General features: G+C 68.5%; 59 protein-coding genes (2 of these 59 running past the window's edge). 18 read left to right on the forward strand and 41 right to left on the reverse strand.

Annotation, left to right across the window (positions count from 1 at the left end):
* Positions 1 to 72 carry the 3' end of a hydrogenase gene (locus QXH22_RS07915; RefSeq protein WP_306275306.1) on the forward strand. It extends 336 nt beyond the left edge of the window, so only the last 72 of its 408 coding nucleotides appear in the window; its start codon lies off the left edge, out of view; it ends in the stop codon at positions 70 to 72.
* Here QXH22_RS07915 and QXH22_RS07920 read toward each other — a convergent pair.
* Positions 69 to 536 (reverse strand): 2,4'-dihydroxyacetophenone dioxygenase family protein, encoded by a 468-nt coding sequence (locus QXH22_RS07920; RefSeq protein ID WP_306275307.1) that lies wholly within the window; start codon positions 534 to 536, stop codon positions 69 to 71. The genes QXH22_RS07915 and QXH22_RS07920 overlap by 4 nt on opposite strands.
* Positions 537 to 654: 118 nt before the next feature.
* On the reverse strand, positions 655 to 1929 hold the full coding sequence (locus tag QXH22_RS07925; RefSeq protein ID WP_306275308.1) for a CdaR family transcriptional regulator: 1275 nt from the start codon (positions 1927 to 1929) through the stop codon (positions 655 to 657).
* A 206-nt stretch (positions 1930 to 2135) separates the two neighbouring features.
* Here QXH22_RS07925 and QXH22_RS07930 point away from each other — a divergent pair, with 206 nt between their 5' ends.
* Together QXH22_RS07930 and QXH22_RS07935 are read left to right on the forward strand one after the other, a co-directional pair.
* Positions 2136 to 3488 carry a wax ester/triacylglycerol synthase family O-acyltransferase gene (locus tag QXH22_RS07930; RefSeq protein ID WP_306275309.1) on the forward strand — a complete coding sequence of 451 codons (1353 nt, stop codon included), beginning with the start codon at positions 2136 to 2138 and terminating at the stop codon, positions 3486 to 3488.
* Between the two features lie 113 nt (positions 3489 to 3601).
* Entirely contained in the window at positions 3602 to 4036 is a 435-nt protein-coding gene (locus QXH22_RS07935) for a hypothetical protein (RefSeq protein ID WP_306275310.1), read from the forward strand.
* Positions 4037 to 4043: 7 nt separating this feature from the next.
* Here QXH22_RS07935 and QXH22_RS07940 read toward each other — a convergent pair whose 3' ends face one another.
* The 4 genes from QXH22_RS07940 to QXH22_RS07955 form a co-directional block, all read right to left on the reverse strand.
* The gene (locus tag QXH22_RS07940; RefSeq protein ID WP_306275311.1) at positions 4044 to 5255 is read right to left on the reverse strand and encodes a CdaR family transcriptional regulator; all 1212 of its coding nucleotides are present in this window, start codon (positions 5253 to 5255) and stop codon (positions 4044 to 4046) included.
* Positions 5256 to 5259: 4 nt separating this feature from the next.
* On the reverse strand, positions 5260 to 6474 hold the full coding sequence (locus tag QXH22_RS07945; protein ID WP_306275312.1) for an RNA polymerase sigma factor: 1215 nt from the start codon (positions 6472 to 6474) through the stop codon (positions 5260 to 5262).
* Positions 6471 to 6830 (reverse strand): YciI family protein, encoded by a 360-nt coding sequence (locus QXH22_RS07950; protein ID WP_306244417.1) that lies wholly within the window; start codon positions 6828 to 6830, stop codon positions 6471 to 6473. Before QXH22_RS07950 ends, QXH22_RS07945 begins: the two co-directional genes overlap by 4 nt.
* A gap of 149 nt (positions 6831 to 6979) precedes the next feature.
* Positions 6980 to 7837, reverse strand: coding sequence for an alpha/beta fold hydrolase (locus QXH22_RS07955; RefSeq protein ID WP_306275313.1), 858 nt, complete (start codon positions 7835 to 7837; stop codon positions 6980 to 6982).
* Positions 7838 to 7863: 26 nt separating this feature from the next.
* On the opposite strand from QXH22_RS07955, the gene QXH22_RS07960 reads away from it, so the two are divergent.
* Entirely contained in the window at positions 7864 to 8370 is a 507-nt protein-coding gene (locus QXH22_RS07960; RefSeq protein WP_306275314.1) for a hypothetical protein, read from the forward strand.
* Between the two features lie 159 nt (positions 8371 to 8529).
* Here QXH22_RS07960 and groL read toward each other — a convergent pair whose 3' ends face one another.
* The 15 genes from groL to glmS form a co-directional block, all read right to left on the reverse strand.
* Positions 8530 to 10152 carry a chaperonin GroEL gene (groL, locus tag QXH22_RS07965; RefSeq protein ID WP_306242160.1) on the reverse strand — a complete coding sequence of 541 codons (1623 nt, stop codon included), beginning with the start codon at positions 10150 to 10152 and terminating at the stop codon, positions 8530 to 8532.
* A 107-nt stretch (positions 10153 to 10259) separates the two neighbouring features.
* The gene (groES, locus tag QXH22_RS07970; protein WP_011739140.1) at positions 10260 to 10562 is read right to left on the reverse strand and encodes a co-chaperone GroES; all 303 of its coding nucleotides are present in this window, start codon (positions 10560 to 10562) and stop codon (positions 10260 to 10262) included.
* 238 nt (positions 10563 to 10800) lie between these two features.
* Positions 10801 to 11835, reverse strand: a complete 1035-nt coding sequence (gene tsaD / locus QXH22_RS07975; RefSeq protein WP_306275315.1) for a tRNA (adenosine(37)-N6)-threonylcarbamoyltransferase complex transferase subunit TsaD — start codon at positions 11833 to 11835, stop codon at positions 10801 to 10803.
* The gene (gene rimI / locus QXH22_RS07980) at positions 11836 to 12303 is read right to left on the reverse strand and encodes a ribosomal protein S18-alanine N-acetyltransferase (protein WP_306242162.1); all 468 of its coding nucleotides are present in this window, start codon (positions 12301 to 12303) and stop codon (positions 11836 to 11838) included. It lies immediately after the preceding gene.
* On the reverse strand, positions 12300 to 12920 hold the full coding sequence (gene tsaB / locus QXH22_RS07985) for a tRNA (adenosine(37)-N6)-threonylcarbamoyltransferase complex dimerization subunit type 1 TsaB (protein ID WP_306242163.1): 621 nt from the start codon (positions 12918 to 12920) through the stop codon (positions 12300 to 12302). The genes rimI and tsaB overlap by 4 nt, the downstream gene beginning before the upstream one ends.
* Positions 12917 to 13378 carry a tRNA (adenosine(37)-N6)-threonylcarbamoyltransferase complex ATPase subunit type 1 TsaE gene (tsaE, locus tag QXH22_RS07990; RefSeq protein WP_306275316.1) on the reverse strand — a complete coding sequence of 154 codons (462 nt, stop codon included), beginning with the start codon at positions 13376 to 13378 and terminating at the stop codon, positions 12917 to 12919. Before tsaE ends, tsaB begins: the two co-directional genes overlap by 4 nt.
* On the reverse strand, positions 13371 to 14435 hold the full coding sequence (locus QXH22_RS07995) for an alpha/beta fold hydrolase (protein ID WP_306275992.1): 1065 nt from the start codon (positions 14433 to 14435) through the stop codon (positions 13371 to 13373). The genes tsaE and QXH22_RS07995 overlap by 8 nt, the downstream gene beginning before the upstream one ends.
* Before the next feature lie 52 nt (positions 14436 to 14487).
* Entirely contained in the window at positions 14488 to 15654 is a 1167-nt protein-coding gene (gene alr, locus QXH22_RS08000; protein WP_306242165.1) for an alanine racemase, read from the reverse strand.
* A gap of 65 nt (positions 15655 to 15719) precedes the next feature.
* Positions 15720 to 20276 carry a PE family protein gene (locus QXH22_RS08005; RefSeq protein ID WP_306275317.1) on the reverse strand — a complete coding sequence of 1519 codons (4557 nt, stop codon included), beginning with the start codon at positions 20274 to 20276 and terminating at the stop codon, positions 15720 to 15722.
* A 231-nt stretch (positions 20277 to 20507) separates the two neighbouring features.
* On the reverse strand, positions 20508 to 21890 hold the full coding sequence (locus QXH22_RS08010) for a glutamate decarboxylase (RefSeq protein ID WP_306242167.1): 1383 nt from the start codon (positions 21888 to 21890) through the stop codon (positions 20508 to 20510).
* 40 nt (positions 21891 to 21930) lie between these two features.
* A complete protein-coding gene (locus tag QXH22_RS08015; protein WP_306275318.1) occupies positions 21931 to 23346 on the reverse strand; it encodes an NAD(P)H-hydrate dehydratase in 1416 nt (471 codons plus the stop codon).
* Positions 23347 to 23348: 2 nt separating this feature from the next.
* Positions 23349 to 24065 carry a rhomboid-like protein gene (locus QXH22_RS08020; protein ID WP_306242169.1) on the reverse strand — a complete coding sequence of 239 codons (717 nt, stop codon included), beginning with the start codon at positions 24063 to 24065 and terminating at the stop codon, positions 23349 to 23351.
* 66 nt (positions 24066 to 24131) lie between these two features.
* The gene (locus tag QXH22_RS08025) at positions 24132 to 24995 is read right to left on the reverse strand and encodes a DUF4436 domain-containing protein (protein WP_306242170.1); all 864 of its coding nucleotides are present in this window, start codon (positions 24993 to 24995) and stop codon (positions 24132 to 24134) included.
* Positions 24992 to 25933, reverse strand: coding sequence for a DUF4436 domain-containing protein (locus QXH22_RS08030; RefSeq protein WP_306242171.1), 942 nt, complete (start codon positions 25931 to 25933; stop codon positions 24992 to 24994). The genes QXH22_RS08025 and QXH22_RS08030 overlap by 4 nt, the downstream gene beginning before the upstream one ends.
* An 11-nt stretch (positions 25934 to 25944) precedes the next feature.
* Entirely contained in the window at positions 25945 to 27822 is a 1878-nt protein-coding gene (gene glmS, locus QXH22_RS08035) for a glutamine--fructose-6-phosphate transaminase (isomerizing) (RefSeq protein WP_306242172.1), read from the reverse strand.
* A 148-nt stretch (positions 27823 to 27970) separates the two neighbouring features.
* Between glmS and QXH22_RS08040 the strand changes: the two genes are divergently transcribed.
* Genes QXH22_RS08040 through QXH22_RS08055 form a run of 4 tightly spaced genes read left to right on the forward strand, consistent with a single transcriptional unit; the run spans position 27971 to position 30728 of the window.
* A complete protein-coding gene (locus tag QXH22_RS08040; protein WP_306244421.1) occupies positions 27971 to 28390 on the forward strand; it encodes a DUF2510 domain-containing protein in 420 nt (139 codons plus the stop codon).
* A gap of 9 nt (positions 28391 to 28399) precedes the next feature.
* The gene (locus QXH22_RS08045; RefSeq protein WP_306242173.1) at positions 28400 to 29251 is read left to right on the forward strand and encodes a dienelactone hydrolase family protein; all 852 of its coding nucleotides are present in this window, start codon (positions 28400 to 28402) and stop codon (positions 29249 to 29251) included.
* A 46-nt stretch (positions 29252 to 29297) separates the two neighbouring features.
* The gene (locus QXH22_RS08050; RefSeq protein WP_306242174.1) at positions 29298 to 29648 is read left to right on the forward strand and encodes an ester cyclase; all 351 of its coding nucleotides are present in this window, start codon (positions 29298 to 29300) and stop codon (positions 29646 to 29648) included.
* Positions 29649 to 29684: 36 nt separating this feature from the next.
* Positions 29685 to 30728, forward strand: coding sequence for an LLM class F420-dependent oxidoreductase (locus tag QXH22_RS08055; protein ID WP_306275319.1), 1044 nt, complete (start codon positions 29685 to 29687; stop codon positions 30726 to 30728).
* Between the two features lie 2 nt (positions 30729 to 30730).
* Here QXH22_RS08055 and QXH22_RS08060 read toward each other — a convergent pair whose 3' ends face one another.
* The 9 genes from QXH22_RS08060 to eccCb all read right to left on the reverse strand — a co-directional run bounded on the left by QXH22_RS08060 (position 30731) and on the right by eccCb (position 40308).
* Positions 30731 to 32065: a hypothetical protein gene (locus QXH22_RS08060; protein WP_306242176.1), complete on the reverse strand. Its 1335-nt coding sequence runs from the start codon at positions 32063 to 32065 to the stop codon at positions 30731 to 30733.
* Between the two features lie 2 nt (positions 32066 to 32067).
* On the reverse strand, positions 32068 to 32355 hold the full coding sequence (locus tag QXH22_RS08065; protein WP_306242177.1) for a type VII secretion target: 288 nt from the start codon (positions 32353 to 32355) through the stop codon (positions 32068 to 32070).
* A 43-nt stretch (positions 32356 to 32398) separates the two neighbouring features.
* On the reverse strand, positions 32399 to 33736 hold the full coding sequence (glmM, locus tag QXH22_RS08070; RefSeq protein ID WP_306242178.1) for a phosphoglucosamine mutase: 1338 nt from the start codon (positions 33734 to 33736) through the stop codon (positions 32399 to 32401).
* A 119-nt stretch (positions 33737 to 33855) separates the two neighbouring features.
* Positions 33856 to 34311, reverse strand: a complete 456-nt coding sequence (gene rpsI, locus QXH22_RS08075) for a 30S ribosomal protein S9 (protein WP_306242179.1) — start codon at positions 34309 to 34311, stop codon at positions 33856 to 33858.
* On the reverse strand, positions 34308 to 34751 hold the full coding sequence (gene rplM / locus QXH22_RS08080; RefSeq protein ID WP_055579855.1) for a 50S ribosomal protein L13: 444 nt from the start codon (positions 34749 to 34751) through the stop codon (positions 34308 to 34310). Before rplM ends, rpsI begins: the two co-directional genes overlap by 4 nt.
* A 175-nt stretch (positions 34752 to 34926) precedes the next feature.
* Positions 34927 to 35223, reverse strand: a complete 297-nt coding sequence (locus QXH22_RS08085) for a WXG100 family type VII secretion target (protein WP_306242180.1) — start codon at positions 35221 to 35223, stop codon at positions 34927 to 34929.
* 14 nt (positions 35224 to 35237) lie between these two features.
* Entirely contained in the window at positions 35238 to 35564 is a 327-nt protein-coding gene (locus tag QXH22_RS08090) for a WXG100 family type VII secretion target (protein WP_306242181.1), read from the reverse strand.
* Positions 35565 to 35629: 65 nt separating this feature from the next.
* Positions 35630 to 36796 (reverse strand): type VII secretion-associated protein, encoded by a 1167-nt coding sequence (locus QXH22_RS08095; protein ID WP_306275320.1) that lies wholly within the window; start codon positions 36794 to 36796, stop codon positions 35630 to 35632.
* Positions 36793 to 40308: a type VII secretion protein EccCb gene (eccCb, locus tag QXH22_RS08100; protein WP_306275321.1), complete on the reverse strand. Its 3516-nt coding sequence runs from the start codon at positions 40306 to 40308 to the stop codon at positions 36793 to 36795. Before eccCb ends, QXH22_RS08095 begins: the two co-directional genes overlap by 4 nt.
* A gap of 93 nt (positions 40309 to 40401) precedes the next feature.
* Between eccCb and eccD the strand changes: the two genes are divergently transcribed.
* Together eccD and mycP are read left to right on the forward strand one after the other, a co-directional pair.
* Positions 40402 to 41733, forward strand: a complete 1332-nt coding sequence (gene eccD / locus QXH22_RS08105) for a type VII secretion integral membrane protein EccD (RefSeq protein WP_306275322.1) — start codon at positions 40402 to 40404, stop codon at positions 41731 to 41733.
* Positions 41730 to 43040 (forward strand): type VII secretion-associated serine protease mycosin, encoded by a 1311-nt coding sequence (mycP, locus tag QXH22_RS08110; protein ID WP_306275323.1) that lies wholly within the window; start codon positions 41730 to 41732, stop codon positions 43038 to 43040. The genes eccD and mycP overlap by 4 nt, the downstream gene beginning before the upstream one ends.
* Here mycP and eccB read toward each other — a convergent pair.
* Positions 43005 to 44375, reverse strand: a complete 1371-nt coding sequence (gene eccB / locus QXH22_RS08115) for a type VII secretion protein EccB (protein WP_306275324.1) — start codon at positions 44373 to 44375, stop codon at positions 43005 to 43007. The two genes, mycP and eccB, sit on opposite strands and share 36 nt — an antisense overlap.
* 119 nt (positions 44376 to 44494) lie before the next feature.
* Here eccB and QXH22_RS08120 point away from each other — a divergent pair, with 119 nt between their 5' ends.
* Both QXH22_RS08120 and QXH22_RS08125 read left to right on the forward strand, forming a co-directional pair.
* Positions 44495 to 45313 (forward strand): cutinase family protein, encoded by an 819-nt coding sequence (locus tag QXH22_RS08120; RefSeq protein ID WP_371934168.1) that lies wholly within the window; start codon positions 44495 to 44497, stop codon positions 45311 to 45313.
* A gap of 30 nt (positions 45314 to 45343) precedes the next feature.
* Entirely contained in the window at positions 45344 to 45982 is a 639-nt protein-coding gene (locus QXH22_RS08125; RefSeq protein ID WP_306242187.1) for a cutinase family protein, read from the forward strand.
* On the opposite strand, the gene truA is transcribed toward QXH22_RS08125, so the two are convergent.
* From truA to infA, 8 genes are all read right to left on the reverse strand, one after another.
* Entirely contained in the window at positions 45979 to 46866 is an 888-nt protein-coding gene (gene truA / locus QXH22_RS08130; protein WP_306275995.1) for a tRNA pseudouridine(38-40) synthase TruA, read from the reverse strand. The genes QXH22_RS08125 and truA overlap by 4 nt on opposite strands.
* The gene (gene rplQ, locus QXH22_RS08135; protein ID WP_306275325.1) at positions 46820 to 47434 is read right to left on the reverse strand and encodes a 50S ribosomal protein L17; all 615 of its coding nucleotides are present in this window, start codon (positions 47432 to 47434) and stop codon (positions 46820 to 46822) included. The genes truA and rplQ overlap by 47 nt, the downstream gene beginning before the upstream one ends.
* 126 nt (positions 47435 to 47560) lie before the next feature.
* Positions 47561 to 48604, reverse strand: coding sequence for a DNA-directed RNA polymerase subunit alpha (locus QXH22_RS08140; protein ID WP_055579866.1), 1044 nt, complete (start codon positions 48602 to 48604; stop codon positions 47561 to 47563).
* A 77-nt stretch (positions 48605 to 48681) separates the two neighbouring features.
* Positions 48682 to 49287: a 30S ribosomal protein S4 gene (gene rpsD, locus QXH22_RS08145; protein ID WP_065132779.1), complete on the reverse strand. Its 606-nt coding sequence runs from the start codon at positions 49285 to 49287 to the stop codon at positions 48682 to 48684.
* Positions 49288 to 49310: 23 nt separating this feature from the next.
* Positions 49311 to 49724, reverse strand: coding sequence for a 30S ribosomal protein S11 (rpsK, locus tag QXH22_RS08150; protein WP_065043539.1), 414 nt, complete (start codon positions 49722 to 49724; stop codon positions 49311 to 49313).
* A 3-nt stretch (positions 49725 to 49727) separates the two neighbouring features.
* Positions 49728 to 50102, reverse strand: a complete 375-nt coding sequence (gene rpsM / locus QXH22_RS08155) for a 30S ribosomal protein S13 (protein ID WP_036352829.1) — start codon at positions 50100 to 50102, stop codon at positions 49728 to 49730.
* Between the two features lie 180 nt (positions 50103 to 50282).
* Complete coding sequence (gene rpmJ / locus QXH22_RS08160; RefSeq protein WP_003886927.1) at positions 50283 to 50396, reverse strand: 50S ribosomal protein L36; 114 nt, start codon at positions 50394 to 50396, stop codon at positions 50283 to 50285.
* Between the two features lie 55 nt (positions 50397 to 50451).
* Positions 50452 to 50673, reverse strand: a complete 222-nt coding sequence (gene infA / locus QXH22_RS08165) for a translation initiation factor IF-1 (protein WP_003418601.1) — start codon at positions 50671 to 50673, stop codon at positions 50452 to 50454.
* Between the two features lie 238 nt (positions 50674 to 50911).
* On the opposite strand from infA, the gene QXH22_RS08170 reads away from it, so the two are divergent.
* Genes QXH22_RS08170 through rfbC form a run of 4 tightly spaced genes read left to right on the forward strand, consistent with a single transcriptional unit; the run spans position 50912 to position 54263 of the window.
* Positions 50912 to 51754, forward strand: coding sequence for an LLM class F420-dependent oxidoreductase (locus tag QXH22_RS08170; RefSeq protein ID WP_306275326.1), 843 nt, complete (start codon positions 50912 to 50914; stop codon positions 51752 to 51754).
* A gap of 19 nt (positions 51755 to 51773) precedes the next feature.
* Positions 51774 to 52646 carry an LLM class F420-dependent oxidoreductase gene (locus QXH22_RS08175; RefSeq protein WP_306275327.1) on the forward strand — a complete coding sequence of 291 codons (873 nt, stop codon included), beginning with the start codon at positions 51774 to 51776 and terminating at the stop codon, positions 52644 to 52646.
* An 11-nt stretch (positions 52647 to 52657) separates the two neighbouring features.
* On the forward strand, positions 52658 to 53653 hold the full coding sequence (gene rfbB / locus QXH22_RS08180; RefSeq protein ID WP_306242192.1) for a dTDP-glucose 4,6-dehydratase: 996 nt from the start codon (positions 52658 to 52660) through the stop codon (positions 53651 to 53653).
* Between the two features lies 1 nt (position 53654).
* Positions 53655 to 54263, forward strand: coding sequence for a dTDP-4-dehydrorhamnose 3,5-epimerase (rfbC, locus tag QXH22_RS08185; protein WP_306242193.1), 609 nt, complete (start codon positions 53655 to 53657; stop codon positions 54261 to 54263).
* A gap of 66 nt (positions 54264 to 54329) precedes the next feature.
* Here the strand turns inward: rfbC and QXH22_RS08190 are convergent, their stop codons facing one another.
* The gene (locus QXH22_RS08190; protein ID WP_306244554.1) at positions 54330 to 54611 is read right to left on the reverse strand and encodes a hypothetical protein; all 282 of its coding nucleotides are present in this window, start codon (positions 54609 to 54611) and stop codon (positions 54330 to 54332) included.
* On the opposite strand from QXH22_RS08190, the gene QXH22_RS08195 reads away from it, so the two are divergent.
* Positions 54559 to 54849, forward strand: a complete 291-nt coding sequence (locus QXH22_RS08195) for a lipoprotein LpqH (protein WP_306244425.1) — start codon at positions 54559 to 54561, stop codon at positions 54847 to 54849. The genes QXH22_RS08190 and QXH22_RS08195 overlap by 53 nt on opposite strands.
* 386 nt (positions 54850 to 55235) lie before the next feature.
* Here the strand turns inward: QXH22_RS08195 and QXH22_RS08205 are convergent, their stop codons facing one another.
* Positions 55236 to 55880, reverse strand: a complete 645-nt coding sequence (locus QXH22_RS08205; protein ID WP_306275328.1) for a class I SAM-dependent methyltransferase — start codon at positions 55878 to 55880, stop codon at positions 55236 to 55238.
* Positions 55881 to 56006: 126 nt separating this feature from the next.
* On the opposite strand from QXH22_RS08205, the gene QXH22_RS08210 reads away from it, so the two are divergent.
* On the forward strand, positions 56007 to 56399 hold the start of the coding sequence (locus QXH22_RS08210; RefSeq protein WP_306275329.1) for a CoA-acylating methylmalonate-semialdehyde dehydrogenase. 1128 nt of this gene lie beyond the right edge of the window; 393 of the gene's 1521 nt are visible here — the first part of the coding sequence; it begins with the start codon at positions 56007 to 56009; its stop codon lies off the right edge, out of view.

The raw sequence follows: 56399 nt of genomic DNA on the forward strand, positions 1-56399 counted from the left end.
GCCATGTTGTTGTCCCTCGGGGCGGCGCTCATCGCCGGCGTGGGCCTCGTCATGGTGGGACTGTGCCGCTAGGCGTCCCAGGACGTCAGATCGCGTGCCGGAATGCCCTGGGCAGAACAGTAATTCGTGTAGCGCTCGATGGAGGTCTTGTGGTTCTCCTGCCACAGGATGGTGTTGTTCTCGTCGGTGAACAGCAGCTCGCCGACGATGAAGAAGAACACCTCGGTGTCCTCCACGCTCTCCGGGGTGTGCCGCGAGCCGGCGACTTCGTAGACGGTGTCACCCGCGCGGGAAACCCAGTTGTTTTCCTTGTAGCGCCAGGCTCCTTTGACGGTGTGCCCAACCACGATGCCGGTGTGGTAGTGCGGGGCCAGCTCCAGTCCGGCCGGAAACTTCATCGAGACGACGATCTCGGCACGGACCGGATCGACCTTCCAGTACTTCAGATAGACCTCGTCGCTGAGTGGGGTGAACGGAATCCAGGGGTTGTCGGCGCCGCTCATGTAGTTGACGTCGAGTTCTTGCATTGTCTGCATCGGGGTCTCCTTGCTCCGGGTTGGCGGCCGGTCGGCCAACTGACCCAAACCGTAGGGACGGGCGGCGCGGATTACTTGGCGCGCGACGCCAAGGTTGCCCGCTCCCTTTGTACTGACGTCACAGTTGCCGGTTCAGTCCCGGCAGCGTGGGCAGCAGCGCAAGTGCCACTGCGAGGTCGAGGCTGTCGGTGTCGATACTGCGGCCGAGGATCACCTGCGCTTGATCGACGCGGTAGCTGACGGTGTTGGGGTGCACAGTGAGCCGCCGGGCGGCCCGGACGCGGCTCCGATTCTCTTGCAGGTAAACCGATAACGTCGTGGCAACCCGGAAGGTTGCCTCGTCGTCGGCCGCCAGTGGACCCAGCACCCGGTGCACGAAGGCCTCCGCGAGTTCGGCGTCGCAACTGGCCAGCGCGGTGACCGCGATGTCTCGGTAGCGCGTCACCACATCGGCGCGGGCCCCCAGCAGCGAGGCGACCCGCCGTGCGTTGGCGGCTTCGGAATGACTGCACCGGAAGCCTTTCAGGCCGTGGCCCGGCTCGCCGAGACCGACCCGAACGCCCGCCGGAAGCTTGATCGGATGTGCAGCGAAATCGAATGTACCGAAAGCACTTTGATGGCTGAACCAACCGAACGCCGACAGCGGCCCGACCGGGTGGACGAAGATTGTCTCACCGCCCAGCTCACGCGCGATCACGCCGAGCGCCTCACTCAAGGCCGCCTGTACGTCGGCGTCCTCCTGCACCGCCTCGACCCACGCCACCGCCCCGACGTGGTGACGATTGACGTCATAGCGCAACCGCTTCGAGGCTCGCTGCTGGTCTCGTTCGCGTTGCGCCAGGATGTCCTCAATGGCGTCGGCACGCGCGGCGGCGGTGTTGCGCAGCCACGCTTCCCGTTCGGCTTCGTAGGCCTGCTCCGCAAGGTTCAGGGCGGCATCGACGTAGCCGAACATCCAGCTGGTGGCCAGTCGGAGCGCCGCGGCCTGGTGCGCCTGGTCCGCCCCGGTCGCCGTGATGCGGTCCCACATCCACTGCCACACCAGCTCATGAGTCACCCGGTAGAAGCGCATCAGGCTGGCCAGCGGGATCTGACGCTGCACGGCGCCGCGGGCCACTGCCCGAGTCGGCGCCGGCAATTCGGCGTCGTGGGGGTCGCCGCCGAGGTCGATGATGTCGGCCAGCTGGCGCAGGCTCGCCGCGGTGCTGACCACGTTCTCTTCGACCGCCTGCGGGGCCGGAACCAGTGCGGGCATCTCCGCCTGCACCCGGGCGACGGCAAGTGCGGCGAGTTCGGTTGCGCACGTGCGTAATTCGCTGGCGATAGGGCGTAGCAGCGTTTCCCAGACCCGCTCGGCGCCCGGCTCACGAAACGGTTCCCAGGTGGGCTTCATGCCGGCTCAACCTACCCCGTCGCGACCCTCAACCATCCGGATCGGCGATATTGTCCGGCCTCTTTTGTGATCCGCTCACAAAATCCGCGATGGCTCTTGGCGCCCGGCGACGAGCGCTTACCGCCCCCGGCCCCATAGCTTGTGCAGCAATCGACAGAGCTGCCGCTCGAGGACAACCGAGACAACTACGCACGCGAGGAACTGCCATGGACCTGATGTCACCCGTCGAATCGATGATGCTGCTCGCCGAGTCGCCCGGGCACCCGATGCATGTCGCCGGGCTGCAGGTGTTCCAGACGCCCCCGGGTGCCGGACCGGAATTCGTCCGCGAGTACTACCAGGCCCTGCGCAGCCGTGACGATGTCGCGCCTCTCTTCAGCAGGCGCCCGGCGGCGCTGCGGCCGGCCGGGTTGAATCTCGGCTGGTCCACCGCGACCGACGTCGACGTCGACTACCACGTACGGCACTCGGCACTGCCCCGACCCGGCCGGGTGCGCGAGCTGCTGGAGCTGACGTCGCGGCTGCACTCGGGCATGCTCGACCGGCACCGCCCGCTGTGGGAAACCCACGTGATCGAAGGGCTGGCCGACGACCGCTTCGCGGTCTACACCAAGATTCACCACGCGCTCGTCGACGGAGTATCCGCGATCAACCTGCTGCAGGGGTCGCTCAGTACCGACCCCCTCGACGAGGAGATCCGCGCGCCGTGGTCCACGGCACCTCACCCGGACGATCGCTCCGACGCGCCGTCGCGCGCGCAGACGCTGACCCGGGCGATCAAATCCATTCCCGGCCTTGGCGTCTCCACGCTGGGACTGGCCCGTTCGGCGCTGCTGGAACAGCAGCTGACGTTGCCGTTCCGGGCGCCGCGCACCATGCTCAACGTGCCGATCGGCGGTGCCCGGCGCTGCGCTGCACAGTCATGGCCGATGCAGCGCATCAAGGACGTCAAGAACGCCGCCGGCGTCACCGTGAACGACGTCGTCCTGGCAATGTGCGCGGGCGCGCTGCGCGGCTACCTCGCGGATCAGAATGCATTGCCCGACAAGCCTTTGGTGGCAATGGTTCCGGTCAGCCTGCGCACCGCCGGCGAGAGCGCCGGGGGAAACGCGGTCACGGCCGTGCTGGCCAACCTGGCCACACACCTCGACGACCCCGCCGCGCGGCTGGCCACGATCAGCTCGTCCATGCGGACCAACAAGGCCGTCCTGGCCGGACTGCCCCGGGCGCAGGCCATCGCGTTGGGAATGATGTTGCTCTCGCCCGTGGTGCTGGGTGGCGTCACCGGCAGCGCCGCCACGCCGCCACCGTTCAACCTGTGCATCTCCAATGTCCCCGGTTCCCGGAACCCCTTGTACGCCAACGGCGCCCGGCTGCAGGGCAGCTACCCGATGTCCATCGCGGCCAACGGCCAGGCGCTCAACATCACCCTGGTGGGCAGCGGCGACCGCCTGGACTTCGGCCTGGTGGGCTGCCGCCGCGCGGTGCCGCACCTGCAGCGCCTGCTGGCACACTTGGAGGCTTCGCTCAAAGACTTGGAGCGAGCCGTCGGACTGTAAACGTGCACACTTTTGCACCACTTTGTCCATGTTTTAGGGCAAATCCACCCTTGGGTGGCGCGGTCACAGCCTCGAGTATGGAGCTATCCCACTCCACAGAAAGAGGTCTGACGATGAGGAACTACCTCCGCCACGGCGCCGCGGTCGCGGCGATCGCCGTTGGGCTCGAGTTGATGCCGGCGATCGGACTCGGGTTGCCGGCGATCAGCCACGCCGACGAACCGTGCCCCATCGGCACCACCTGGAACGCCGTCTTGCAGCAATGCGTGGAGAGCACAACCCCACCTGCGACACCGACACATATCGGGCCTCCTGAGCCCGGCACACCGGGCGGCCTTTACGGCCCCGGCGGATTCGGTGGGCCCGGCGGACCGGGCGGACCTCCGGCACCCGGGGAACCCTACGGACCCTATGGACCCCAGAGCGGTGCGCCGGGAACACCGGGTGGCATCGGCTCACCCGGACAGATCGGTGGGATCGGCGGACCGGGCGGATTCGGCGGACCCTCACTGGGCGGCGGCCACATGGGCGGGCTGGGAGCGCACTGACCGCGGGCTAGGCTGTCGGGTTTCCGCGCCACTGCAGCGCCTCGAGCGCAACGGCGACATGGACGCTGCTGTGCTCGAGGGGTCGCGGCAGCAGTTGCTCGGCGCGGTCGAGTCGGCGCAGCAGCGTGTTGCGGTGCGCGTAAAGACGTTTGGTGGTGCGCCCGATGCTGCACTGTTCGTTGATGAAGGTCAGCACCGTCTGCTGCAGTTCGGGGCTGGCCGACTCGAAATCACCCAGCGTGTTCTTGATGAAATCGTCTGCCGCTTGCAGGTTTTGAGTGATCAGCGCGATCAGCTGGACATCGGCGAAGAACGCGACCCGTTGTTCGGAACGCAGCCCCGCCACCACGCGCTGGGCGGTCAGCGCCTCGAGGTGGGTGCGCCGGAAACCCTCGATTCCGTCGGCAGGGGCGCCGATGGCGATGCGCGTCCCGGGGATGTCCTCGACTGCCCGATGCACGTGCTCGACGTCCGGGATTCCGTCGGACACCCACACCCACCGGCCGGCCGCACTGGCGGTCACGGTCAGCGGACGCGAGAAGCCGGCCGCGCGGCCGAATGCGTCGGCGAGGCGGTCGAGCCGGCTCAGGTCGCCGTCGGGTTCGTCCGTCCAGATCACCGCACCCGTATGACTGCGATTGAGCGCGTAGCCCAGCCGGCTCTCGGCTCGTGACCGGCTGATCGGGGCGCCGTCGAGGATGAGTGCGGTGACTTCACGGCGTTCGGCCTGGCTGCCGCGCAGCAGTTCCTCCCGCTCCTGCCGAATCTGGGCGGCGATGCCGTCGGACGTGGCGTCGAGGAAGTCACTGATGGACCGGAACGACACGTCGAACAGTTCGCGCAACTCCTCGGCATCCGACGTGAGCCGAAAGACGGTGTCCATCCAGATCTGCCAGCCAATGGTCTGCGCGGGCCGGAAGGTGAACGGTTCCAGTCCGCGGCGCACCATGTCACGGGCGATGCTCAACGGCTCCGGACCGAGATTGGCCGGCACCGGGGCGCCTGGATCGCTCACATTTGCTGCAGCCCAATGCATCAGGCTGGACCGGACGCTGCGACGGGCGGCTTCGGCGAGCACGGGGTCATCGGCCACCGACGGGTTCGCCGCCATCGTTGCCCGGTCGAACTCGTCGAGCAACTCCGGGGGCGCATCGAGAACCATCCGTGCTCCCTGCCGCATCAACTCACGCACCCGCGGCGACGGACGTTGCCAAACCACGGTCTTACGGTAGCCCCGCCGCCCGCCTGGTGAGGTAGGCCTGCTCGGCCGGGTTGTCGACGAGTGCGAGAGCGGCGTCGTACGCCGCCCGGGCCTCGCGCGACCGCCCAAGTCGACGCAACAATTCAGCGCGGGTGACATGAAACGGGTGGTAACGCTGCATGGTCGGTGGCAGCCGGTCGACCCGCGCCAGCGCCACCGCGGGGCCGTCAAGCTCGGCGACGGCGATCGCGTAGTTGAGTTCGGCCACCGGGCCTGGATCAAGAGTCAACAGCTGTCGGTACAGGGCGGCGATCTGCGACCAGTCGGTGTCGGCGGCAGTCGGGGCATCGGTGTGTACGGCGTTGATCGCTGCCAGCAGCTGGTATCGGCCGGGCCGGTTGATCTCCAGGCACTCCCGCACCAGGGCATGTCCCTCTGCGATCAAGTCCGCGTCCCATCCGCTCCGGTCCTGTTCGTGCAGGGGAACCAGTTCCCCGTCGGCGATCCGGCTCGCGCGGCGGGCCTGGGTGAGCACCATCAGCGCCAGCAGACCCGTCACTTCCGGTATGCCGGGCAGCAACCCGCGCAGGATCCGGGCGAGCCGGATCGCCTCGGCGGTCAGATCGTCGCGCACCGCCGATCCGGAGGTCGCCAGGTAACCCTCGTTGAAGACGAGGTAGATGACGGCCAGCACCGCGGCGACCCGGTCGCCGAGGTCCGCGGCCGCGGGGACGCGGTACGGGATGTGTGCATCGGCGATCTTCTTCTTCGCCCGGCTGATTCGTTGGGCCATTGTCATCTCGGTCACCAGGAACGCCCCGGCGATCTCACCGACGGTGAGCCCGCCGAGGAGTCGCAGTGTCAGTGCCACCCGCGCCTCGGGGGCCAGCGCCGGATGGCAGCAGGTGAAGATCAACCGCAACCGGTCGTCGTCGACCGACCCGGTTGATTCATGGGGCGTGTCATCGTGAATCATGGCTGCCGCCAGGTGTTTTGAGGCGCGGTGCGACTCGCGGCGGATCCGGTCGATCGCCTTGTTGGCCGCGGTACGGGTGAGCCAGCCGGCCGGATTCGGTGGAAGTCCGTCCCGGGGCCAGCGCTCCAGGGCGACCACCAGCGCCTCGGCGGCCGCCTCTTCGGCGACCTCGATGTCACCGAAGCGGCGCACCAGCGAGGCGACCACCCGCCCGTACTCTTCGCGGTACACCCGCTCGATCGCGTCCACGCGCTCGTTCAACCCTCCTGGAACGCCCGCACCTCGACCCGGCCCTGGCAGGCCTTGGACCCCTGTTTCGCCCAGTCCAGGGCGGCGTCGAGGTCGGCGGCCTCGATGATCCAGAATCCGCCCAGGTACTCCTTCGACTCGGCGTAGGGACCGTCGGTGACGATGGGCTTGTCACCGGTGTTGTCGACCGTCGTGGCGGACTCCGGTGCCGTCAAGCCGCCGGCGAAAACCCAGGCGCCCTCGGCCTGCAGCTTGTTGTTGAACGCGTCGACGGCCTCGAAGATCGGCTGCATCTGCTCGATGCTCATCTCCGCCATCGCGGCGGTGTCGGCGGCATCGTGGTTGACGGCCAGGAAATACTGCGGCATCACATGCTCCTTGAACTCCGCGGGCGGCCCGGTCTGGCTGCCCGTCATGATGTCTACGAAGACGGCACGCTGGATATGACATACCCCGGCAGGAAAATTCATCGGCATTATGCCGGGACGATCACAGTCTTGACGCAGAAGCGGCCTCGTCAGGACCGGTTGCGCGCCGCTGCCAGGTGCCGCAGGATCGCCGGGTGGACGATCTCGGGATGGTCCAAATGCGGAGCATGCCTCGCACCCTCGACAGCGAGTAACTCCGAGCGGGGGTACAACCGCTGGACCTGCGCCCTGTTCGCATACGGGGTGACGGCGTCATCGGTGCCCCAGACCACCAGCACTGGGCGCGGATGTTCTCCCACACCGGCCCACTGGTCCCCGGCCCGAGCAGGGTAGTTGGCGACCGTCGAGGCGAAGGACTCGGCCATACCGGGGAAGCGAAGCTGTTCCCTGGCGCGTTCGCTGTAGTCGGGGAACCGCTCCGGACGGCTCATGTGCTGCTGCGGCAAGCGGTCGATGACGTCGCCGATGCGCGAGGCGACGAGCTTGCGGACGCCTGGCAGGCGCAGCAACTGTTGGGCCGCAACCTTGACTGATCCACTCGCATAGAGGCCGGGGGCGATGAGCGCGATGCTCTCGGCGCGCTCGGGGCGCTCCGCGGCAAGGCGCGTCACCATCAGGGCGCCCATCGACCACCCGATCAGATGCGTGCGCTCGATGCCGAGGGTGTCGGCGAGTTCGCGCAGTTGACCCACATACAGGTCGAGGTCGTAGGCGACGCGCGGCCGGTCGGACAGCCCACGACCGTACTGGTCGTAGCGCAAGACCCGAAACCCCTGCGCGGCAATGGCTTCCGATAGCGGCTCCCACGCGTAGCTGGGGGTGACCAGGCCGTGCACCAGCACCACCCACGGACCGTCGTCACCGGCGACGTGGTATGCGGTGACCCCGTGGGACAGTGCCGCCGATTGCGCGTTCGCGGCCTCCCGCGCTTGCCGCAATGACTGCATGTCCGCAGCCTATATACAGTGCAGGGATGTCGACCCGCAGTCGTGCAGCAGCCACTCTCGGCGCCGCCCTCTCAGTCCTGTCGTTTCCGGCCGTGCTGAACACTGCCGTAGCCCACGGCACCCCGCTACCCGCTTTCTGTGCGCCGCCCGCCGTCGTCGACAACGTCTGCACCGTGCGGCTGGCATCGGTGACCGCCAACGTGAGCGACGGGACGATCACCGGTAAACCCGTCGGCGGCGGGACAGCAATCACCTTGAGCGGGCTGGCCGACGCGTACCTGAAATCCACCGGGTTCGGGGCGACGCCGCCCGCCGCGATTCAGCGCTGGGACACCGAGCTCGACGGTGTCGGACCCGTCGACCCGTCCAATCCCAACTGGTACGGGGAGGCCAAGGCCAGAGCGTTCCTGCCCCGGACTCTCAACGACATCGCCGCCCAGTTCCCGCCGGGCGTGCTGGTTGTCCGGTTCACGCCCGACGACGCGAACCCCGGCTGGTTCCGGCTGGTGTCGATTCAGCCGACGTCCCAGTGACGTAACGCCTGCGGTCTCGGCAGCCTGGCGCGACACTTACTTCACGCACACGACACGCCGAGATGTGGGTGCGTGCTTTCAATCTCGCGGAACGCGCACGTCGCCACAACGAAAACACCCCCGGCCCAACAGGATCCGGGGGTGTTGCCGTCGAACTGATCAGTGATGGTGATGACCGTGGCCGTGGCCGTGGTCGTCGTCCTCATCGGCCGGCTTGTCGACGACGGCCGTCTCGGTGCTGAGCACCATCCGCGCCACCGACGAGGCGTTGAGCACCGCCGAGCGCGTCACCTTGACGGGGTCGACGATGCCGGCAGCGGCAAGGTCGCCGTAGGACCGGGTGGCGGCATTCAAACCCTCCCCGGTTGGCAGTTCGCTGACCTTGTTGACCGCGACAGCACCGTCGAGGCCGACGTTGGTCGCGATCCAATACAGCGGAGCTGCCAGCGCCTCGGAGAACACGTCCACGCCGAGCTTCTCGTCGTCGCTGACCTCGTTGCGCAGCGACTCGAGCACGTGGCGTGCCTGGATCAGTGCCGAGCCGCCGCCGGGGACGATGCCCTCCTCGACCGCGGCCTTGGCCGCCGCGACGGCGTCCTCGACACTCTCCTTGCGCTCCTTGAGCGCGGTCTCGGTGGCGGCGCCGACCTTGATGACGGCCACGCCGCCGGCCAGCTTGGCAACCCGCTCCTGCAGCTTCTCGCGGTCCCAATCGGAGTCGCTGGCTTCGATCTCGCCGCGCAACTGCTTGACCCGGTTGGCGACCGCGTCCTGGGAGCCGGCGCCGTCGACGATGATCGTGTCGTCCTTGCTGACCACCACCCGTCGGGCCGACCCCAGCACCTCCAGCCCTACCTCGCGCAGCAGCAGGCCGGTGTCGGGGTTGACCACCTCGCCGCCCGTCACGATGGCCAGGTCCTGCAGGAAGGCCTTGCGGCGGTCGCCGAAGAACGGCGCCTTGACCGCAACCGCCCTGAGCGTCTTGCGGATGGAGTTGACGACCAGCGTCGCCAGCGCCTCACCCTCGACGTCCTCGGCGATGATCAGCAGCGGCTTGCCCGCTTCGGCGACCTTCTCCAGCAGGGGCAGCAGGTCGGGCAGCGAGCTGATCTTGTCCTGGTGCAGCAGGATCAGCGGGTCCTCCAGCACGGCCTGCTGGGCGTCGAAGTCGGTGACGAAGTAGGCCGACAGGAAACCCTTGTCGAAACCCACGCCCTCGGTGAACTCGAGCTCGGTGTCGAGTGTCGAGGACTCCTCCACGCTGACCACGCCGTCGTGACCGACCTTGCTCATGGCCTCGCCGACCAGGTCGCCGAGGCGCTCGTCGCGCGAGGACACCGTCGCCACCTGGGCGATGGCCTCCTTGCCCGACACCGGGGTCGCGGCGGCCAGCAGGGCTTCGGATACCGCGTCGGCGGCCTTGCTGATGCCCGAGCCCAGGGCGATCGGGTTGACACCGGCGGCGACCAGCCGCAGCCCGCCCTTCACCAGGGCCTGGGCCAGCACGGTCGCGGTGGTGGTGCCGTCACCTGCGACGTCGTTGGTCTTGGTGGCGACCGACTTCACCAGCTGCGCACCGAGATTCTCGAAGGGGTCTTCCAGGTCGATCTCGCGTGCGACGGTGACGCCGTCGTTGGTCACCTGAGGTCCGCCGAAAGCCTTGGCCAGCACCACGTGACGGCCACCGGGCCCAAGCGTCACCTTGACCGCGTCCGCGAGCTTGTTCACGCCCGCTTCCATCGCACGACGCGCTGTCGCGTCGTACTCAATTATCTTGCTCATGAAGCTCCTTAGCCGGGCTCGTAACGCATCCCGCCCCGGATATCACCCGCGCTTGCGCGGGGATCGCCGGGGCGGAACACGTTGCCGTACTTGAAAAACGACCAGTGTTACTTGGAAACGACAGCCAGCACGTCGCGTGCCGACAGGATCAGGTATTCCTCGCCGCCGTACTTGATCTCGGTGCCGCCGTACTTGCTGTAGATGACGGTGTCACCCTCAGCGACGTCGAGCGGGATCCGCTTTTCGCCGTCCTCGTCCCAACGGCCGGGGCCGACTGCGACGACGGTGCCCTCCTGGGGCTTCTCCTTGGCGGTGTCGGGAATGACCAGACCGGATGCGGTCGTGGTCTCGGCCTCGTTGGCCTGTACGAGAATCTTGTCCTCGAGTGGCTTGATGTTGACCTTCGCCACGATTGGAGCCCTCCACTAGTTGAATCGGGTCCGGAGCGTATGCCCTGACCGGAGTTGGCGGTCGGCCCGGGACTGCCCCGCACCGTCCGAATTACCAGGTGATGTGGCATTCGTCCGAGTCCCTCGCGCCGTCGTCGCGGGTGCCGACACGGGGGTCGTCCGACTGCCACCTAGCACTCTATACATGAGAGTGCTAGCACTCAAGGGTGCCCCGGTGCTTCTACGCGCTCAGCGAACATCAACCGACTTGTCCCTGCACCACAGGCAGCCCCGGGTCGCTGCGCGCGTCCAGCGGTGACGGAGCGGCGCCCGCGGCCACCAGGTGGGCGGCGAATGATGCGATCATCGCGCCGTTGTCGGTGCACAGACGCGGCCTGGGGATCCGCAGCGTCAGGCCGGCGTCGCGGCAGCGCTCGGTAGCCAGCTCACGCAGCCGCGAGTTCGCCGCCACCCCACCGGCTATCAGCAGGGTCGACACTCCCAGTTCGGTCGCCGCACGGACCGCCTTGCGGGTCAGCACGTCAGCCACCGCTTCCTGGAAGCCCGCGGCCACATCGGCGGGCACGAAGTCGGGATTGCTCTCGACATAGCGGGCCACCGCGGTCTTGAGGCCCGAGAAGCTGAACGCGTACGGATCGTCGCGCGGCCCGGTCATGCCACGCGGAAAGACGACCGCCTCAGGGTTACCGGTGCGGGCCAGCTCGTCGAGCACTCGGCCACCCGGATAGCCCAGGCCCAGCAGGCGCGCCACCTTGTCGTAGGCCTCACCGGCCGCGTCATCGACGGTGCTGCCCAGTTCGACGATCGGTTCTCCGAGAGAGCGGACGTGCAGCAGGTGGGTGTGCCCACCGGACACCAGCAGGGCGACCGACTCGGGCAGTGGGCCGTGCTCGTAGACGTCGGCGGCCAGGTGTCCACCCAAGTGGTTGACCGCGTAGAACGGCACCCCCCAGGCTGCCGAATACGCTTTGGCCGCAGCGATTCCCACCAACAGGGCGCCGGCCAGCCCGGGCCCGATGGTGGCCGCGACGACATCTGGTCTGGCCGGGCCTTCCAATCCCGCCGTCGCCAGCGCGCGGCGCATCGCGGGCCCGAGGGCTTCCAGGTGCGCCCGGGACGCGATCTCGGGCACGACTCCGCCGAACCGGACATGCTCGTCGACACTGGATGCCACCTCGTCGGCCAACAAGGCGACGGACCCGTCGGCGTCCAGCCGTGCGATCCCGACACCCGTTTCGTCGCAAGAGGTTTCGATGGCAAGGATGATCGTCATCTACTGAGCGTCCCTCCGCATGGTGTAGGCGTCGGCGCCACTGACCCGGTAGTACCGCTTGCGCAGCCCGATCTGCTCGAACCCCACACTGCGGTAGAGACCGATCGCGGCCTCGTTGTCGGTGCGGACCTCCAGGAACACCACTCCCCCTTCCGCGAAGTCGAGCAGTTCGGTGAGCAACCGGCGGCCGATGCCCCGGCCCTGGTGGACGGGGTCCACCCCGATGGTGTGCACTTCGTACTCGAACGGCGCCACCCGGCCCAGGCGGGAGATGCCGGCATAGCCGACGAGCGTGCCGGCGCTGCGCGCGCCAACGTAATGATTTGTCTTGCTGTGCAATTCGCGTTCGAATGCGACGGCAGGCCATGGGTCGTCGCCGTCGAACAGTTGCGCCTCCAGTTCGGCACACCGGCGGGCATCCGCGTAGTTCAGCGGACCGATGGTGACGGGCTCGAGATGGGCTGTCACTGGCGGGCCGCCAACGGCTTGGCGTCGGGGCGACGCAGATACAGCGCGACCAGCGGTGCGGGCATGGCGGACCAGTCGGGCACCGCGCGCACCAGACCGGCGGGGGTCGGATACACCGGTTCACAATGCGGCAGATCGACCAGTGCCGCATGCTCGGGCGAGCCCGCCGCCGCCGCTGCCGTACCCGGGTCGACGTCGGCCGGTGCATTGACGGCCGGGCCATCGATGCGAAGCCCGTCGCGGTATCGCGCCCAGTACACCTCCCGGCGGCGGGCATCGGTGACCACCAGCGTCTCGCCGCTGGTGAGTACGCCGATGGCGTCCAGGCTGCACACGCCGTGTACCGGGATACCCAGTGCGTGCCCGTAGGCCGCGGCGGTCGCCATGCCGGCCCGCAGGCCGGTGAACGGACCGGGTCCGCAGCCCACCACCACGGCGTCGAGGTCGGTCATCGCCAGGCCTGCATCGGCAAGCGCCGCAACAACATTGGGCGTGAGTCGTTCGGCGTGCGCACGCGCGTCCACGGTGACCCGCCGGGCCAGCGTCGCGACGTCGTCGACTCTGACGATGCCCGCGGTGACGGCCGGGGTGGAGGTGTCCAGTGCGAGCGCGATCATGGGCTCACCCACTCCCAGCTGGCCATCCGCACGTCGGAATGGGGGACGCGCTCGAGCCGGACATCGAGGTGGCGCTCGGCAAGGCGTTCGACCAGTCCTTCTCCCCACTCCACCACCACGACGGCGTCCTCGAGATCGGTGTCGAGATCCAGCGAGTCGAGCTCGCCGAGCAGGTCGGCGCCATGCTGGTCGAGCAGCCGGTAGACGTCGACGTGAATCATGTGCGGACGGCCCGCCTGCCGTGCCCGATGCACCCGCGCCAGCACGAAGGTCGGCGACGTGACCGGTCCGTCGACATCCATTGCCGCGGCAATTCCCTTGGCCAGCACTGTTTTACCGGCCCCGAGCGGGCCGGAGAGCACCACCACGTCCCCGGCACGTAGCTGTTCGCCCAGCTTCGATCCGAGCGCGACCGTGTCCTCGACGTGCTCCAGCGTGGCCTTCCCACCGTCACCCACGGCGCCGCAACCGCCGCCGCAGCCGTTCACCGAATCGCCGGTAGCGCAGAGTCAGCTTGTCCGGTTGCGCTCGTTCGACCAGCCGGATCAACCCGTCGTTGATGGTGTCCGGCTTGTCCAGCAGTGCAAGGTGGCTGGCTCCGGGGACGATCACCAACTCCGACTGCGGCAGCGAGGCCGCCATCAACCGGGAGTATTCGTCGGGGGTGAGCAGATCGTGGTCACCGCAGGCGATCAGGGTCGGAATCTTCAGCAGCGTCCACAAGCCCGCGGTCTCGTCGTGAGTCTCCAGGGCGCGCAGGAAGCCCACCAGGGTGGCGATCGGGGTGCCGTTCATCATGCGCTGCGAGAACGCGTCCAGACTGCGGCTGACCTGAAGGTCGCTGTACGACGCGGCCCGCAGGATCGGCCCGATCAGGGAGCGGGACACGTTGCGTCCCCGGTGCATCAGCTTCGGTGCCGATTTGGCCGTGAACCGGACCGCGTCCAGCGCCGGGTTTTTCAGGAACGCCCCCAGCGGTGAGCGGGTGACACCTTCGGCCGCCGAGGAGATCAGCGCCGCTCCCACGATCCGGCGGCCGTACTGCTCGGGGAACTGACCGGCGTGCGAGAGCACCGTCATGCCGCCCATCGAGTGGCCCACCAGGATGATCGGGCCGCGCGGGACCATGACCTGCAGCACCGTTTCCAGGTCCCGGCCCAGCTGGGTGAGTGTGTAGGAGTCCGGATCGCCCTCGCCGGACTGACCGTGTCCCCGCTGGTCGTAGAACACCATGCGCACCTGGGCGCCCAGCGCCTCCCCCAGAGCCATCCGCTGAAAGTGGAAGGCGCCCATCCGAAGACAGAATCCGTGCGCGAAGACGACGGTCAGTGGCGCGTCGGATGGCCCGGCCTCACGCACGGCCAGCGGCACGCCGTCGGAGGTCGTCACCACCTGCGCGCGATCGCTGTCGAGTCGCTCGAAATCCTCGTCCGCCCAGGGATCGTCGTCCAGCGAAGCGCGTTCGATGATCGTCTTGCGCGCCGACGCGCCGACCAGGGTGGCCACCGCGGTCAGCCCGGCGCTTCCCGCAAGCCACGCCTTGCCCTTGGGGACGCGGTGGGTGTCGTCAGCGCTCAACGGGGTCGACCTCGCGATACGTTCTGGTGATCCGGCCCCGGATGCCACTGACCACCTCGTAGTGGATGGTCCCGATCAGATCGGCCCAGTCCTGCGCGGTCGGTTCACCCCGGGTACCGGGTCCGAACAGGATGGCCTCGTCGCCTTCGGCCACGTCGGGCCGGCCAGGTCCGAGGTCGACGACGAACTGGTCCATGCAGACCCGCCCCACCCCGGGGCGCCGCCGACCGTTGATCAGCACATCCAGGCGTCCGCCCAATGACCGGAACACCCCGTCGGCGTAGCCGACCGGTATCAGTGCCAGGTTCGTGTCGCGGGGCGCAATCCAGGTGTGCGCGTAGGACACGCCCTCCCCCGCTTTGATCGACTTGACCAGTGCGACAGGGGATTTGACGGTCATCGCCGGAATCAGACCCATGTCGCCCAGTCTAGGCACCGGGCTCAGCCCGTACACCGCGATGCCGGGACGCACCAGGTCGAACGTCAGGTCGGGACGGACCATGGTGGCCGAGGAGTTCGACAGGTGTGCCACCTCGAACCGCACCCCCTGCTCGGCGGCGAAGGCCAGCATGTCGCGGAACCGCTGGGCCTGGATGTCGTTGATGGCCTGCTCCGGGGAGTCGGCGAAGACCATATGCGACATCAGTCCCCGCAGGGTGATGGCCTCGTCGGCGACGGCCTGCTTGAGCGCGGACACCATGGCGGGGAAATCCGCTGCGGCCACGCCGTTGCGGTTGAGACCCGTGTCGACCTTGACGGTGACCGTCGCCGTGACACCAGTTCGGCGCGCCGCGTCCAGCAGCTCCTCGAGTTGGTGCACCGACGAGACCGCGATCTGCACATCGGCCTGCAGTGCGGCGGCGAAGTCGAAGCCGGGCGGGTGCAGCCAGGCCAGGATCGGGTCGAGGATGCCGTCGGCTCGCAGCGCGAGGGCTTCCTCGACGGTGGCCACACCGAGTTCGGCGGCGCCGGCGGCCAGGGCGGTGTAGGCGACCCGGGTGGCGCCGTGGCCGTAACCATCGGCCTTGACCACGGCCATGACCTGGGCGTTTCCGGCATGTTCCCGGAGCACGCGCACATTGTGCGCGATCGCGCCCAGGTCGACGACGGCCTCGGCGAGGACACCGGGGGTCAGGGAGATCGGCGTGACGGACACGCCGACCATTGTCCCAGAACTGTCGTCGCCAGCCACCGGCTGCCGCTATGCGACGAAACCGGCACCTAGAGCGGGTAGGTGCCGCCGTCTATTCCTGTAGACCCGGTCGATCCACCGCCGGTGGCAGCCCCGCCGAGCCCACCGGTGCCGGCAATGGCGTTGACCGGATAGACGTGTGCGGACGCGTCACCACCACCGCCGCCATCGCCGCCGTCGATCGCCACTCCCGAGCTGTCACCACCCCGCCCGCCCGCGCCACCGATCGCGATAGCCGTGCTGACGTTCCGGTATGCCTGAGCGCTCCCACCTTTGCCGCCGTCACCACCGGTCGCGCCGGACCCGCCGTCACCACCGTCACCACCTGTTGCGGATGACAAGCCGGAATTCGTCGCCGCGCCACCAGAGCCGCCGGCACCGCCGTTGACCGCACCGGCACCTCCGGCGCCACCGTTACCACCGACAGCAGCATTCTGGTTGGCGGCGAGGCCGATGACCGCCGTGCCGCCACCTCCCCCGGACCCGCCATCACCGGCGCTACCCGCGCCTCCGTCCCCACCGTGACCGGCCGTTATATCGCCCAAGCCGCCTTGGACGACGTTGCCGCCGGTGCCGCCCGACCCACCGCTGGCACCGTTGCCGCCGCTACCCCCGTTTCCTGCGACAGCTTTACCGGCGACCGTGCCGTTGTAGACACCCGCAGAGCCCCCACCGCCCCCGGACCCGCCGGCGCCAGTGGTCCCTGCTCCGCCGTCACCGCCGTCGGAGGCCATGGCATTGCCATTCCCCGAGGTGGACGCCGAACCGCCGAAACCGCCGGACCCGCCGATGGATCCGTCGCCGCCATCGCCGGCGGCGCCGGCGACGGCATCGTACGGGTTGCCGAAGTTGGAAAGAGTCGCACTGCCCCCGTTTCCGCCGGCCCCACCAGGACCGTCGGTGCCTAAGCCGCCGTTCCCGCCCGCCCCGGCGAAGATGGCGCCGAGGCCTGACGACGATGCCGTTCCACCAGACCCGCCGTTGCCGCCGCTGGCGCCGGTGCCGCCCTTGCCTCCGTCGCCGGCGGTGAGCGTTTGCTGTGACGCGGCACCAAAGCCGTTCACTGACCCGCCGCTGCCGCCGGCTGCGCCGGCGCCCGTGGTCCCGGAGCCGCCGTCACCGCCGTCACCGCCGATCAGGTTGCCAAGCCCCTGGCTGTTCACCGAGCCCCCGGAACCGCCGTATCCGCCGGAAAGGCCATCCCCGCCATGGCCGCCCTTTCCGCCGACGAGGTTCCCGCTCGAGGCGTTGTTGTAGTTGCTGACAGAGCCGCCACCGCTGCCCGAGCCGCCGTTGGCCGTGGTCCCGGCGCCGCCGTCACCGCCGTCGCCGCCGATCAGGTTGCCCAGCCCCTGGGTGGAGACCGAGCCGCCCGAGCCGCCGGCCCCGCCACTGGTGGCCCCGGCGCCACCCTTGCCGCCATGCCCGCCGCGGGCAGTTCCGGTGGACGCGGGACCGGAGCCGTTCGCCGTCCCTCCCGAGCCGCCTGCCCCGCCGTCGGAGACGGTCCCGGTGCCGCCATCACCACCGCTGCCGGCCACGATGTCCCCGAGCCCGTCGCTGGACGTGTAGCCGCCCGAGCCACCTGACCCGCCGGACGCACCGCGGCCGCCCGATCCACCGCTGCCCGAGGTGGCCGTCCCCTTGGAGGCGTTGTTGTAGATGCTGCCGGCACCGCCGCTGCCACCGGACCCACCGGCGGCGGAGACTCCGGCGCCGGCATCACCACCAGCACCACCGGTGACATCGCCCGATCCATAGGTGGATACGGATCCACCCGAGCCGCCCCCTCCTCCACTGGTGGCCCCGCTGCCACCGGCGCCGCCGTCACCGCCGATCACCGCACCATTGCCCTTGGAAGTCGCATTGCCGGCGCTGCCGCCAGATCCGCCGGCCTGAGTGGTCCCGGCACCTCCGTCGCCGCCGCTGCCGGACGTCGCGGTACCCGTCGAGGCGGTATTGGTCACCGTCGCCTTCCCGCCGACGCCGCCAGCCCCGCCGGAGGTGGCACCTGCGCCTCCGTCTCCCCCGGCGCCGGCCGTGACGTTGCCAAGTCCGGATGTTTCCGCCGATCCGCCGCTGGCGCCATCGCCGCCGTCGGCCGTGGTGCCGACGCCTCCGTTGCCACCGGCACCGCCGTGCACGCTGCCACCCTGGCTGGACGCGTTGCCGCCGAGGCCCCCGTCTCCGCCACTGGCGCCGTCGCCGCCATTCCCGCCACTGCCGGCGGTGACCGTCCCTGTGGCACCACTGTTATTGGCGAACGCTTCGCCGCCGCTACCGCCTGACCCGCCACTGCCGGTGGTCCCGTTGCCGCCGTCGCCACCGCCACCGGCGACCGCATTGCCGCGACCCGAGGTCGAGAGGTAGCCGCCATCGCCGCCATCGCCGCCGGCGGCCCCATCGCCGCCGCGGCCGCCGCTGCCCGTGGTCACCGTAGCTGTTGAGGACGAATTCGACAGGGTTGCGTAACCCCCGCTGCCGCCGGTCGCGCCGGACGAAGCTCCGAAACCGCCATCCCCGCCCGAACCGGTAGTGATGGCTCCAAGCCCGACGCTATACACCGAAGCGCCGGATCCGCCGACACCGCCGGTGGTTGCGCCGCTGCCACCCTTGCCGCCGTTGCCGGCAACGGCAGGCGCGGTCGACGCGTAGTTGTTGACACTCACCGCTCCGCCGTAGCCACCATTTCCGCCGCCGAAGACGCTCCCGTCACCACCATCGCCGCCGGCACCACCGATCGCGTGCCCTGTGGCGGAGGTGTACACCGAACCGCCGGAACCACCCCACCCGCCGCTGGAACCGCTGCCGCCCTGTCCGCCCACGCCGCCGGTGGCGTCTCCTGTCGAGGCGTAGTTGATGATGGTGGCCGAACCACCGCTTCCTGCGGATCCGCCGGCACCAGTGGTCCCCGAACCCCCGTCTCCGCCGGCGCCGCCCGTCGCGCTTCCAGTCCCATAGGACGACGCGTAACCTCCGGAGCCGCCCGAACCTCCCGTCGAACCGTCGCCGCCACGCCCCCCGTTGCCCGCGATGGCGTCAACGGACCCATACGATGACACGGTGGCGCCGTTACCGCCGCTACCCCCGCTCCCCGCACCGGCGCCGTCGCCTCCGTGACCACCGTCGCCCCCCCGTCCTGCCAGCGCACCGCTCACTCCCCCGTCGCCACCGGCGCCGCCGTCCCCCGCACCCACGGCGTCACCGCCGACTCCGCCGGTACCACCGTTGCCGTAGGCGCCGCCGGCCCCGCCGGTACCTCCGGCGCCCCCGGAACCGCTGCCGGTGTAGCCCGCTCCGCCCTCACCGCCGTTACCGCCATTGCCGGTAACGATGACGCCCGTTGCGCCGGCCGCGCCGGCGACGGCGCCGGCACCACCGGCTGCCCCGCCGGCCCCACCCTTACCGAACCCGGTGGGGTCGCCGCCTTTGCCGCCGGTACCACCTGGCGTCAGGGCGTCGGGTCCAGCACCGCCGGTGCCACCGTCTCCGGGTGCCCCAGCATTGCCACCGGCTCCGCCTGCTCCCCCGTTGCCGTTCAGACCTGCGGCGCCGAACAGCGCCGATCCCTTGCCTCCTGCGCCACCCGCGCCACCGGTGCCACCGTCGCCTCCGGCACCGCTGTCACCGCCATCACCACCGGTGTCGCCTGGCGTCGTGGTGTTCCATCCCGCGCCTCCGGCGCCACCGACGCCACCGGCCCCGCCGACCCCGCCCTGTCCGCCGGCCCCTCCATCGCCGAACACCATTCCGCCGTTGCCGCCGGCACCGCCGTTGCCGGCCTTTCCGCCGGGCCCGCCGACACCTCCGATACCGCCGTCAGCTGTCGACGACGTGCCGGCGGCGCCCGCGGCGCCGACTGCACCAGCCGCACCCGCACCGCCGATGCCGCCGGCCCCGCCGTCACCGAAAAGTCGTGCGCTGCCGCCCATTCCACCTGATCCGCCGGCTACGGTGGCGCCGCCGACACCGCCGACACCGCCGGCACCACCAGCTCCGCCGTTGCCTCGCAACCAGCCGCCGGCGCCGCCCGTGCCACCCACGCCGCCGCCCGCGCCACCGACGCCCCCCGCCCCGCCGTTGCCGATCAAACCGGCCGCGCCGCCGGTCCCACCCCGCGAACCCGCCGCGCCCGACCCACCGGCGCCGCCGTTGCCCCACAGAATGCCTCCGGCTCCACCATTGGCCCCCGTGCCAGGCGCACCGTTTGTGCCATCGCCGATAAGCGGACGTCCCAGCAACGCGTTGGTCGGTGCGTTAATGACGCCTAACAGCCCCTCTGCGAGGGTTTGCAACGGCGAAACGCTGGCCGCATCGGCGACCAGATATGCAGTGCCCGCCCCCGCCAGCGCGCTGCCGAACTCGGCATTGAACGCTGCGATACGCGCGCCGATTGCCTGATACTCGCGGGCGTGGCCGGAGAACAGCGATGCGATTGTTGTTGATATCTCGTCTTCAGCGGCGGCCAGCACCGAGGAAGCGGGAGCCGCGAACGCCTCCGTCGCGTCGTTCAACGACGCACCCAGACGTGCTACATCTGCGGCGGCGGAGGCCAGCATGTCCGGCAACACAGCAACGTAAGACATCCTGCCTCCCAAACCCGGCCCGTACGAGGTTCAAAGTCGTGCAGAGGGCTAGAGCATGCCATACGAGCACCAGGGCTTCGGGGCATTTCCGCCAATCAATTTACGCAGTTGGCAATATTTTGTGGCGCGCCAGCCGGCTCAGCCCATTCCGGGTTATCAGCGGCCGCATATCGCGCGTCGAGCGGTTTCCGGCCATGTCGAAATGCCGGTCAGTTCCCCGATGGGTACTGCTCAGTGCGCAAAGTGCTCCGCCTCGTAGTGCCCGCCCGGCTTGAGCTTGTCCAGCGACGCCAGCGCCTTGATCGCGTCGTCGTGCAGCGCGCGGGCCAGGTCGGCGGAGAGCCCCTCGCGCACCACGATGCGCAGCACTGACACGTCGGTGGCGTTGTCCGGCATCGTGTAGGCCGGCACCTGCCAGCCGTAGCCGCGCAGCTCGTGGGACACGTCGAACTCGGTGTAACCGCGGTCTTTGGCCAGCCGGAAGCTGACCACCGGAATGGCCGAGCCGTCAGAGATGATCTCCATGTGCTCGCCGGTGCGCAGCTGCTCACCGAGCCAGCGCGCGGTCGAGGACAGCGACTGCATGACCTGCGTGTAGCCCTCGCGGCCCAGCCGCAGGAAGTTGTAGTACTGGCCGACCACCTGGTTGCCGGGGCGGGAGAAGTTCAAGGTGAAGGTCGGCATATCTCCACCCAGGTAGTTGACCCGGAAGACCAGGTCCTCGGGTAGGTATTCGGGGCTGCGCCACACCACGAACCCGATGCCCGGATAGGTCAACCCGTACTTGTGGCCGCTGACGTTGATCGAGACCACCCGCGGTAACCGGAAGTCCCACACCAGATCCGGGTGCAGGAACGGCACCACGAACCCGCCGCTGGCGGCGTCGACGTGCACCGGGACGTCCACACCACCATCGGCGGCCAGCTTGTCCAGGGCCGCGCAGATCTCTGCCACCGGCTCGAGTTCCCCGGTATAGGTGGTGCCCAGGATCGCCACCACGCCGATGGTGTCCTCGTCGACGGCGTCGAGCACCTGCTCAGGCGTGATGACGTAGCGGCCCTCTTCCATCGGCAGGTAGCGGGGCTCGACGTCGAAGTAGCGACAGAACTTCTCCCACACCACCTGCACGTTGGAACCCATCACCAGGTTGGGGGTGCGTCCCTTCCAGTCCTTGGTCTTGGCGCGCCAGCGCCATTTCATCGCCAGGCCGCCCAACATCACCGCCTCGCTGGAGCCGATGGTGGACACCCCGGTGGCGCTGCTGGGGTCGTCGTCCCTCAGACCCTCGGCGTGGAACAGGTCGGCAACCATGCACACGCAGCGCTGCTCGATGGCCGCGGTGGCGGGGTACTCGTCCTTGTCGATCATGTTCTTGTCGAACGTTTCGGCCATCAGCTTCCCGGCCTCGGGGTCCATCCAGGTGGTGACGAAGGTGGCCAGGTTCAGCCGCGAACTGCCGTCGAGCATCAACTCGTCGTGGATGAACCGGTAGGCGGCCTCCGGATCCATCGACTCCTCGGGCATCCGCAACGCCGGCACCGGCGCGGTGAACAGGCGACCGGTGTAGGCCGGCGTGATCGAGTGGGTGGCCATCGACGGGTGACTCTTGGACACGGCGATCGATCCTTTCGTTGCTGGTTGCTTAGAGGGCGGCTTAGAGATCAGCCACGGCCGCCCGGATGTGGTGCACAATCCGCGACGCCGAGGTCGGCGCCTCCCCCGGGCCTGGGTCGGCGGCCGACAACGCGGCCGCTCGGGCATGGACGAATGCGGCGGCCGCGGCAGCCTCGGCGGGGGGTAAACCCGATGCCAGCAGGGCGCCGATCATTCCGGACAACACGTCCCCCGACCCGGCGGTGGCCGCCCAGGACTGCCCGGCCGGGTTGAGGTAGACGGGTCCGCCGGGATCGGCGATGACGGTGACATTGCCCTTGAGCAGCACGGTGGCCCCCAGGGCGTCGGCCAGCCGGCGCGTCGCGCCCACCCGGTCGTCTCCCGGCGGCGATCCGGCCAGCCGCGCGAACTCTCCGGCATGCGGGGTCAGCACCGTGGGGGCGGTACGGCCGGCCACCAGCTCCGGATGGGCGGCGAGCATGGTCAGGCCGTCGGCATCGACCAGCACCGGCAGGTTGGTGTCCAGGGCGAACCATAGGGCCGCCGCCCCGGCCTCGTCGGTGCCCAGGCCGGGCCCGACCACCCAGGACTGCACCCGTCCGGCCGCCGCCGGGGTGGGCGAAGCGATGACTTCCGGCCACCGGGCCAGGACTTCGTTTTTGGCGCTGCCGGCGTAGCGGACCATGCCCGAATGGGTCGCGACCGCGGCGCCCGTACAGAGCACCGCGGCGCCGGGGTAGGTCGAGGAACCGGCCAGCACGCCGGTGACGCCCTGGGTGTACTTGTCGTCGCGGGCACCCGGCACCGGCCAGCGCGCCAGGACATCGGCGGCCTGGAAACTGCGCAGGTCGGTCTCGGGCAGGTCGAGTCCGATGTCGACGAGCTCGACACGGCCGCAGTCAGCCAGCGCATGTACGGGTTTGAGGCCGCCGAAAGTGACGGTGAGCGCGGCGCGCACGGCGGGTCCGGTGATGGCGCCGGTGGCTACGTCGATGCCACTGGGAATGTCGACGGCGACCACCGGGATGTCACCGGCCCGGTCGAAGACCTGGGCCGCGGCCGGCCGCAGCGGACCCGAACCGGAGATGCCCACTACCCCGTCGATGACGAGATCCGTTGACTTATCGATGTTTTCGACGACACGGCCGCCCGCCCTGCGGAACGCCGCCAGGCCTTTTCGGTGGGTCTTGTCGGGGTTGAGCAGCACCGCGTCGGCGGCGGCGCCGCGCCGTCGCAGGAAAGTCGCCGCCCACAGCGCGTCGCCGCCGTTGTCGCCGGACCCTACGACGGCACAGACTCGGCGGCCCGCGACTCCGCCCGTGCGGGCGGTCAGCTCACGAATGATCGCGGTGGCCAGGCCGTAGGCGGCCCGTTTCATCAGTACGCCGTCGGGCAGGCTGGCCAGCAGCGGCGCTTCCGCGTCGCGAATCGTGTCCGCAGAGTAGTAGTGCCGCATCGTCAGCCCGGCGCCTCCTGTGTTTTCCGCCGGCCGAAGACGGCTCTGAATCGCTCCGCCGGATTCCAGGACCCGGTCGTGCGCTCACGGGCCATCGGGAAGAACGCCAGGCCGATCAGCAGCGCCGCGAAATGACCGATGGCGGTGAAGCTGAGCTCGATGCGGTCCATCACCAGCACCGGAAAGCCGAAGATGAGCAGCAGCACCCCCAGGTAACCCCAGCGCCAGGGCCGGGCGATCCGGTAGGTGAGGATCCCCATGACACCGACCAGGAAGTAGCTGACCCCGATGTCGTGGGCGCGTACCGATCTCGCCGAGGCGTCGTGCATTTGGATCGCCATGTACAGCAGGCCTTCACTGACATAGGTGGCGACGATGTGCGACGTCAATCCCACAGTGAGCCAACGCAATTGGCCGAGCCATCGCTCGGCTGGCGCCAGGAAGATGGTGAACAGCAGCAGGTAGGGTTCCAGGCTCCGGCCGTCGATCCACCAGAGGCTGGAAAACAGGACGCCCAGCGGATCGGTCGCCAGCGCGTGCACGTTCGTGTAGCGGTGCAACAGGATCGAGTGCAGCTGATGGCCGGTGAGCAGGTTCTGCACGAGCGTCGTGATGGCCAGCGCGAGCAGCCAGCCGTAGGTCAGCGGCGCGCTGGTGACGTAGTGCCACACGATGCGCACCAACGCCCGAGCCCGTACCGATACCGATACCCTCGCCACCGTCCAACCCTTTCACGCCCGCGGTCGCAGCGTACAGCGTGGGCAACATTCCGCTCAGTTACTTGATTATGGCTCAGTCGGTTTCGTCGGCTGCTCGGCCCTGTGTGGTGCCAGGTGCCGCCACCAGCACGCGATGTAGAGCGTCAGCGATATCACCAGCACCACGATGACCCACAGCACCACCGTCACGTCGATCCACGCGCCGAACGGCGGAGCGTCGGGAAGCGCACCCCGCAAGGGCATCACCGCGAACAGCATCGCCGCGTACCAGGTCGTCATCGGTGGCTGAAACTTCCGGCGGTTGCGGAATGTCTGCACCGCGACGAACAGGGCCAGCACCGCGAGCGCGACGAGCACACCCAGGATGACCAGACCGAAGGCCGCGGTACTGGGTGACCGGTACAGATCGAGGCGGTAGGGCGCGCGCTCGTTGCCCGCGCCCAGCCGATTCACCTCGATTTTCCAGCCGAGTAGCCGATCGACCAGGGTGGCCGCGGCCGGCACCGGCGTCTGGTCGGCCCCGGAGAAGAGCTGCATGGCCAAAGGGCCCGACTGGTAGCTGTCGAACGGCCAGTCCGCGACGTCGCCGGTGAGCGTGACTGCGACCGGGATGATGTCGGGAAGAGTGCCCTTCGGCCACGTCCGCTTGCTGGCCGACGTCACCGAGGTCGCCACGACGCTGAGATCGTCTTTGAGGGTGTGCGTCTGCGGGTCCAGCAAGCCGGCGCCGGGTTCGACGGTGATGTTGGCCCGCAGCACGCTGTTGTCGGACTGAATGTCCTCGATGTCGAATGTGACCCGGGTCGCGTCGGACGGGGCCGAACCGTCAGCGATGCGGTGCGGATGACCCATACCGCTGTCGACATACAACACGATCGATGCGATGTAGGCGGCGACGAAAAGCAGCACGCCCGTGATCGCGAGCCTCATCGGCCGGGTACTGCGGGCTGGTCCGATTTCGCCGGTTTCTCTGGCTGCCCTGGTTCCGCCGGCTTCTCGGCTTGCGCCGGCGTCTCTGATTTCGCTGGCTCCACCGGTTTCTCCGGGGCGAGGTGCCGCCACCAGCACGACACGTAGAGACCCATCGATGCCACCAGCGCCACGATCACCCAGAGCACCACGGTGATGTCGACCCACGCTCCGAACGGGGGCGCGTCGGGCAGCGCATTGCGCAGCGGTATCACCGCGAACAGCATGGCCGCGAACCACGTCGTCATCGGCGGCTGGAACTTCCGCCGGTCGCGCACTGTCTGCACGGCGACGAACAGACCGAAGCCGGCAATGGAGACCAGGACCGCGAGGAGCACGACGGCAAGCGCGACGGTGCTGGGCGAGCGCTGTACCTGCGCACGGTAGGGGGTCTTGACTTCGCCTGTGGCGCCGCCCTGCACCTCGACCTTCCAGCCGGGAAGGCGATCGACGAATGTCACCGAAGCCCATTCCGGAGTTTGCGGGGTGCCGCGGAAGAGGTTGATCGACACCGGTTTGGAGACGTAGCTGTCGAACGGCCAATCGGACACGTCACCGTTGATGTTGAGCGATATCGGGACGACGCCGGGCTGCGTGCCTTTCGGCCAGGTACGGCTGGTCGGCGTGGTCGCGGATGTGGCGGCGACGGTGAGGTCTTCCTTGAGATTTCCGGTCAGCGGATCCAGCAGCGCGGGCCCGGGTGTCACCGTGAGGTCGCCGACGAGCGCATTGCGGTAGGGCTGGATGCCCGTGATATCCAGCGTCACAGTGGTGCCGTCGGCCGACGGCTGGCCGTCCGTCACGGGATGGGCCGGGCCCATGCCGGTCAGCGCATACAGCGCGACCAGACCGACGTACGCCACGACGAAAACCGCAAGACTGACGATCCCCCACCTCATGGCGCCCCCGTCTATTCGACTGTCACCGACTTCGCCAGATTACGTGGCTTGTCGACGTCGTAGCCACGCGCCTGCGCGACCGACGCGGCAAACACCTGCAGCGGAATGGTCGACAGCAGTGGCTGCAAAAGTGTTGACACCGAAGGGATTTCGATCAAATGGTCGGCGTAGGGGCGCACCGTTTCATCGCCTTCCTCAGCGATCACGATGGTCACGGCGCCCCGGGTCTGAATCTCGCGGATGTTCGACATCAGCTTGGCGTGTAGCATCGCCGAGCCCTTGGGCGAGGGCATCACGACGATCACCGGCAGGTCGTCCTCGATCAGCGCGATCGGGCCGTGTTTGAGCTCGCCGGCCGCGAACCCCTCGGCGTGCATGTAGGCCAGTTCCTTGAGCTTCAGCGCGCCTTCCAGCGCCACGGGATAGCCCACGTGGCGACCGAGGAACAACACCGTCGACGACTGAGCGAACCGGTACGCCAGGTCGGCCACCGGTTCGGTCGCCGCGATCACCCGAGCCACCAGGTCGGGCATCGCTTCCAGCTCGCGATATTCACGTTCGACTTCGTCGGGGTACTTGGTGCCGCGGGCCTGCGCCAGCGCCAGACCCACCAGGTAATTGGCGGTGATCTGCGCCAGGAACGTCTTGGTGGAGGCGACTCCGATCTCCGGGCCGGCGCGGGTGTAGAGCACCGCGTCGCATTCGCGCGGAATCTGCGAGCCGTTGGTATTGCAGATCGCCAGCACTTTGGCCTTCTGCTCCTTGGCGTGGCGGACGGCCTCCAGCGTGTCGGCCGTCTCGCCGGACTGGGAGATGGCCACGACCAGGGTGCTGCGATCCAGAACCGGGTCCCGGTAGCGGAACTCGCTGGCCAGTTCGACTTCCACCGGCAGTCTGGTCCAGTGCTCGATCGCGTACTTGGCGAGCAGACCGGAGTGGTAGGCGGTGCCGCAGGCGACGACGAACACCTTGTCGACCTCGCGCAGTTCCTGGTCGGACAGTCGCTGCTCGTCGAGCACGATCCGGTTGTCCACGAAATGGCCGAGCAGGGTCTCGGCAACCGCGGTGGGCTGCTCGGCGATCTCCTTGAGCATGAAGTACTCGTAGCCGCCCTTTTCGGCGGCGGCGAGGTCCCAGTCGATATGGAATTCCCGGTACTCGCGGCCCGCTTCCAGATCCTCGTTGCCGTGGAAGTCGCTGATCCGGTACCCGTCGGCGGTGATCACCACCGCCTGGTCCTGACCGAGCTCGACCGCATGGCGGGTGTGCTCGATGAAGGCGGCCACGTCGGAGCCGACGAACATCTCGCCCTCGCCGATTCCGATGACCAGAGGTGTTGAGCGGCGGGCGGCGACGATGGTGCCGGGCTCGTCGGCGTTGGCGAAGACGAGCGTGAAATGGCCTTCCAACCGGCGCAGGACCGACAGCACGGATGCGGCGAAATCGCCGGCCGTCTCGCCGTCGTGATAGGCCCGGGCGACCAGGTGCACCGCGACCTCGGTGTCGGTGTCGCTGGCGAACTCCACGCCGGCGGCCTCCAGCTCCTGTCGGAGCGAGGCGAAGTTCTCGATGATGCCGTTGTGGACGACGGCGATCTTGCCGGCCGCATCGCGGTGCGGGTGCGCGTTGCGGTCGGTCGGGCGGCCGTGGGTGGCCCAGCGGGTGTGGCCCAGTCCGGTGGTGCCGGACAGTTCGGCCTCGGTCATGTCGGCGAGCGCCGACTCCAGATTGGCGAGCTGACCTGCGCGGCGGCGCACCGTGAGCTTGCCCTTGCCGTCCGCCAGTGCGATGCCCGAGGAGTCGTAGCCGCGGTATTCCATCCGGCGCAAGGCGTTCATCACGACGTCGCAGGCAGGGCGCTGCCCGACGTAGCCGACGATTCCGCACATTCTGACCAGGGTAGTGCAGGTGCGGAATTATCACCGGGACCGGCGATATCGTATATGTCTCTACCTGCACGAAAGGTTTGCTGTGTCACAGCCGTACCAAGCGCCACCGCCGTACCAGCAGCCCTCGGCGGCCGGGTATCCGGGGCCGTTGTTTCACATCAGCCTGCTCAAGCACACCGGAGCGCTGATTTTCTGGCAGCAGCAGACCGTTCGGTACACCGGCACACTCGAGCAGTGCGAACGGGCCTATAAAGATGCGCAGACCCACTGCCTGTTGGCGGGCTGGTGGAGTCTGGCGTCGCTGGTGGTGTTCAACTGGATCGCGCTGTTCTCCAACATGCACGCCATTCGACAGGTGCGGAACCTGGCTCAGAATCCGCAGGCCATGACTGGCCAGCAGCAACCGATCGCCCAGCAACAACCGGCGTGGTCGCAGCAACCGGCGGGGGCGGTACCGGCCAGGACGACACCGGCGGGCTGGTATCCCGACCCATCCGGGCAACCCGGCCAGCGCTATTGGGACGGCGGTACGTGGACCGCCTTTACCCATCCGCCGGCGCACCGCTAACGTCGACGGGTGGCCCGCATCCGCAAGCTCGTCGCCGCCCTCACCCGTCGTGGTCCACACCGCGTTCTACGCGGTGACCTGGCCTTTGCCGGACTCCCCGGCGTGGTGTACACCCCCGAAGCCGGCATGAATCTGCCCGGTATCGCGTTCGGGCACGACTGGCTGACCGGGTCCGCTCAATATTCGGGCCTGCTGGAGCACCTGGCGTCCTGGGGCATCGTGGCCGGCGCGCCGGACACCCAGCGTGGTCTCGCCCCGTCGGTGATGAACCTGGCGTTCGATCTCGGTGTCGCCCTGGACATCATCTCCGGGGTGCGGCTTGGCCCCGGCGAGATCAGCGTTCACCCCGCCAAGCTCGGTCTGGCCGGTCATGGGTTCGGTGGGTCGGCTGCGGTGTTCGCTGCCGCCGGTATGTCCGGCTCGGCCGGTAGGCCGCTCGCCGCGGTAGCCGCGCTGTTCCCCACGGTGACCGCTCCCCCGGCGGAACTGCCGGCTGCGGGACTCGACGTGCCCGGCCTCATCCTGACCGCGCCCGGCGACCCCAAGACCCTGAACTCCAACGCTCTCACGCTGGACCGCGCCTGGGACAAGGCCACGCTGCGTATCGTCAGCAAGGCGGAAGGGGGTGGCCTGGTAGAAGGCCGGCGACTGTCGAAAGCCGTGGGGCTGGCCGGCTCTGACCGAAAGACCCAACGGGCGGTGCGCGCTCTGCTGACCGGTTATCTGCTTTACACCCTGGGCGGGGACAAGACCTACCGAGATTTCGCCGATCCGGACGTGACGCTGCCCCGCACCGAGCCGGTGGATCCCGAAGCGCCGCCGGTGACCGCCGAGGAGAAGATCGTCGCGCTATTGAAGTGACCGGCACGGGTGTGTCCCTGCACACGCGAGCGGGTAGTAGCCATGTATGGCTGACGCACAGAGTCTGTACCAGCGCTGGATAAGTGAGCTGTGGGCCGGGCGGCCCGTCGCGGCGGAGCTCGTCACCGACGACTTCGTGGGACATTGGCCCGATCGCGATGTGCACGGACCGGACGAACTGACGCAGATCATCGAGCAGACACGAAACATGTTGACGGACTTGACTTTTACCGTCGAGCTTGGCCCGCTGCACGATGGCGACCTGATCGCCGGCCGGTGGGTCGGCACCGGCGGCGGCCCGGACGGTCCGGTCCGGTTCACCGGCAACGACATCCTGCGGCTCGCTGGTGACGGGCAGCGCTTCGCCGAATACTGGACGGGCACGTCGACAGGCTGATTCCCGGGCTGCGCGGGACCGTGGTAAGTGTCGTTGATGCGGATCGGGATCGCGCTGGACTATTCGGGTGGCTTTCACGAGGCCGTCGACCGCGTCGTCGAACTCGAGAAGGTCGGCATCGACGTGGCCGTGGTCGCCGAAGCCTACGCCTTTGACGCCATCAGCCAGCTCGGGTTTCTGGCGGCCAGGACGAGCAGAGTTGAGCTGGCCTCCGGCGTGTTGCCGCTCTTCATCCGAACGCCTTCGCTGCTCGCCATGACGGCCGCCGGCCTGGACCATGTCTCCGGTGGCCGCTTCAACCTCGGGATCGGCACCTCCGGACCGCAGGTGATCGAAGGGTTCCACGGCATCGCGTTCGACGCCCCGCTGGGGCGCACACGCGAAGCCGTGGAAATCTGCCGACAGGTCTGGCGCAGGCAGGAGCCGCTCCGCTATGACGGCAAGCACTATCAGATCCCGCTGCCCGCCGATCGCGGCACGGGGTTGGGCAAGGCCCTGAAACTGATCAATCATCCAGTGCGCGAACGCATTCCAATATCGATTGCGGCACTGGGCCCGAAGAACGTCGAACTCACCGCGGAGATCGCCGAGGGTTGGCAACCGGCGTTCTACTATCCGGACAAGGCCCATCTGGTGTGGGGCGAGGCACTGGCGGCCGGGGCCGCCAGGCGTGATCCCGCGCTGGGCCCGCTGGACGTCATGGTGGGTACCGCGCTGGCGATCGGAGACGACGTCGAGGACCGGTTCGCCTGGATCAAGCCCCAGCTGGCGCTCTACATCGGCGGTATGGGCGCCCGGGGCCGCAATTTCTACCACGACCTGGCTACCCGGTACGGATTCGGCGAGGCCGCCGACCGGATCCAGGAGCTCTACCTCGCCGGCCGCAAGCGAGAGGCGATCGACGCGTTGCCCGACGAACTGGTGCGTGGGGTCTCCCTGATCGGCCCGCGCGGCTTCATCGCCGAACGGCTGGCCGTCTTCGCCGAGGCAGGGGTGACCACGCTGCTGGTCCGCCCTGCGACGGCACAGGCTGATGAAGCCGTTCGCTATGTCGAGGAACTGCTGCAACTGCTGCCCTGACGTCACTGGCCCGCCTGCGGAAGTTCGTTCGCCGCGATCTCGCACGGTGTCGATCCCGCGGCGACCGGGGCGGCAGCCGGTGGCTGGACGGGTGGCGCTCCGACGGGCGGCGCCGCGGCCGGAGGTGTCGCTGGGGCGGGTACCGCGGCCGCGGGTTGGGCTGCACTGAGCGGCGGCGTGGCCGGCGCAACGCCGTGCGCCCGTGATTGCGCGGATTCGGGTTTCTCCGGCTCTGCCGGTTCTTTTAGCGGGTCCGGTTCCTGCCGGTCGCCCTCGTCGTCGGTCAGGTCGTCCTCGGCGTCGCCGGCCGAGGACTTCAGCAGGTCGCCCAAGCCCGCGACGATCCGGCTGGCGAGGCCACCGAGCCCGCCCAGGCCGCCACCACTGTCGAATCCGCCTCCACTGCCGAATCCGCCACCACCGCCCGACAGGCCCGAGTCCCCCGGCCACCCGGCCCCCAGGTCAGGTTGTGTCGTCCCCGCCGCCGGCGCGGACATCGTCGCCGCCGGTACGGACATCGGCGGCGCCGGCGCGGGCGTCGGCGGCGTGATGCTCAGGGGGGCCGCGGCGAACCTGGCCGGCACCGGCTCGCCCGGCAAGGCGGCGAGGGCGGCCGGCGTCAGCGGTGACGTCGCAGCGGCGGGCCCGCGGTACTCGCCGAAGTCACCGGGCATTTCGAAATGAGCGCGCGGAGCAGCGGCGAACCGGTCGGTGACCATGTCGTAGGCCGCCGCGACGCCCGCCTGGGCAGACAGCATCGCGCTGCGCCAATCATGCCGAATATCGTTGTCCACGTAGGGCTTTACCTGTCGATCAATCACCTCGCGGGCGCCCGCGTCGGTCGTGAGCGCGGCAGCGGCGGCCAGCCAAACCGGCCGCTGGGCGGCCGTGCGGCCGTCGATCGCGGTGGTCGTCGAGACTTTCGCATCGACCAGGCGCCACAGATTGTCCCGCAGCGATTCGCAACGTTGGGCCGCCGCGCGGACCTCATTGACCACCGCAGAGGCGATGTCGCAGTGGCGCCGCAGAAACGCAATCGCGGAGTCGGCGCCCGATCCCGTCCAGGCCGTCGCCAGCACGGTGAGCTGATCGCGCTGCAATCGCAGCGCTTCGGCGATCACCGCCGCCGCGGCGCGCAACGCCGCACAGTCGCCGTCGAGGACATTCAGGTCGAGCCCCTCTTCACCGGCATACAGGTCGGATACCTGCGCGGGATCGCCGGTCAGCTCCGGATGCTGGTAACCGGCCTGCCCGCAAGCCCGTACATAGGTCTGGATGTGCTCTAGCGCGGGCAGACCTTCAGCCAGTCGCCCCGCGACGTCCAACCGCTCGGACACGATTACGCGATCCGGGCCGCGGCGTACGACTCGGCCTCGGCGTAGCTGTCCGCTCCGGCACGCAACGCGGCGGCGAGCTCGGCCGCCGCACTAGACCACTGCGATAGTTCGGCGGCCAGGCCATCCAGCTCGCCCCGCAATCTGTCGCCATACACGGCATAGGCCCGCCCGGCGCAGGCACCGTCAAAGGCCAACCGCGCCAAGTGGTTCGATACGGCCTCGCCGATCAGTTCGGCCGCATCGTCGATCCGGTCAGCGACACCGCGCACGTCCGCACTATCAAGTCTCATACCTCATTCGACGCCGCACGGGGCGTCGAGGTTCCACCGAGTTTCAGCCGGCGGCGCTGACAGCGTCGGCCACCGTGGTGGCCAGCCGCTGCGCGATCTCCTCGTCGCCAGCCTCCACCATCACCCGGATGAGTGGCTCAGTTCCCGAGGGACGCAACAGGATTCGACCGGTGTCACCGAGTTCGGCCTCGGCCTGCGCCACCGCATTCTGCACCGCCGGCGCCACGGCGGCGGTGGCCTTGTCGGCCACATCGACGTTGATCAACACCTGCGGCAGGGTCTGCATCGCCGCCGCCAGCGCGGACAGCGGCGAACCGGTCTGCACCATCCGGGTCATCAGGCGCAGCCCGGTGACGATGCCGTCACCGGTGGAACCCAGCGCCGGCATCACGATATGGCCGGACTGCTCGCCGCCAAGGCTGAAATCGCCGGCCCGCAACTCTTCGAGCACGTAGCGGTCACCGACACCGGTGGTACGCACGGTCACGCCGGCGGCGCGCATGGCCAGGTGCAGTCCGAGGTTGCTCATCACCGTCGCCACCAGGGTGTCGGAGGCCAGTTCACCGGACTCTTTCATGGCCAGAGCCAGGACCACCATGATGGTGTCGCCGTCGACCAGTTCGCCGTTGGCGTCAACGGCCAGGCACCGGTCGGCGTCACCATCGTGGGCGATCCCCAGGTCGGCGCGGTGAGCAAGGACTGCGTCGCGCAGTCCCTCCAGGTGGGTGGAACCGCAGCGCTCGTTGATGTTGAGGCCGTTGGGTTCGGCGTTGATGGCGATGACGCGGGCGCCGGCCGCGCGGTAGGCCCTCGGTGCGGCGACGGAGGCTGCGCCATGGGCACAGTCGACAACCACGGTCAGCCCGTCGAGGCGGACGGTGCTGGCCTTGCCGACGTGGCGCAGGTAGCGCTCGGCCGCGTCCTCGGCGTCGACGACCCGGCCGATTCCCGCGCCGACCGGTCGCAGGCCGGGACCGGCCGCAACCAGGTTCTCGATCTGGTCTTCGGTGTCGTCGTCGAGTTTGTGGCCCCCGGGGCCGAAGATTTTGATTCCGTTGTCGGGCATCGGGTTGTGGGAAGCCGAGATCATCACGCCGAAGTCGGCGTCGTAAGCGCCGGTCAGGTAGGCGACGGCGGGTGTCGGAAGCACCCCGACCCGCAGCGCGTCCACCCCTTCGCTGCTGAGGCCCGCGATCACCGCAGCCTCCAGCATTTCGCCGCTGGCCCGCGGATCGCGGCCGATCACGGCCATTCGGCGGCCCGGGCCGGTCGAACTCGCCAGGTGCCGCGCCGCGGCGGCGCCCAGTGCGAGCGCCAGCTCGGCGGTCAACTCGCGATTGGCGACTCCCCGGACGCCGTCGGTGCCGAATAGTCGACCCATGCGGACAAACCTCTCACACGTTAGCGATTGTGCTCATACCCACTTTTGGCTGCGAGCGTGCCGCGGAGGCGTTCGACACGCCGACTGACACACGCTCGCAGCCAAAAAGTGGTATCTGATCAGCGCTTGCTGTACTGAGGCGCCTTGCGGGCCTTCTTCAGGCCGTACTTCTTTCGTTCCGTGGCACGCGGGTCACGGGTGAGGAAGCCGACTTTCTTCAACGCCGGCCGGTCCTCGGGGTTGGCCACGATCAGGGCCCGGGCGATGCCCAGGCGCAGCGCGCCGGCCTGGCCGGACGGGCCGCCGCCATGCAGGAGAGCGTAGATGTCGTAGCTGTCCAGCCGCTCGACGGTGACCAGCGGCGCCTTGATGAGCTGCTGGTGCACCTTGTTCGGGAAGTAGTCCTCGAGGCTGCGTCCGTTGAGGTCGAACTTGCCGGTGCCGGGCACCAGGCGCACCCGCACCACGGCCTCCTTGCGGCGGCCGACGGTCTGGATGGGGCGCTCGAATACGAACGACTCGCTCTCGACCACGGCTTCGGCCACCTCGGTGGTTTCCAGACTGGTCTCGGTCACTGGGCCACCTGCTTGATCTCGAACGGAACCGGCTGCTGAGCGGTGTGGGGGTGCTCCGGGCCCGCGTAGACGCGAAGCTTCTTCTGGATCTGCCGGCTCAGCTTGTTCTTGGGCAACATGCCGACGATCGCCTTCTCCACCACGCGGTCGGGGTGCTTTTGCAGCAGCTCACCGATGCTCCGCTGACGCAGACCGCCGGGATACCCCGAGTGGTTGTAGGCCATCTTGCTCTGCAGTTTGTCGCCGCTGATGGCGACCTTTTCGGCGTTGATGACGATGACGAAGTCACCACCATCGACGTTGGGCGCGAACGTCGGCTTGTGCTTGCCACGCAGCAGCGTCGCCGCTGCTACGGCAAGGCGGCCAAGCACAACGTCCGTGGCGTCGATGACGTACCACGACCTCGTGGTGTCACCCGCCTTGGGCGCGTATGTAGGCACAGCGCTTACTCCATCTTTCTCGGGTGGATCCCGGTGCGAACCGGGGGCCGGTCAGGCGTTTTGCGGGAGGGGCTGGTCTCGGCGACCGACATTGACCCGAGGACCCTGTGTACCCGAAGGCACCCGCACGCCAACGGAGCAGCTTACCGACGCGCATCCCCGCAGGTCAAAACGACTACCGCGACCAACCGCCCGCTGCCCGGCGATCGGCGCCGGCCACCTCGTCAGCGCCGTCGCGGACCGCGTGTCCCAACTCGATCAGAATGTCGTTGAGCGCGGTGGCCGCCCGGTGCCATTTGAGCTGTTCGACCTGGTAGGCAGCCGCCGCCTGGCGGGTCCAGAGCTGCTGCAGCGGCGCGATCTGGGACCGTAGCTCGTCAAGCGCCGCGTTGAGGCGCGCGGCTGTGGCGTGAATCTCCTGGCGAACGGAGTGTTCAAGGACATCGAAGTTGTACGACAGCGCCTGATCCATGGCCCGCCTTCCGTTCAGAGGTTTCCGCCGACGGCGGCGATGTTGTCCGCGTGACTCTGGCCGGCATCGCGGAGTATGGCCTCGTTGCCGCGGATCGTTTCGGCGATGTCGTGCAGGACATGATGAAGCCGCGTCGACTCGCCGTTCCATCGATCCACGACGTCTTTGAAGCGCGCCGCCGCAACCCCTCCCCACACCGACGGGGGCACAGCGCTCATTCGGCCGATGAAGGCGTGCAGCATCGCCCGGATCTCCTGGTTGCGGGCGTCGATGGTGGCCGCGACCGATCTCATCAGGGCGAAATCGGCGCTCAGGGTGTTGGTGCCTGCGTGTGGATTCATCTGTCTCCTGTCCCTCATTACGTTCGACCTTCGGGGGCCGGCTTTGGTTCCATCGATTTCGCGGTTCAGCCCACCGCATGAGCGGTTTGCACCGCCCGCTCGCAGGCGTCCCGGACGGCGTCCTGGCCGGCGGGCCGGCTCTGGCATCCGATGCTGATGCGCAGCGATTTGTCGAGCAGCACCGTCCAGCGCACGTCATGGGCCGCACGAACTTCGCGGTAGGTCACTGCGGGCCGGCCGGCGCTGGCCCCGGTCGGGTTGAAGTCGACGAACACGCCGGCCGGTTCGGCGTCGATCGCCCGGCGCAGTTGTGCGGCGGCGTCGGCCAGCGTCTCGCCGGGCGTCGGCGTCTGGGTGAGGTGCAGGGCCGCCTCGGGATCAGCGGGCGAGGTGATCTGGACGCGGGCCGACCCCGGCCCGGCGACGATCCGCTCGGCGTTCCAGTCGGCCGGGATCGCCAACGCCACGCCGCCCTCGATCAGAAGAGTTGTCGGCGCCGCCCGGATCACGGGCTTCGAGTTCACCGCCGGCAGCGCCAGGCCCGCCGCGGTCACCGCGACACCTGCCGCCGCCAGCCGCGCAAGAATCCGGCCGCTGGACCGCACCTCTTTGACCGGTTCGCAGTCAGGGATCGGCGCCGCCGCGCGGGCCAGCTGTGTCACCGCGTCATCATCGACGATGGTGGCCTTGTGCCCGGCTGGGAGCGCATCGGCAATCAACCGAGCCAACCGCGGCGCTCCTGACACTTTCGGGGCGTCGATCATCACGCCGCGGTTCGTCATGGTGGCGACCACGCCGGCAACCTCGGTGGCGACGGCCTCATCGTCGGTGAGGCGGGGTACGGCGACGAGGTCGTCCCCCGAAATGGCCACCAGCCGCTCGGCGATTTCCACCAGGATGGTCGAATCCGGCTGCGGCAACAGCCAAGTCCGTGCCCGCACCGCAGCCTCAGCCCCGGCGACCGTCCGCGCCGCCGCGGTGAGGACGGCAACCCGGGGCGCCGACCACCACGCAGGATGCACCACCAGTACGCCGCGGTGCCCCTCCGCCAACGAGCGCAGCACCGCACACCACAGCGCATCAACGGCGACCGGGTGCTCGTCGACCAACGCCACCCGGTCGTCGATCGCATCCACCGCCGCAACCCCGGTCTCGTCGTCTCCCGTTGTCGCACAGCACAATCGGCTGACAGATGCCGGTCCCACCGCGACGACGGCGCGATGCGCGGTCATTCGGGCGGGCTCCACGCCACCTGTACCAGCTGCTCGACACCGGGGCGGGTGATCAGGGTGCCGCGCCCGGGCGGCAGTGGCACGGGTGGCTTCGATCCAAGTAGTGCGCCCTCCTCCGCCCGACCGCTCATCATCATTCCCATGCAGCCAAGCTCCCGCAGGCTCGCGAGCAACGGCTCGAACAGGGCTCGCGCGGCACCTCCACTTCGCCGCGCGACGATCATGTGCAACCCGAGATCGGCGGCGTACGGCAGATACTCGAGCAGCGCGAGCAACGGGTTCCCGGCCGACGCCGTCACCAGGTCGTAGTCGTCGACCATCAGGTAGATCTCCGGCCCGGTCCACCAGGACCGGTCGCGCAGCTGCGCCTGGCTGACATCCGCGCCGGGCATCCGCGCGTGCAGCAGGCCGACCAGGCCCGGCATCAGGACGCCCAACGCGCCGGGCGACCCGGCGTAGCCGCCGAGATGTTCGGACGGCACGACACCGAGCAGGGTTCGCCGGAAGTCGACCACGAACAGCCGCGCCTGCGCCGCCGACCGGGTGCGGACGATCTCGCGGCACAGGGTCCGCAGCGCCGCGGTCTTGCCGCACCCGTTGTCTCCCAGCATCAGCAGATGCGGCTGCTGCGTGAAATCAACTGTGGCCGTGCGCAGTTGCCGCTCTTCGAGCCCCAGCACGATCCCGGCCTCGCGCTCGCCGACGACCGCGTCGTACTCCACTCGACTCGGCAGTAGCGGTATGGGGGGCGCTGCGGGCCCGTCACTTCGCCGGCCGGGCCCCTCCCACGCGGGCAGCGCGATCGTCATGTGCAGTCCGTCGACGCACAAACCACGACCGGGACGGTCGGTCGGCACCTGCCGGGACTGCCGCCGGTCAAATTCGGAATCGGCAGGATCACCGAGCCGCAACTCGATGCGGGTGCCGAGTTGATCCTTGAACGCCGGCCGCAGCTCCGCCCAGCGCGTCGCGGCCACCATGACGTGCACTTTGTACGAAAGACCCTGGGCGGCAAGCACAGTGATCGAGTCCGCCACGCCGTCGAAATCCAGACGCAGGCCGGCCCAGCCGTCGACCACGAGGAACACATCCGGGAAGGAATCGATCGTCTCGCCTGCGCGCAGGCAGGCCTCGCGCATGTGGACAACTGACTCCATCTCGGCAACCGTGCGCCGGACCAGTTCGGGTTGAGCCCGGTCGGCGACAGCGCCGACGTGCGGCATGTCACGCAGGGCGAACAATGCTCCCCCGCCGAAGTCGAGGCAGTAGAACTGCACCTGCCCGGGTCCGTGGGTGGCGGTCAGGGCGGTGATGAGTGTGCAAAGTGCCGTGGACTTGCCTGACCGCGGCGCTCCGACCACCGCGACGTTTCCGGCTGCCCCGGACAGATCGACCGTCAGAGGCGGGCGGCACTGCTGGTAGGGCCGGTCGACGGCGCCGATCGGAACAACCAGAGGCGTCGGTGCTCGACTCGCCAGAAGCGCCTCAAGGGCGGGCGCCGCGTCCAGCGGCGGTAACCAGACTTGATGGGCGGGCGGTCCCTGGTGTTCCAGGCCGGCCAGGATCGTCTGCAGGATGGACGGACTCCGACGCGGATCCGGACGGCGCACGGCCCCAACAGGTTCTGCGGTGAACGGGCGTACCTCCGGCGCTGCCGAACTGCCGCCACCCGGTGCCGGCCCCGACACGGACGCGGCCTGAAACCGGATCAGATCCCCGGCAGGGGTCCGCAGCAGCCCAGCCCCCGGCGCGCTCGGCAGTTCGTACGCATCCGCAGTGCCCAGCACGGCACGAGACTCGACGGCGGACAGTGTCTTCAGGCAGACCCGGTAGGACAGGTGGGCTTCCAGCCCACGCAAGCGCCCCTCGTCAAGCCGCTGGCTGGCCAACAACAGATGCACGCCCAGGGACCTTCCCAGCCGCCCGATCGCAACGAAGGTGTCCGCGAAGTCGGGATGCTGACTGAGCAGTTCGGCAAACTCGTCAACGATGATGAACAGCGTCGGTAGAGGAAGTGATCCGGGTCCACGAGCACGCTGGTACTCCGCCGCGCTGACGTGGCCTGCCGTGCGCAGAAATTGTTGCCTGCGGTTCATCTCACCGGCCAGCGCCTCCCGCATCCGTGCGACCAGTGGCGCCTCGTCCGCGAGGTTGGTGACGACCGCGGCCACGTGCGGTGCCCCGGCGAGGTCGAGAAACGTTGCGCCACCTTTGAAGTCGATCAGCAGCAGGTTGAGCACCTCCGGCGAGTTCCGCGCCATCATGCCCACGGCGACGGTGCGCAGCAGCTCCGACTTGCCCGACCCGGTGGCCCCCACGCACAGCCCGTGCGGCCCGATACCGTGCAGCGCCGACTCTTTGATGTCCAGGCGCACGGGGCGGCCGTCGGGTGTGGCGCCGATCGGGACACAGAGCCGGTCCCGTGGGCACTGGCTTCGGGTGACCGCGTCGGCGCCGGGCCAGGCGTCCGCGTCCGGCGGCTCCGCTGCGGAACCGGCGTACGACGCGATCCGGCGCGCGCATACGACTGCGTCCTGCCGGTCGAGGTAGTCGGGTTCGTCGAGGACGTCCTGCCCGCCGGGCCGGCGGATCACCACGACCGCCCCGTTACCGCCGGCCCGGATCACGGTGGCATTGGCGATCGCCACGGCATCGCTCCCGGACGTGTCGGCGATGATCACTGCGTGCGGTGACGCGATAACGGCCAGCGCCTCGCGTGCCGCGGTCAGTGTCGGGTACACCAGTCGCGCCGGCCCGGTCAGATCCGTCGCGTCCGGATGCCGGTTGTGCGGGAGCCACTTCAGCCAGTCCCACTCGGCGAGGTCCGCCACCGCGCCGACGATCAGCAACTGTCCGGGCGGGTGCGCTATCGCCAACTGACAGACCATCGCGCGCAGCAGTCCGCGCACCTGGCTCACGTCACCGTCGACTGTCACCGGTTCGCCTTTGTGCAGTGACATCACGACCGGCGCATTCCGCAGCGTCGAATGTGTTCGCACGAAACGATTCAGGGCGGCAACCGTGAGCGGATCACACCGTCGCGGCATCGGAGCAACCTGCAGCGACGGGCACAGCGGGGCACTTCCCACACCTACCCTGACACACCAGGATTCCGGATCCGCGGATTGTCTGGTCCACATGCGCGGATCGCCGATCAGGGTCCACAGGCTGCCCGGCTCAGGATGCTCCGACGTCAGCGAAGCATGTTGCGCCCGAACGACTTCGGCAACTTCCGCCCGCAGTCCGCGCAGGTACTCGAGATACTCACGCCGGTCGCCGCTGATCGCCGCGCCCCGCCGCCGGCCCCGTCCGATCGTCAGCGCCAGCGACGCCACCATCATTGCCGGAGCAGTCAGCACAGCGGGGTGGTGCGCCACGGGAGAACCGATGAAGAAGACTGCCGCCGTGGCGCCCACAGCCACGACGGCCATCGCGACCGGCAGCAACGGCAGGCCCGAGATGTCTGATGACGGCACCTCGGGCGGGGCCTTGACGTCAATGACGGCGGTCATAGTTGGACGACGTTAAGCGGCAACCAGATTCGCCACAATTCAGCTGTGGACAACGGGACACGGCTCAGCCGGGAACCGCTTAACGTGCCGGGGGTGTCTGAATTCGATCCGGATCTGCGCCGCGTCGCAGTCCACGCCGACAGCGCCTCCGTCGACCTGACGTTGCCGGCAACCGTGCCCGTCGCGGAGTTGATCCCGTCGATCGTCGACGCGCTGGGTGGTGTGACCCCGGGGACGCGCTACCACCTGGCGCGGCTCGGCGCCGCGCCGCTGCCGAACTCGACGACGTTGCGGCAGATCGGAATTCGTGACGGGACTGCACTTGTATTGAGCCGGCAGGCTCCCGCGCCGCCCGCCATACGCTACGACGATGCGGCCGACGCGGTGTCCGCGGCCCTGGGCAGCCCGACACAGTCCTGGCAACCGATGACCGCCGCACTGGCCGCGGTCTGCTTCGCGGCCACGGCCGCACTGGCACTGCTGCGCGCCGCGTCCGGCGCCGCTCGGCACAGCGACACCGCCGCCGCGACGGCCGCCGCCACCGCCCTCGCGATCGTGGTAATGACCGGTGTCATCCCGCCTATTCGCCGCAACCCGATCGCCGGCCTCACGCTCAGCCTCATCGCCACCGCAGCGGCGGCGATCGCCGGTCTGCTCGCGGTGCCGGGCGCTCCCGGAGCCCCGAATGCGCTCCTCGCTGCCATGGCTGCCGGCGCCACGGCGGCTCTCGCACTGCGCGTAACCCGTTGTAGCCCGGTCGTACTGGGCGCAGTCGTTTGCTGCGCGGCGACTGTCGCGGTAGCCGCCGCCCTGGCGAGCACCCTCACCGCGGCCCCACCGCACATCGTCGGGTCAGCGGCAGCGCTCGCCTGCCTCGGACTGATTGAGGTCGCGCCGCGCGCGTCGATCCGGTTGGCCGGCCTGGCACCCGGCGCCGACCAGGACGATCCACTGCCCGAAAGCGGACTGGCCGCACACGCTCAGCGCGCCGACAGTGTGCTGACCATCCTCCGGGCCGGCTTAGCGGTCGCCGCCGCCCTCGGAGCAGTGATCGCCGCGCTGGCCGCGCCCCGCGCCGTCGTGCTGGCCGCAGTCACCGGGGGCGTGCTCGTCGTGCACGCCCGGATCGACAGGCGCCGAGGTCTCGTGTTCGCGGCGGCTGGAATCACCACGTTGGCAACCACATTGGCGATGGCCGCCCTCGGCCCACCGGCGCAGGCACCGTGGGTGGCCGGGCTGGCAGCAGTGGCCGCCGCCACCGCGATATACCTGGGTTTCGTCGCTCCTGCCGTCACCGTGTCGCCAGTCACCCGCCGCGGTGTCCAGGCACTGGGATGCATCGCGCTCACCCTGGTCGCCCCGGTAGCGTGCTGGACAAGCGGCGCGTTCGACGCCGTCCGCGGATTGAATCTGCTCCGCACGTGAGCACCGTCCGGCTGGTGCGCCCGTTGCTCGCCGCGCTGCTGGTGTCCCACTGCGCAGCACCGCAGGCGCATGCGGTCGCGCCGCCTGCGGTCGACGAGAAGTGGTTGCCGGCGCCGGCATCACCGTCACCCCCGCACCCCACCGTCCAACGGGAGACGTGCGCGGTGGCCGGTGCGGAACCCGACAGTGCCGACGCTGCGACACAATTCGCGGGGTTCGACCTGCCGCAGATCTGGCAATTCACCCGCGGCGCCGGGCAGCGGGTCGCGGTCATCGACACCGGCGTGCACCGGCATCCACGACTGAAGGATGTCATCGCCGGTGGTGATTACGTAGCCACCGGCGACGGCACCCAGGACTGCGACGCCCACGGCACACTGGTGGCCGGAATAGTCGCCGCCACAACCGATCCCGCCTTCACCGGGATCGCACCCGACGTCACGGTGATCAGCATCCGCCAGTCCAGCGCCAAATTCGCGCCGACCGCCGGCCGGTCCGGCGAGGGTGTCGGCGACGTGGCAACCCTGGCCCGCGCGGTGCGCACCGCCGCCGACCTCGGCGCCACGGTCATCAACATCTCGTCGGTCGCCTGCGCCCCGGTAGACCGGGCACCGGATGATCGCGCGCTGGGCGCCGCACTTGCCTACGCGGTGGATGTCAAGAACGCCGTCGTGGTGGCGGCGGCCGGAAACACCGGCGGTGTGACGCAGTGTCCGCCCCAACCGGCCGGCGTCACCCGGGACACTGTCGCGGTGGTGGTCAGCCCCGCCTGGTACGACGATTACGTCCTGACTGTCGGTTCGGTTGATTCCCAAGGCAATCCGTCATCCTTCACGCTCCCCGGGCCATGGGTGGATGTCGCGGCGACCGGTGAGGGCGTGACATCGCTCGACCCGGACGGTGACGGACTGGCCAACCGGGTCAACGACAAGCCGATCTCCGGCACCAGCTACGCAACTCCGGTCGTCAGCGGACTGGCCGCCCTGATCCGGGCGCGATTCCCGGAGTGGACCGCCCGCCAGGTGATGCAGCGCATCGAGGCGACCGCGCACCATCCGCCGGCCGGATGGGACCCTTGGGTGGGCAACGGCACCGTCGACCCGCTGGCGGCGGTCACCACCGACATCCCTGCGGCGGACGCTGCCGGCCCCAAACCACTGGCCATGTCGTTACCTGCCGCGAACCCGGGCCCGGACAACCGGTCCCGCACGCTGACCGGGGCCGCGATCTGCCTGGTTCTGCTTGTTGCCGCGCTGGGGACACGTCGCCGGTCACGGCCCCGTCGCGACAGTGTCGCGGACGACTGACGCCTGCTCCCGGCTCAACTCCGGCCCGCACGGCAACGCGGCGAGCACCGGCCACGGCGCCGGCACCGGCCGAGCCGGCAGTCCGAGGAGGCGAGCCGCTTCGTCGTCGTGGATCGCGAAGCGCACGCCGGTGTCGGTCACCAGGTAGCGCGTGTCGACCCGGGTTCGGTTGCCGACCTGGCTTTGAGTTGCGACGTAGGCGCTGTGGCCCGCGGCGATGGAGAACCTGTCCACCGACGGCCCGCGCCCGTCGGCTTGCGCCAGAGCCACCGGCGCCGCGGCCGGCGCACGCTGGGTGGCCAGGAATTCGATGGCCGGCGGACCTGACGCGGTGGGCTCCCACACCGCGCACCACGTGGCACCACCGGGATCCGACGGGACCTGGTCGGGGATCGCCGAGACCGGCAATGAGTCGACGTTGGGAGCCGCACGCAGCAGGCCGGGTGCGACGGTGGTGACGTCGGCCGAGCCGGTGAACCGAAGCATGTCCGCGACGACCGGGCTGATTCGCTGTACTCCGGCGGTCAGCACAACGTAGAACTCCTCGCCCGCGGCCCGTGTGATTCGCAGCACATCGCCCACCCGGAATCCCGGCAGCCAGCCGCCTGCCGGCGCGCCCGCGCTACGGATGCGGGGAACCGTGACGGGCAGCGCCTCCGGTACCGCGTTCAGCAAAGTCTGGGAGACCAGATGCGGGGCCCGGCCCTGCAACCTCAGTGCGCGCACCGCGGCCCGATCGGCCAGGTCCACCAGCGCGCGCCGCCCGTGGTACAGCAGGTAAGCCGGCGCGCCCGTTCCGGCGGCGACCAGCAGCGCCTGCCCGGCATTCACGCGGCCGACCGGCAGATCCGCGCCCAGCAGGACCGTCGTTCCCTCGTCTGCCTCGGCGTCACACACCGTCCATAACGACTGCTGCGCCGGCAATGCCGGGACGATCAATTGTGGCGCACCCGGAATGCCCAGCAGCGGACCGCGTTTAGTGCGGGCCAGCACCGCCTCGGGTACCGGCAGCGGATTGGCATCGGCCGTCGCGATCAGGCGCGCCGATGCCAGATTGAGCACCGGGTGCCAGGTGTCGCCCACCTTCACATACAGCGCCCCGGACGTCTGACCCATCGCGATGCGCGCGTCGCCCAGACCCGGCTGCGGCCACAGCCGGCTCAGCAACACGCAGCCCGCCAGGGCGATGACGGTCAGCACACAACCGATCGCCAGCGAACCCCGCGCCGGTCCGGCGGGTGAGTCGTCGCCGGGGCTCAGCAATGCGCGCTCGAGGCGCCGCAACTGACAGCGGTAGCCGCTGACGTGCAGCCAGCTCACCGCCTGCCGAGGCACCTGTCCCCCATCTTCTCGCCCGATTCCCCCGCTACGGTAGGCCGCCAAGCGGCGGTGTTTACACGTTCATCCACAGCTGCGGAGGTTTTGCTCCGGCGCTCCGCGGGTAAAATTTCGGCGTGTATCAGCACTTCATTCGCCTTGCCGGTCGGGCCGGTGTAGGCCTCGCAGCCCTGTCCGCCGCTGTCCTGCCGGTCAGTCCGCTTGCCGCCGCACCATCCGCATGGGCAGACGACTGCCCCGACGCCGAGGTGGTCTTCGCCCGGGGAACCAATGAGGCACCCGGCCTCGGACGGGTCGGCGATGCGTTCGTGGACTCGCTGCGCGAACAAACCAGCGGCCTCAACATCCGCACCTACGGCGTGAACTATGCGGCCAGCAAGTTGCAGCTGCACGGCGGCGACGGGGCCAACGACGTGATTTCCCACGTGAAGTCGACGGTGTCCGCCTGCCCGAACACCAAGATCGTGTTGGGTGGCTACTCACAGGGCGCGTCGGTGATGGACATCGTGGCCGGAGTTCCGATCGGCGGCATCAGCTGGGGCAGTTCACTGCCACCCGAGTACGTCGGCAACATCGCTGCGGTCGTCACCTTCGGCGACATCGCCGACCGGGCGGGCGGCTCGCTGCCCACCAAGAGCACCCTTCTGGGGTCCAAAGCCGTCGACTACTGCAATCCTCAGGACCCGATCTGCCATGCGGGCTCCGGTAACGAGTGGAGCGGGCACACCGAGGGGTACGTGCCCTTCTACACGACGCAGGGCGCCGCTTTCGCTGCGCCGAAGATCATGAACGGTGTCCCGCACATGCCCGGACAGCTCCCAGCGCCGCTGGTTCCCCAGATCCCTGGCACAGTGCCGCAGAATCCCGCGCTCGCCCCGCAGGTGCCCGGCACGCCCAGCGCCCCTGTCCAGCAGCCCGTCGTTCAGGTGCACTGACGCACTGTCAATAACGCCTAACATTGGGGCATGAGATGTGCCCCCCTGGGTCGGTTGGCGGCCGCCGCACTCGCGGCGGCCGCACTCTTGCTCGCCCCTCCACTGGCACCGCCGGCGAAGGCGGCCTGCCCGGATGTCGAGGTGATCTTCGCCCGCGGCACCGGCGAACCACCCGGTCTCGGCAGGGTGGGCAACGCCCTGGTTGGGACACTGCGCCAGCAGACCGGTCGCAACATCGGCGCCTACGGCGTGAACTACCCGGCCAGTAAAGACTTCCTCGCCGCCACCGACGGCGCGAACGACGCCAGCGACCACGTCCAGCAGATGGCCAACGCCTGCCCCGACACGCGGCTGGTGCTCGGTGGATACTCCCAGGGCGCCGCGGTCATCGACATCGTCACCGCCGCACCGCTGCCCGGCCTCGGTTTCACCGAACCGCTGCCGCCGGAAGCGGCCGACCACGTCTCGGCGGTCACTCTGTTCGGCAATCCGTCCGGCCGGGCCGGCGGCTTGTTGACCGCTTTGAGCCCGCAGTTCGGCGGCAAGATCCTCAACCTGTGCAATGAGGGTGACCCCATCTGCTCCGACGGCAACCTGTGGAAAGCGCACCTGGGCTACGTGCCCGGTCTGACGAACGAGGCCGCAAACTTCGTGGCGGGCAAACTCTAACGGGGCGAACGGATATCGCGGGTGATCAGGTTCCGGGCGGCTAGCTGGTCATCCGGCGGGTAGTCCACTCCGACCAGGGTCAGGCCTTGCGGCGGAGCAGCCGCGAAATCGCTGGACCGGCTTGTCGCACTGAGGAGTTCACCACACCACCTCGGCTCTCGCCGATGCTCGCCGACGGCCAGCAGGGCACCGACCAGGGAGCGCACCATGGACCAGCAGAACGCGTCGGCGCTCACCTGCGCGGTGACCAGATCCCCGTCGCGCGTCCAGTCGAGGCGTTGCAGCTCGCGGATGGTGGTCGCGCCTTTCCGGTGCCGGCAGAAGGCGGCGAAGTCGTGCAGGCCCAGCAGTTCTCGTGATGCGCTGGTCATGGCATCGAGGTCCAGCGCACGCGGCCAGGCGGTGACGAACCGCGCCTGCTGCGGCATCACGCCGTAGGGTGCCGTGCACAGCCGGTACACGTAGTGCCGCCGCAGTGCCGAAAATCGTGCGTCGAAACCCGTTGGTGCTCGGTCGATCTCGATGACCCGGACGTCGGCCGGGAGAAACCTGCCGAGCCGGCGCACCAGCGATCCGAACTCGGGATCGCCAGCGCGGTCAGAGCGCGAGTATGCGTGCGGCACAGCCTCGACGGGAACATCGACATGGGCGACCTGCGCGGTGGCGTGGACACCGGCGTCGGTGCGTCCGGCCGCGCGCAGGCGTACCGGCGCGCGGAACACGGTCGTCAGCGCCTCGTCGAGTACGCCGGCGACCGTGCGTTGCCCGGCTTGCGTCGCCCAGCCCGCGAAATCAGTTCCGTCGTAGGCGATATCGAGCCGCAGACGGACGACCTCACTAATTCTCGGGAGCCTCGTCAGCCTCGGTCTCGGTGGCCTCGCCAGACGACTCGGTCTCGGCGGCGGACTCGGTCTCGGCGGCGGACTCGGTCTCGGCGGCCGACTCGGTCTCGGCGGCCTCAGTGGCCTCCTCGGCGGTCGGGCCGACGGCCTCTTCCGGCTCCACCGCGGCCTGCGGTGCGGCCGCAGCGGCCACCGGTGCCGCCTTCTTGGACGCGCCGACCCGGCGGGCCCGGTCGGCCTCCGAGGTCACCGTCTTCTCCCGCACCAGCTCGATCACGGCCATGGGGGCGTTGTCGCCCTTACGGTTCTCGACCTTGATGATGCGGGTGTAGCCGCCGTCGCGGTCGGAGAAGAACGGACCGATCTCGGCGAACAGGGTGTGCACCACGTCCTTGTCGCGGATCTTCTTGAGCACCTCACGCCGGTTGTGCAGCGTGCCCTTCTTCGCGTGGGTGATCAGCTTCTCCGCGTACGGCCGCAATGCCCGCGCCTTGGGCTCGGTGGTCTTGATCCGGCCGTGCTCGAACAGCGACGTGGCCAGGTTGGCCAGAATCGCCTTCTGGTGCGAGGACGACCCGCCGAGGCGGGGACCCTTGGTGGGCTTGGGCATTGCGACTGTCTCCTATGTGGGGCCGACCCCCGTATCAGGTAGGGCCGGGACGAACTCTTGTCAGATTTGTCCGGTTCCTCAGCAGCCGCTGTACGGCCGCATCGTCACCGTACGGTGTCAGATTTGTTAGAGCTGTTCGGTTTCGGCGTAGTCCTGGTCGTCGTAAGCGCCCTCGGTGGACCAGGTGCCGGTGGCGACGTCGTAGCCTGCGACTTCGGACGGGTCGAAGCTCGGCGGGCTGTCCTTGAGCGACAGACCCAGCTGGTGCAGCTTGACCTTCACCTCGTCGATCGACTTCTGCCCGAAGTTGCGGATGTCGAGCAGGTCGGACTCGGTGCGCGAGACCAGCTCGCCGACCGTGTGCACACCCTCGCGCTTCAGGCAGTTGTAAGACCGCACGGTCAGGTCCAGGTCGTCGATGGGCAGCGCGAACGAGGCGATGTGGTCCGCCTCGGCCGGTGACGGCCCGATCTCGATGCCCTCAGCCTCGACGTTGAGTTCGCGTGCCAGACCGAACAATTCGACCAGCGTCTTACCGGCGGAGGCCAGCGCGTCACGCGGGGTGATCGAGCTCTTGGTCTCCACGTCCAGGATCAGCTTGTCGAAGTCGGTGCGCTGCTCGACACGGGTGGCGTCCACCTTGTAAGTCACCTTGAGAACCGGCGAGTAGATGGAATCGACCGGGATACGGCCGATTTCGGCACCCGAGGCCCGGTTCTGCACCGCCGGCACGTAGCCGCGGCCACGCTCGACGACGAGCTCGACCTCGAGCTTGCCCTTGTCGTTCAGGGTCGCGATGTGCATCGACGGGTTGTGCACGGTGACACCGGCCGGCGGCACGATGTCGCCCGCGGTGACCTCACCCGGGCCCTGCTTACGCAGGTACATGGTGACCGGCTCGTCCTCCTCGGAGGACACCACCAGGCTCTTGAGGTTCAGGATGATGTCGGTGACATCTTCCTTGACGCCAGGCACAGTGGTGAACTCGTGCAGGACGCCGTCGATGCGGATGCTGGTGACGGCCGCGCCGGGAATCGACGACAGCAGCGTGCGCCGCAGCGAATTGCCAAGGGTGTAACCGAATCCCGGCTCCAGCGGCTCGATGACGAACTGGGACCGGCTGTCGGTGAGGATGTCCTCGGACAGGGTGGGACGCTGAGAGATCAGCATGTGTTTCTTCTTCTCCTTCTCGGCACCCGCTATTTGATGCCGTTGAGGGTTTCCGAGCCGGCTGGCTCGAAAGTCCGTTACTTCGAGTAGAACTCGACGATCAGCTGCTCGGTGAGCGGGACGTCGATCTGGGTGCGCTCAGGCAGCTGGTGGATCAGGATGCGCTGGCGCTCCCCCACCACCTGCAGCCAGCTCGGGATCGGGCGGTCGCCCGCGGTCTCCCGCGCGATCTGGAACGGCACCGTGTTCAGCGACTTGTCCCGGACGTCGATGATGTCGTACTGCGACACCCGGTAGCTGGGCACGTTGACGTGCACGCCGTTGACCGAGAAGTGACCGTGGCTGACGAGCTGGCGGGCCATCCGGCGGGTACGCGCCAGACCGGCGCGGTACACGACGTTGTCCAGCCGGCTTTCCAGGATGCGCAGCAGTTCCTCACCGGTCTTGCCCGAGTGACGAACGGCCTCTTCGTAGTAGCGGCGGAACTGCTTCTCCATCACGCCGTAGGTGAAGCGGGCCTTCTGCTTCTCCTGCAGCTGCTGGCGGTATTCGCTCTCTTTGACCCGGGCGCGGCCGTGCTGGCCGGGCGGGTAGGGCCGCTTCTCGTACGACTGGTCGCCACCGACGAGGTCGGTGCCCAGCCGGCGGGACTTGCGCGTGACGGGTCCGGTATAACGAGCCATTTCTATTCTCCTCCTAGACCCTGCTAGACCCTGCGTCGCTTGGGCGGACGGACGCCGTTATGCGGCTGGGGAGTGACGTCAGATATCGCGCCGACCTCCAGGCCGGCGGCCTGCAGCGACCGGATCGCGGTCTCGCGGCCCGAACCCGGGCCCTTGACGAACACGTCGACCTTCTTCACGCCGTGCTCCTGCGCCTTGCGGGCGGCGTTCTCCGCGGCCAGCTGAGCAGCGAACGGGGTGGACTTGCGGGAGCCCTTGAACCCGACGTGACCCGACGACGCCCAGGCGATGACGTTGCCCTGCGGGTCGGTGATGGTCACGATCGTGTTGTTGAAGGTGCTCTTGATGTGGGCGGCGCCGTGCGGGACGTTCTTCTTTTCCCTGCGGCGGGTCTTCTGGCCCTTCTTGGGCCCCCCACTTGCTTTCTTCGGAGGCATCGGTTACCTGGCCTTCTTCTTGCCGGCGATGGTGCGCTTGGGGCCTTTACGGGTCCGCGCATTGGTCTTGGTCCGCTGGCCGCGCACGGGCAGGCCGCGACGGTGCCGCAGCCCCTGGTAGCAGCCGATCTCGATCTTGCGACGAATGTCGGCCTGCACCTCACGGCGCAGGTCACCCTCGACCTTCAGGTTCGCTTCGATGTAGTCACGCAGATGGGTCAGCTGGTCGTCGGTCAGGTCCTTGGTGCGCAGGTCCTTGTCGATGCCAGTGGCCGCCAGAATCTCGTTCGAGCGGGTGCGGCCGATGCCGAAGATGTACGTCAGCGCGATCTCCATGCGCTTATCGCGCGGCAGATCGACGCCTACTAGTCGAGCCATAGGTGGCGTTTCCTCTTTCTCAGCGGAGGTCTTTTCCCAGTCCGTTCCCGCCCCCCGAAGGATTTGAGCGGGGCCCGGCCTCCGTCCGGACGTGTCTGAGCGGCGTATCCGCTCAGTGGTGCTGGGAGGTCAGCATTCAGTTGTGCAGGTTGCCGGCGCGCGGCAACAGCGGCGTCCGGCTCAGCCTTGCCGCTGCTTGTGGCGCGGGTCCTGGCAGATCACCATGACCCGTCCGTGCCGACGGATCACCCTGCACTTGTCACAGATCGGCTTGACGCTGGGGTTCACCTTCACGGCAGTCTCGGTCCTGTTCTTCTCTGGAGCTACTTCTGTTGGGCGTTGTCAGTTGCTACTTGTAGCGGTACACAATGCGGCCCCGGGAGAGGTCGTAAGGAGACAACTCCACCACCACCCGGTCCTCGGGCAGGATGCGGATGTAGTGCTGCCGCATCTTGCCGCTGATGTGGGCGAGCACCTTGTGGCCGTTTTCCAGCTCAATGCGAAACATGGCATTGGGCAGGGGTTCGACCACGCGACCCTCGACCTCGATGGCACCGTCCTTCTTGGCCATTACTTTTCGGAGATCCTCTACTTTTCGTCCGTACCTGGTTTGCGCAGCATTCGTCCGGACTACAAAACGTGAGCCGATTATGGAAATTCCCGAGGGAAATTCAGACAGGGCACGCAAAGAGTCGGCACGGACGCCGCACCGTTGGTCCACGATACCCGCAGCCCCGCGTTCGACGCAAAAACGCCCGGGTCCCCTGGGCCGAGGAATAGGCGGCGCCGCCCTGCCGGTTGGTGAAACCATGACCGCTTCTGCTGACAGCAAGCCCGATCTCGGCCGGTTCGGATCGTTCGGACGCGGCGTCACGCCCCAGCAAGCCAAAGAAATCGAAGCCCTGGGTTACGGGGCGGTCTGGGTGGGCGGCTCGCCGCCCGCGGAACTGGATTGGGTGGAGCCGATCCTGGACGCGACGACAACGTTGCAGGTGGCGACCGGGATCGTCAACATCTGGACGGCCCCGGCCAAGCCCGTCGCCGAGTCGTTCCACCGGATCGACAGGGCCTATCCCGGCCGTTTCCTGCTCGGCATCGGCGTCGGTCACCGCGAGGCGGTCAGCGAATACCGCAAGCCGATCGATGCCCTCACCGGGTATCTGGACCAGCTCGACGACTACGGCGTCCCCGCCAATCGCCGGGTGGTGGCCGCGCTGGGGCCGCGGGTTCTCCAGCTGTCCGCGCAGCGCGGCGCCGGCGCGCACCCGTACCTCACCACCCCCGAACACACGGCTCAAGCGCGCGAACTGATCGGGCCGTCTGCATTTCTGGCCCCCGAGCACAAGGTCGTGCTGACCACCGACGCAGAGCAGGCCCGCGCCGTCGGGCGCAAAGCCCTCGGCATTTACCTCAACCTCGCCAACTACCTGAATAACTGGACGCGGCTGGGTTTCACCGACGACGATCTGGCCAAGCCGGGCAGCGACCGTCTGGTCGACTCCGTGGTCGCCTACGGAACCACCGACGCCATCGCGGCGCGACTGCGCGAGCACCTCGACGCCGGCGCAGACCACGTGCCCGTACAGGTGCTGGCCCGCAGCGAGGACCTGGTCCCGGCGCTGGCCGAGTTGGCCGGGGCGCTCGGGCTGTAAACGGGTATAGGGACCAGCGATGACTTACTCCGTTTCACTCAAACCTGACCTGGGCAAGTTCGGTGTGTGGCTGGGCACCCGCTCGCTCGCCCCTGAACTGGCCGCCGAAATCGAGTCGCTCGGGTACGGCGCCGTCTGGGTCGGCGGATCACCGGACGCCGATCTGGCCTGGGTCGAACCCGCGCTGGAGCGGACAGAGAGGCTGCAACTGGCCACCGGCATTGTCAATATCTGGACGGCACCGGCCAAGGAGGTCGCCAAGTCCTATCACCGCATCGAAGAGGCGCATCCGGGCCGGTTCCTGCTGGGTGTCGGGGTGGGCCACCCCGAGGCGACCCAGGAGTATCAGAAGCCCTACGACGCCCTGGTCTCCTACCTCGACGAACTGGACCGGGGCTTTCAGGACGTCCCAGTGCCCACCAGCCGCCGGGTGCTTGCCGCGCTCGGGCCGCGAGTGCTGCGCCTGGCGGCCGAACGCAGCGCAGGCGCCCATCCGTACCTGACCACGCCCGAGCACACCGGGAAGGCCCGCCAACTAGTGGGAAACACGGTGTTCCTGGCGCCGGAGCACAAGGTGGTGCTTTCCGCCGATGCGGACGAGGCGCGCGCGGTCGGCCGCAAGTTCGCCGACTTCTACCTGGGTCTGAGCAACTATGTGAACAACTGGCTGCGTCTGGGATTCACCGACGAGGACGTGCGCAAGCCGGGCAGCGACCGGCTGATCGACGCCCTGGTCGCCTACGGCAGCACGGACGCGATCGCGCGCCGGCTCAACGAACATCTGGACGCCGGGGCAGACCATGTGGCAATCCAGGTGCTGGGTTCCTCACGCCCGGAGAAGCTGATACCCGCGCTCACCGAACTGGCAGGAGCGCTCGGCCTCACCGGTTAGGGTTTGTAGCCATGCGGCTGCTAGTCACCGGCGGGGCGGGCTTTATCGGAGCGAATTTCGTGCACAGCACGGTGCGCGAACACCCCGAGGACTCCGTCACCGTCCTCGACGCGTTGACCTATGCAGGACGCCGGGAGTCACTGGCCGACGTCGCAGATTCCATCAGGCTGGTGGAAGGCGATATCTGCGATACCGAGCTGGTGTCGGCGCTGGTGGCCGAGTCGGATGCTGTCGTCCATTTCGCGGCCGAGTCGCACGTGGACAACGCGCTGGACAACCCCGAGCCGTTCCTGCACACCAACGTGGTGGGCACCTTCACCATTCTGGAAGCGGTGCGACGCAACGGGGTGCGGTTGCACCACATCTCGACCGACGAGGTGTACGGCGATCTCGAGCTCGGCGACCCTCAGCGCTTCACCGAATCCACGCCCTACAACCCGTCGAGCCCGTACTCGGCGACCAAGGCCGGCAGCGACATGCTGGTCCGCGCCTGGGTGCGCTCCTATGGCGTGCGCGCCACGCTGTCGAACTGCTCGAACAACTACGGCCCGTTCCAGCACATCGAAAAGTTCATTCCGCGCCAGATCACCAACGTGCTCACCGGGCGGCGATGCAAGCTGTACGGCAGCGGCCACAACGTGCGCGACTGGATCCACGTCGAGGATCACAACAGCGCGGTGCGGCGGATCCTGGAAAAGGGCGAGTCGGGCCGTACGTACCTGATCAGTTCGGAGGGCGAGCGGGACAACCTGACCGTGCTGCGCACGATTCTGCAGTTGATGGACCGCGACCCCGACGACTTCGACCACGTCACCGACCGGGTCGGCCACGATCTGCGCTACGCCATCGACCCTTCCCTGCTCTACAACGAATTGGGTTGGGCGCCAAAGCACACCGATTTCGAGGAAGGGTTGCGCGCCACCATCGACTGGTATCGCGACAACGAATCATGGTGGCGGCCAGTCAAAGACGCCGCCGAAGCCCGTTACGAGAAGCGCGGTCAGTGAGATGAAGGTTCGCGAACTCGAGATCCCGGGCGCCTGGGAGATCACTCCGACCATCCACGGCGATCCGCGCGGCATGTTCTTCGAATGGCTCACCGACAAAGGTTTCCGCGAGGTCACCGGCCACCGGCTCGATGTGCGGCAGGCCAACTGCTCGGTGTCCGCGGCCGGCGTGTTGCGCGGCCTGCACTTCGCGCAGTTGCCGCCGAGCCAGGCCAAGTACGTGACCTGTGTGCGGGGTGCGGTGTTCGACGTCGTGGTCGACATCCGCCAAGGGTCACCGACGTTCGGCCGCTGGGACTCGGTGCTGCTCGATGATCAGGACCGCAGGACCGTTTACATCTCGGAGGGTCTTGCCCACGGTTTCCTTGCCCTGCAAGATAATTCAACGGTGATGTACCTGTGCTCGGCGGAGTACAACCCGCAGCGCGAGCACACCATCTGCGCCACCGACCCGGCGATCGGGGTGGACTGGCCGCTGGTTGACGGTGCCCCTCCGAGCCTGTCCGATCGCGACGCCGCGGCACCCAGCTTCGCCGACGTGCGGGCCTCCGGCCTGCTCCCCACCTGGGAACAGGCCCAGCGATTCGCGGCCGGCCTGCGCGACGATTGACGGCTACCTATGCGCAGAGGCAAGCGGCCATACATACTGCTTGTCAGCATCTGCTGTGCGTGCCGATCAATCGAAGGAGACACCCGTGAAGCGTGAGCTGTTGGTCGCCCTGAGCGCGACGACCCTCGTCGTGAGCATGGCCGGATGCTCGAAGGACGAGAAGTCCTCCGGCACTTCTTCCAGCTCGGCCTCCAGCTCGGCGACCTCATCGGCCCCCGCCCCGTCGTCCAGCCCTGCCGCGGCACCTGCTGCCGCAGGGGAGACGAAGGTCATCATCGGCGGCCTGCCGCAACCGGTGAGCGGAGCGGTCGTGTGCGAGACGAACCAGGGCAGATTCTCCATTGCCATCGGCGACATGATGACTGGCGTGATCGTCGGGCTGGAACAGGACGCGTCCGCGGTCCGCAGCGCCGGCCTGGGCACCGTCGACGGCGTGGTCCTCAGCTTCACCGAAGGCGCTCCCGGCAACAGCGCCAAGGCAACCAAGAACGGCAACAGCTACCAGATCACCGGCACCGCAACGGGTGTGGACAACGCGGGACAGCAGGTCAGCAAGACGTTCGAGGTCGACGCCACCTGCCCCTAGCGGCCCGCGGGGCCAATTGCAGGACCGCCCAGAGCACGACTGTCAGAACCTCGGCGCTCACGCTGATCACGGCGTGTGGTGCCGGGGTCCATCCGTGCTCGGAAAACCCGGCCAATCCGGCTGACCTCGACAGCACGAAGGCAACGAGAGATCCCCCGGCCAGCGCGGCAGCGAACCAGCAGAGCCAGGCCGGACCGCGTGCGACGATGAGGAGCGCCATCGCGAAGGAGACACTGGCCTGCACCAGGAAGGCCGGGCCGATCATCGAAATGTGCTGGTAACCATGGATATAGAGATAAGCATGACTCACGGCGCTGACCAGAAGGGCCGCGGCGAGTCCGAGGCGCAGCACTGCCGTCGTCACACTCATTGCAGTGCGGACTCTTTCAGAGCCAGCGCGCGGGGGTGCATATCAACAGGTGGGCCGGGAGATGACTCCGGTCGATTCGACGGTGGTCGACAGCGAGTCCGGCGCGATGCAGCGACTCAACCACCTCGGGCACCGGGCGAAGGTGGAAGCCGTGTCTGCTGGTCGGCATCTTCGCCATGGCGTCGGGGTCGGCCAGTCCGACGACGATGCGGCCCGAGCGACTCACCACGCGGGCGAGTTCGGTGAACGCAGGATCCAACTCGGCGACGAAGTAGATGGTGTTGACGGTGATGACGCCGCTCAGTTGGCCATCGTCGAAGGGCAGCTTTGTCAAAGACCCTTGCTGCAATATCAGGCGCCCGGACGCGATTTCACGGCGGTACCGACGCTCGGCACGGGCCAGCATTGTCTCCGAGATCTCGACACCATGGACCAGGCCCTCCCGGCCGACACTGTCGAGCAGGAACCTCAGCCCGACCCCACCGCCGAAACCGACGTCCGCCACCTCAGTTGCCGGCCGAGGCTGGAGCGCCTGCACCGCGGCGTTCACAAAGGCCCGGTTGCCACGGTTGAGGAGCATGCCGACGAACCGCCCGCGCAGCCCACTCGGGTGACCGAGCTGCTTAGCGATGCCTGCCATGACGGCGTCCCGGACAGCCATCTACCGAACGTACCGCCACGGTCACGACAGTTCGAGCCCGCGCCATGGGCTTTCCCGCAGCTTGCCAACACCTGACGCAATTACTAGGATATGCAAGTATCCTCCAGACCTGACCTTGGGACAACCATGACCACGCAGATTCCGCATTTCATCGACGGGCAGCGCACCACCGGCTCGTCCACCCGCTCCGCCGACGTCCTCAACCCGAGCACCGGCGAGGTGCAGGCCACCGTCCCGATGGCCAACCAGGCCGACATCGATGCCGCGGTCGCTTCGGCCGCAGAGGCCCAAAAGGGCTGGGCTGCTTGGAATCCGCAGCGCCGCGCGCGCGTGCTGATGAAGTTCGTCGACCTGGTCAACAAGAACATCGACGAGCTCGCCGAGCTGCTGTCCCTGGAGCACGGCAAGACGCTGCCGGACGCACGAGGCGACATCCAGCGCGGCATCGAGGTGATCGAGTTCTGCATCGGCATCCCGCACCTGCTCAAGGGCGACTACACCGAGGGCGCGGGGCCCGGC

This window comes from Mycobacterium sp. TY814, from assembly GCF_030755175.1.
Lineage (GTDB): Bacteria > Actinomycetota > Actinomycetes > Mycobacteriales > Mycobacteriaceae > Mycobacterium.

Coding starts and splice junctions, on each gene's coding strand:
- rfbC (WP_306242193.1), top strand. CDS start 53,655: ATGAAGGTTCGCGAACTCGAGATCCCGGGCGCCTGGGAGATCACTCCG.
- QXH22_RS07960 (WP_306275314.1), top strand. CDS start 7,864: ATGTCGACCCGCAGTCGTGCAGCAGCCACTCTCGGCGCCGCCCTCTCA.
- infA (WP_003418601.1), bottom strand. CDS start 50,673: ATGGCCAAGAAGGACGGTGCCATCGAGGTCGAGGGTCGCGTGGTCGAA.
- glmS (WP_306242172.1), bottom strand. CDS start 27,822: ATGTGCGGAATCGTCGGCTACGTCGGGCAGCGCCCTGCCTGCGACGTC.
- QXH22_RS08205 (WP_306275328.1), bottom strand. CDS start 55,880: ATGGCTGTCCGGGACGCCGTCATGGCAGGCATCGCTAAGCAGCTCGGT.
- glmM (WP_306242178.1), bottom strand. CDS start 33,736: ATGGGTCGACTATTCGGCACCGACGGCGTCCGGGGAGTCGCCAATCGC.
- QXH22_RS08190 (WP_306244554.1), bottom strand. CDS start 54,611: ATGGCAATGGAGAATCTGCCCTGGTTCGTCTCGCACACGACCGCTCCG.
- QXH22_RS08140 (WP_055579866.1), bottom strand. CDS start 48,604: ATGCTGATCTCTCAGCGTCCCACCCTGTCCGAGGACATCCTCACCGAC.
- QXH22_RS08015 (WP_306275318.1), bottom strand. CDS start 23,346: ATGCGGCACTACTACTCTGCGGACACGATTCGCGACGCGGAAGCGCCG.
- QXH22_RS08030 (WP_306242171.1), bottom strand. CDS start 25,933: ATGAGGTGGGGGATCGTCAGTCTTGCGGTTTTCGTCGTGGCGTACGTC.
- QXH22_RS08085 (WP_306242180.1), bottom strand. CDS start 35,223: ATGGATCAGGCGCTGTCGTACAACTTCGATGTCCTTGAACACTCCGTT.
- rfbB (WP_306242192.1), top strand. CDS start 52,658: ATGCGGCTGCTAGTCACCGGCGGGGCGGGCTTTATCGGAGCGAATTTC.
- QXH22_RS08095 (WP_306275320.1), bottom strand. CDS start 36,796: ATGACCGCGCATCGCGCCGTCGTCGCGGTGGGACCGGCATCTGTCAGC.
- QXH22_RS08025 (WP_306242170.1), bottom strand. CDS start 24,995: ATGAGGCTCGCGATCACGGGCGTGCTGCTTTTCGTCGCCGCCTACATC.
- QXH22_RS08050 (WP_306242174.1), top strand. CDS start 29,298: ATGGCTGACGCACAGAGTCTGTACCAGCGCTGGATAAGTGAGCTGTGG.
- rpsM (WP_036352829.1), bottom strand. CDS start 50,102: ATGGCTCGACTAGTAGGCGTCGATCTGCCGCGCGATAAGCGCATGGAG.
- tsaB (WP_306242163.1), bottom strand. CDS start 12,920: ATGATCGCGCTCGCACTGGACACCTCCACCCCGGCCGTCACCGCGGGC.
- QXH22_RS07950 (WP_306244417.1), bottom strand. CDS start 6,830: ATGCCGCAGTATTTCCTGGCCGTCAACCACGATGCCGCCGACACCGCC.
- QXH22_RS08005 (WP_306275317.1), bottom strand. CDS start 20,276: ATGTCTTACGTTGCTGTGTTGCCGGACATGCTGGCCTCCGCCGCCGCA.
- QXH22_RS08175 (WP_306275327.1), top strand. CDS start 51,774: ATGACTTACTCCGTTTCACTCAAACCTGACCTGGGCAAGTTCGGTGTG.
- QXH22_RS07955 (WP_306275313.1), bottom strand. CDS start 7,837: ATGCAGTCATTGCGGCAAGCGCGGGAGGCCGCGAACGCGCAATCGGCG.
- QXH22_RS08065 (WP_306242177.1), bottom strand. CDS start 32,355: ATGAGACTTGATAGTGCGGACGTGCGCGGTGTCGCTGACCGGATCGAC.
- rpsD (WP_065132779.1), bottom strand. CDS start 49,287: ATGGCTCGTTATACCGGACCCGTCACGCGCAAGTCCCGCCGGCTGGGC.
- QXH22_RS08090 (WP_306242181.1), bottom strand. CDS start 35,564: ATGAATCCACACGCAGGCACCAACACCCTGAGCGCCGATTTCGCCCTG.
- QXH22_RS07925 (WP_306275308.1), bottom strand. CDS start 1,929: ATGAAGCCCACCTGGGAACCGTTTCGTGAGCCGGGCGCCGAGCGGGTC.
- tsaD (WP_306275315.1), bottom strand. CDS start 11,835: ATGACGATCATCCTTGCCATCGAAACCTCTTGCGACGAAACGGGTGTC.
- eccCb (WP_306275321.1), bottom strand. CDS start 40,308: ATGACCGCCGTCATTGACGTCAAGGCCCCGCCCGAGGTGCCGTCATCA.
- QXH22_RS08170 (WP_306275326.1), top strand. CDS start 50,912: ATGACCGCTTCTGCTGACAGCAAGCCCGATCTCGGCCGGTTCGGATCG.
- rpsK (WP_065043539.1), bottom strand. CDS start 49,724: ATGCCTCCGAAGAAAGCAAGTGGGGGGCCCAAGAAGGGCCAGAAGACC.
- groL (WP_306242160.1), bottom strand. CDS start 10,152: ATGAGCAAGATAATTGAGTACGACGCGACAGCGCGTCGTGCGATGGAA.
- QXH22_RS07935 (WP_306275310.1), top strand. CDS start 3,602: ATGAGGAACTACCTCCGCCACGGCGCCGCGGTCGCGGCGATCGCCGTT.
- QXH22_RS08125 (WP_306242187.1), top strand. CDS start 45,344: ATGAGATGTGCCCCCCTGGGTCGGTTGGCGGCCGCCGCACTCGCGGCG.
- QXH22_RS07920 (WP_306275307.1), bottom strand. CDS start 536: ATGCAGACAATGCAAGAACTCGACGTCAACTACATGAGCGGCGCCGAC.
- rplQ (WP_306275325.1), bottom strand. CDS start 47,434: ATGCCCAAGCCCACCAAGGGTCCCCGCCTCGGCGGGTCGTCCTCGCAC.
- QXH22_RS08055 (WP_306275319.1), top strand. CDS start 29,685: ATGCGGATCGGGATCGCGCTGGACTATTCGGGTGGCTTTCACGAGGCC.
- QXH22_RS07930 (WP_306275309.1), top strand. CDS start 2,136: ATGGACCTGATGTCACCCGTCGAATCGATGATGCTGCTCGCCGAGTCG.